Below are 57,671 nucleotides of genomic sequence, written 5' to 3'. Positions count from 1 at the left end.
CGGAAGACATTTTTCAAATGCCAGTAAGAATAGGTAAGCCAATCGGGATGGTTGGTTTAACAGACTATGTAGATGATCCTTCGTACGCAACCGCTGTTGGTTTGTTACAATACGGGCGTACTATGCAATCGATGAATGCACAAAAGTCGAAAGCAGAGGATAACAATAATTGGTGGAACCGCATTACTAAATGGTTTCAAGGCGAGTTTTAAGACTCAAGTCGGAGAGTGAACATGTTTGATATAATGGAACAACACAGCGAAGAAGCTGTAATAAAAGTAATAGGCGTGGGCGGTGGCGGCGGTAACGCTGTTGAGCACATGGTAAAACAGCAAATCGAAGGCGTACGCTTCATTGCTGCAAATACAGATGCGCAAGCACTACGCAATTCAGCCGCCGATGTAACCGTTCAACTGGGCACACAAATAACCTCTGGGTTAGGTGCGGGCGCAAACCCTGAAGTGGGCCGTGAGTCAGCTGAAGAAGATGCAGAAACTATTCGCGCTAGCCTAGAAGGTGCCGACATGGTATTTATCGCAGCCGGTATGGGCGGCGGTACAGGTACAGGTGCTGCCCCAGTGGTTGCTAAAATTGCTAAAGAACTCGGTATTTTAACCGTTGCTGTAGTAACGCGTCCTTTTGACTTTGAAGGCAAAAAGCGCGCAGCTGCCGCAGAGCAAGGTATTAACGAACTATCAGAAATTGTAGATTCACTTATTACAATTCCTAACAATAAATTACTTAAAGTTTTAGGCAAAGGCACTACACTGCTAGATGCATTTGCTAAGGCAAACGACGTGCTATTTGGCGCAGTACAAGGTATTGCAGAGTTAATTACGCGTTCTGGTTTGATCAACGTGGATTTCGCCGACGTACGTACAGTAATGTCTGCCATGGGAACTGCAATGATGGGCACAGCGTCTGCATCGGGTCCTGATCGTGCGCAAGAAGCTGCAGAAGCTGCTATTTCAAGCCCGCTTCTAGAAGATGTTGATTTAACGGGTGCCAAAGGTATCTTAGTTAACATTACTGCGGGTATGGATATTGCGATTGAGGAATTCGAAATTGTCGGTAACCACGTTAAAGCACTAGCCTCTGAGAACGCAACGGTTGTTGTGGGTGCGGTAATTGACCCTGAAATGACCGACGAGTTACGTGTAACTGTAGTTGCAACGGGTTTAGGCGGCGATCGTCGTCCACAGTTTGGTATTGTTGATAACGGTTTTAAAAAGGCATCAGGTTCTGATGTTGCGAGCACGTCTAACCAAGCAAGCAGCATGTATGTGCCTAGCTTTGCAAGCCAAGACAGCACTGATGAAGCTGCACCTAAAGCACAAACTGAAAGCGCAGAAAAAGCGAGTTCTAAAAGTTCAAGTAATGCAACAAGCTCGTCGTCGCAAGCGAGTAAAAAAGCAGATAAGTCAGAGGGTGGTGATTACTTTGACATCCCAGCATTTTTACGTAAGCAAGCAGACTAATAAAAAGCGTTACATTGCTGTTAAATTGAACGAATATTGTAAGGCGCGCGTACATATGTTACTATCCGCCGTCTAACTGTAATAAATTTAAGTGAGCGAACCTATGATTAAACAGCGTACGATTGCAGAAGTAGTCAAAGCCATAGGAATTGGACTTCATAAAGGTGAGAAGGTCACAATAACTCTCCGACCTGCGAGCGCAAATACTGGGATTGTATTTCGTCGTGTCGACCTTGATCCGGTTGTTGAATTTGAAACAACACCTGAAGCCGTTGGTGATACGCAGTTGTGTACCTGTTTAATTAACAAAGATGGTGTTCGTTTATCAACTACTGAGCACCTTATTGCTGCAGTTGCAGCAATGGGCATAGACAATCTAATTGTTGAGTTAGATAGCTCAGAAGTGCCTATTATGGATGGTAGTGCATTACCATTTATTTATTTGTTACAAAAAGGCGGCATTGAAGAACAAAATGCGGCTAAACGCTTTATTCGTATCAAAGAAAAAGTACGTATAGAAGAAGGTGATAAATGGGCCGAAGTAGAACCATACGACGGTTTTCACATCGACTTTGAAATTGCCTTTGATCACCCGGCTATCAATGAGAGTCGCCAGCGTGTTGGTTTAGACATAACCGCGCAGAGCTTTACAGAAGAAATTAGCCGGGCTCGTACGTTTGGTTTTATGAAAGACATTGAATACATGCATGCTAATAACCTTGCACTAGGTGGCAGCATGGACAGTGCAGTAGTGCTCGACGAGTTTAAAGTACTAAACCCAAATGGTTTACGCTACAGCGATGAGTTCGTTAAGCACAAAATACTAGACTGTGTAGGTGACATGTTTATGACAGGCCACAATATTTTAGGCAAGGTCACTGCGTTCAAGTCGGGTCACGACTTAAACAACAAGTTACTTCGTAAAGTTATGGCAACTGAGTCAGCATGGGAGTGGGCAACATTTGAAACGCCTGTAACGATGCCTGCACCCGGTCTTGAGTTAGCAACTGCCTAACCAAGCATTTAAAGTACACACTTAAAACAGTTCCAAAAAATGACGCTTATTAGCGTCATTTTTTTGATTTGCACTTATCCTTTAAAGTAGTAAATTTTAAAAATTAAATGTCTAATATGGCTTGTAACTGTTCTAATTTAGTTATTGTGTAAGTGGGGGATATTCCCTCTGGCAATTGTTCGCCAGGGTGTTGTAACCAACACGTATCAATGCCTACAATATTACCGCCGAGTATGTCGCTTGATGCGGTATCACCTACCATTAATATTTGGCTTTTATTTGGGTTGCCCATCAGCTCAAAGGTATGTTCAAAAATAGCTTTGTTAGGTTTTGCTATACCTACAAGTTCAGATATAACCAACCACTCAAACATATCTTTCAAACCAGTATGCTCCAAACGAATTGTTTGTAGGCGGGCAAAGCCATTAGTAATAATGCCCAACCTAGCATGGGGTTTTAATTTATTAAGTAACTCTATAGCACCTGGTAATGGCTCACAAATTTGCGCCATTGCATCTAAAAATGCATCGTTCAACTCTTTAGCTGGCACATTCAATTTTGCTGACCATTCGTTAAAGCGGGTTACTTGTAGGTAATCAGCACTAATCGCACCATTTTGATAATCAACCCACAGTTGTTTGTTGGTTTTTTGATAGTGAATGTAATCGTCTTGCGTAAAGTTAACGCCGTAATTTTTAAACATACGGGTCATACCGGCTAAAATATCAAACCTAAATAAAGTTTCGTCTGCATCAAACAACACGTAGCTGTATTTCATTCAATTTCCTGTTTTTTATGTGCGATAAAGGTTGCTATGTAAAAAGGGGGCCATGGCCAAGGTAAGCGCTTGGGTATAGGTGCTTTCGCGTGTTGCATGGTTATTCGTAAGCAGGCCTATGGCGCCGCCTTTTTGTTTTATGTTAGTTGTATTAAATGCTTTATCCATTACATCGCCGAGCTCTTCGCCATTAAGCAGGGCTTTAAAAAGTATATTGGGTAATGGAAGGTTGCTACTACGTCCTACAACTTGCTCTGTGGCGTTATCAATAACAACATAGGCAAAGGTCGCTGCACCATAACTAAATTGCTCTGCACCGCCTTCCATTGCCACGTAGTAATCGGCTTGATGATGCTTTTTGCAATAGTTAACGCGGTTTTGCGCGCCAATGCATGTTTCGTCTTCACCAATAGGTTGTTCAGGCACGTTTGAAGGGGCGTCAACACCTAGGCAATCAATGGTGTTATTTGGAAAGTACATAGTAAAAATGTGCTTTGCTGCATTTATTTTTACAGGGTTTTTAGACCCAACTATAACTTTTAACAAAGATGACATGCTGATCTCGTATTAAGTAAAATCAGCAGTGTACGTTAGTTCTGTTAAACAAAAAAGAGTACAAAAGCCATAATGCTAAATAGGTAAATCAAGCGGAGCGAGGTTTTCTAATGCACGCTTTTTCAAAATAATATCTTTAATAAGTGGCGTTAATACTAGCTCCATTGCAAGGCCCATTTTACCGCCAGGTACTACAAGCGTATTAATACGCGACATAAAGCTGCCTTCAATCATTCTTAGGTAATAGGGGAAATCAACATCTTCAATGCCTCTAAAGCGGATCACAACGAAGCTTTCATCAAGTGAAGGAATATCTTTTGCACTAAATGGGTTTGAGGTGTCTACGGTCGGGACGCGCTGAAAGTTAATATGGGTTCGTGAAAACTGAGGTGTAATATGATTTATGTAATCGTCCATACTACGCACAATTGACCCCATCACGGCTTCGCGAGAGTGGCCACGCTCTGAAGTATCGCGTATTAGCTTTTGTATCCACTCAAGGTTAATAATAGGCACCATGCCTATGAGTAAATCAACATGTTTGGCTACATCTACATCTTGGTCAACAACTCCGCCATGCAAGCCTTCGTAGAATAAAATGTCGGTATAATTATCAAGGTCTTGCCAGGGAGTAAATGTACCAGGCAGTTGGTTATAAGGGACCGCTTCATCAAAGGTGTGCAAGTACCGGCGTAATTTTCCTTGGCCGGTTTCACCATAGTTACTAAATAACGATTCAAGCGCCCCAAAGTCGTTAGCTTCTCGGCCAAAGTAACTAATATGTTTACTTTCTTGTTGGGCTTCGCGTATTTTTTTGTCCATTTCGGGGCGTGTGTAACGATGAAAGCTATCACCTTCAATGAATGCTGCATGGATATTTAGGCTACGGAAAATATGCTTAATAGCATTAGTTGTGGTTGTAGTTCCCGCACCGGATGAACCAGTAATAGCAATGATAGGATTTTTAGCTGACATGTTAATTCTCTTTTTAGGACCAAGCTACATAACCAGACTCAATTTAACACTTTTTTAAGTCATTTGGGTATCTTACGTGTTGACTGACTAAGCTCAAGTGACGCCATCAGCAAATAACGTTATCATGGGGTGCTTAAAATTAAAACGAGAGAAAGCATGAAACTTTTAAAACCATTACTTAGCTTCTTTTCATTAAGTGCGATAGCCGCAGGTTATGCACATGCTAACATGCCCAAAAGCCAAATATTACTTGCCGATTTAAATACGCCATATGGTGTTCAAGTGACCATAGTAAGCGACAAAACAAGTTATAATAATCAGCCTTACTTAATTAACAACGATTTATACTTTACCCATGAGGTTATAACTAATAACCAAAGCCAAACCGATATTGCACATTACAATTTAACAACGCGTGAAATAACTAACTTAACAAATACGCCTGTCAGTGAGTATTCGCCAACATTAATGCCTAATAAAAATAGCTTGTCAGCCATTGTCGTAGAAGCCGATTCAAAACAAAAGTTGTGGCAGTATCCACTTGATACGCAAAGCCCGCCTAGTCGTATTTTTGATTGGATTGAACCTATTGGCTACCATGCTTGGGGTATAAATAACGATTTAGTGATGTTTATTTTAGGTCAGCCGCATACGCTTCAATATACCTCAGTAGACGCTGCTAAAGGTGAAATAGCCGCCAGTGATATTTCTCGCACACTGATTTATAACCATAACGCAGCGACGTTTTTATTTAGTTACACCAAAAGCGATGAACATATTTTAGCGAGCTTTAATCCTCAAAATAAACACGTAGACGATTTATTAAGGCTGCCCTCTCAGGTGCAAGACTTTATTTTAAAAGATGATAAAACAATTGCCTATGCCATTAAAAACCGTGTTTATCAGCGTAAACTAGATGGGAGTAATGAGGTATCGCAATGGCTTGATTTAAGCACATACTGTGAAACTAATATCACTCGAATGAGTTACAACAACGATAAGCTAGCATTTGTATGCGACGTAACACAATAAAGTAAGACTTCATATCGCGTATGCGATAAGGTTATACGCAAATTAACGGATAGGGATAAACATGGCGTACAGTGCAGATGAGTTAACAGAGCAACTTATAAAATTACAATGCAGAAGTAATTTTAAAATTAAAAACATTGCAGAATACATGTTAGTTAATTCAAAAGAGGCCTTTTACACTCACAGTGAAAGCGGTAAAGGCAAAATAGTAATTCGCCCTGCGTTTGAAGTATTCAGTGATGACTTTAACGATATAGATGGCGTAACTCGCGCACAAGGGTATTTTCATAGCAGTGAGATGACTCGCTTCCCAACGCGAATATATAAAAGCGCTCAACCAATTCATTATGGCGTGGCATTTAAAATAAACTCAGAGCAAGCTGCAAAAGATTTTATTGCTAAATTGACGATGATCATTGGCAATTAATCTATACTTTACTCAAGAGACTAATTATTAGTTCAGCCCTAAAAATGTAAAGCCGCTAAGTGAATACTTAGCGGCTTTTTATTACTTAATTAAACAGGTTTATTTGCTGTTTAAGAAGCTATTGACCGAATCAAGCTCGCGGTTTTTTAGTGCTATACAATCAAGTGTACTTTCTTCTAGTTTACTCAATGTACGGCTGTACCCAGGTACGTCTGAGATTTTATCGTTAAAGAAGTTTTGAGTGGTTGCTAAGCTTTTGGCATCACAGCCTACAGTTGTAAAGTACGGTAAGTTAGGAATAAAAAACGGCGGTAAACTTGCTGTTACTTTATCGTAATTGTTATAAACCCAATCTATGAATAATGCTTGGCGCTCTTCTGTGTAACTTTGCCCAGATAAAATAGTACGCATATCAGATGCGGTTACTTCATCAGTTAAGCTGTAAGCGAGCACTGTATTTTGTAACTCAGACTCACCAAAAAAGCCCATTGCCGCTAGCATGTTAGTGCGCACTTGTGGATCTTTAGTCGTTTTAAATGTTGTCATGAATTGATTAAGCAAGGCTTTATCACCATGAAAAGCAGCAAGTCTCAAATAGACACCCGCTAAGTATGGATCTACTTTTTGTGGATTAGTTAAATACACTTGCGTTTGTTCTTTGGCTTTATTGATTACGTTTTGGTCCTCGCCATCAAAACCTAAGCGAGATATAACGGCTGCGCGAAGTTGCGACACGGCACCATCTTCGTCAATTTTTGCCTCTAAACCATACTTTTTAGCTGCAGGGGTAACCGCATCACGTATAAACGCAGGCCATAGGTCTTTATTGCTCTCATCTTTGAACGTACGTTGCTGCGATACCAAGTAACCCAGCGCCGTATTTGCTACGCGAGGGTGGCCGTCGCTCACAAAAACTTCAAGTGTTTGCATTAATTTAGCGGCAGAGATAACACCGGCTTTAAGCAGTGCATCGGTTGCCGATAATAATGCTAAGCGTTCACGGTCAGTTAGTACCGTTGGTGCGTTTTCAATTAATGCGTTAAATTGCGCGTCGTCCATTACCCAGCGATAGTAGCCAAGAGCGCCTTGGTCAGGGTAAATCCACTCTGGTGCAAAGTCTAAATCAAGTGTTTGGCTTTGCTTGTTAAGTAAAATGCTGGCTGTTTTAACTTTGTCGCCTGCACCGTATTTAATCGTTACTGGCACATTCCAAAGCTGTGCTGGCGCATCAACACCAGCATTTACAAAGCGGCTTTGTGAAATAGTTACTTTTTTACCTTGTTGCTTAACATTTACAAGAGGGAAAGAAGATTGCTCAATAAATGATTTTAAAACACTGGCTACATCTTTGTTTGACGCTTTACCCAGTGCCTGCCATAAATCAGCCGCTTCTGCATTTTTATAAGAGAAGTCTTTTAAGTAACGTTGAATTCCTTTTTGGAACGCCTCTTCGCCAATCCAATTTTCAACCATTGCCAGTACTGAGCTGCCTTTACTGTATGCAAGGCCTAAACCGTCCATAATGTCAGCTTCAGTTTTAATTGGCTTACGAATCGGCTTAGTGCTTAAGCGGGCGTCTAATGCCATTACGTTGTTTTGCGGTAAGTCTAAATGTGATTCAAACTCAGGATTTAGCTGCTTGGTCATTTTAGCTGCCATCCAGCTTGCAAACGCCTCGTTTAACCACAAGTCATTCCACCATTTCATGGTGACCAAGTTACCGTACCATTGGTGAGCAAGCTCGTGAGCAATAATAGAGACGTTACGTTGTTTTTTACTGCGTGTTGCCGCGGCTAAATCAACTAACAAAATATCTTCGCGGTAGGTTACTAAGCCTGAATTTTCCATTGCACCAAATGGGAATTCAGGTACGGCAACCGAATCGAGCTTTTTATATACATAAGGAATACCAAAGTACTCTTCTAATGCTGCAAGTACGCGCGGCATATTATCTTTTGCGTATTCGGCTAAATGAATTTTACCTTGAGGAGTGATAACACGCCCAGGAATTGGCATACCTTCTATGTCTATTTCTTCAAACGGACCAACTGCCATTGCTACTAAATATGATGGAATAGGCGGTGTTTTATCAAAAAAGTGCGTTGTCATATCACCATTTGTTGTTGTTTTTAGTTCTGGTGTATTGGCATATACTTTTTGTGAGCTAGGGGCCGTTATTGTTAACTGAAAAGGAATTTTATAGCTTGGTTCATCAAAAACAGGAAAGGCACGACGTGCATCACTCATTTCAAATTGGGTAAATAGGTAAGGCGTACCTTGATCTAAGGTTTTGTATAAGCCCACACTTTGGCGATTGTAGGGTGCCGAAAAATCAATTTTAAGCGTGTATTTACCCGGTTGGATTTTTTCATCACAGCTAAATTTCACTTTACCTGTTTTAAGCATTTCGTTACTTAGGTCACAGTTTTCTTTACCCAACAGTTGTGCCACTTTAACAGCGTAATCAACACCATTGAGCTCAATATAATGGGTTGGTTTTAATACTTCTAATGCAATTTCAGTCATTCCTGAAAATGTATCTTGGCTAGGGTCGAGTGTTAGCGATACATGTTGAGAACTTGGTTTTGCGAGTTTTTCTATAACGAATTCGTTAGCGTGTGCAGCATTCATTGCTAGCGCAACGCTCACTGTTAAGAGGCTTTTAAGAAACATAATGATCCCTTGTTTATTGTTAGAAACGCCCAGATTTTATGGGTACAGTTTATCCTACCAGCTTTTATGGAGCGCGTAATTGATTTAAGAAGTCGCTTTGAATGTAAATAGTAACAAAGTTTGTCAGTGACTTTCGCGAGATAAAAAACGTTGCCAATGTAGTTGAGTATTTATAATGCGTACTTGTTGAATAACCGTATTTAATAAGTTGATGTCATCAAACTGGCTGTTTGAGTACTCGTTAAAACCCATTAAATAATTAAATGCGTTTTTAGAGTCAGCTTGTAGCGCATAAATACGAACTTGTTGTTCAAAGTTAAGACGCAGGCTACTTATGGCCGTTTTCATACCGAGTTGGTCAACGTTGGGGATATCACATTTTTGCAAGTAGCCGGCACGCTCACCTTCACCTGAAAACCAAATACGCACTTTTTCACTGTATCTGCCGGTTTTAGCCGGAAGATCAAACATAAGCCGTTGATAATTTTTTGATTTTATAAATTCAATATACTCATTAAATCCGGCATTAATCAATGCATTGTGTACAGGGACTAAACGCGGCTTTATTTTACCGTGAGTATGGAAGTTAAAACATAAAATATCATTATGAATACAAAGGTCATCAAGGGTCAAACAGCCAATTTCATCACTGTAAGCACCACTGTAGTAGGCTATTAGTGGCAGCCAAAAATGCCAATGTTTTGCTTGTTCACGGGGGAGTCGAAAATCACCGTATATATATCCATTATAAAGAGTGTGCAGTTCCATGGCTGAAAAAGAGCGGCGACCAAGATGGGTTTTCAACGTAATACCTTGAAAATAATAAGATGTTTTATTTTATACCCAACTAGCATTGGATGCTAGTTGGGCTACCAGGCTTTTATGTCCTGTGTGTAAACTATTATTCACTCAATGCGCGAGCTAAGCCGGTCGGTTCAATCTCTACACATACTTGGTCATCATTCCAATTAATGCCAACTAATGCGTCATCTTCATTTAAGTCTTCAACCCATGCATCTAAAAATTCATCAAGGCTAATTTCTACTGGGCTGTAATCTTTCCATTCTTCTTTACACTGCGCTTTAGCCGCTTCTTCACTTTCCCAAAGCAGTAAAACATCAGTGTCGTCAAATTGGTTTGAGTCGCACACTACAAAGCCATTATCTTCTGCGCCCAGTGCCCAAATGACTTCGCTAACACGTACTTTTTCTACGAAGTTAACTAGTTGTGATTCAATTTCAATATCGCTCATGTGTTTACCTTATTAAGTTAGTGACGAGGATTAGTTTCTATTGCTGATTGACGTTCGCTAAATTGCGCATGAAATACAACAAGTTCACTGTACTGACTAAAGTCAGTTAATTCACGAAAGCTAATCCAATCAAGCAGGCAGTATAAACTGATGTTGAGGTATTCACAGCTTTTAAATTCTTCATCGTTTAAATGGTTGCTTAAAAAGCTTAATGTTTGCTCTATTCGCTCATTTTGAAGATTAAAAAATAATGCATCGCTTTGAGTATCTAAGCCCGAGCGTTTACATAACAACATTTCAACTAGTGAGTCGTTACAGGCATTAATAGTGGTGAGAAGGTGTTCTTGTGGCCACGTTAGTTTTGCTTGGTCTGTTTTGTCTAATAAGTAGCGTATTATTGAGTTTGAGTCGCTCAGTGTTAAATCATCATCAATTAAAATAGGGATTTTTCGCGCAGGGTTTTTACTGGCCATTTTTGGGCGGTCTTGCTCAGAAAATATATCTAAGCTTACAAGTTCAATATGACAGTTATTTTGCATAGCCCACATTCTAATTCGGCGAACATACGGTGATGGGACAGAACCAATTAATTGCATAATCACTCCAAAAAAAAAGCCGCTAATGCGGCTTTTATTAAACGTTAATAGCAGTAAAGCTCAATTTATTCTGAACGGCTAGTAACTTCAAGTAAATGATAACCAAATTGTGTTTGCACAGGGCCTTGTACTTGGTTAATAGGTGCAGAAAATACCACCTTGTCAAATTCTGGTACCATCATACCCGGGCCAAACTCACCAAGGGCGCCGCCGTCTTGCCCTGATGGGCAATTAGAATGTGCTTTTGCTAATTCAGCAAAGTCTTCGCCTTGTTCAATTTTTGTTTTTAAGTCTAAACATTGTGCTTCGCTGTCTACCAAAATGTGTCGTGCGCTTGCCACTGTCATAAAATCTCCTGAGTATAAGTGGTGTTTTTTTAACCTAGTGTATTGCCATACTAGTTAGTTTCAACAAATTGTACCAGTATAAATTTAGATTTTAGACAGCGAATTTTCTACTGCCTTAATCATTTTTGGTGAATCTGGTTTTACTTTACTGTTAAATCGTAAAATTGTTTTACGATCAGCAGATACTAAATATTTGTAAAAGTTCCAATTTGGCGAACTTGTTTGCTCATTTAAATGCTTAAATATAGGGTTTGCATCACTGCCTCTTACTTCGCTGGTGGCGAACATAGGGAAGGTAACCCCATAATTAATAAAACAGACTTTAGCCGTTTCTTTTTCGTTATCTTCTTCTTGAAAAAAATCATCAGAAGGAAAACCTAGGACTACTAGTCCCTCGTCTTTGTATGTTTTGTGTAGTTTTTCTAAGCTTTCAAACTGAGGGGTAAAACCACAGTTACTGGCAGTATTAACAATTAATAGCGGTTTATTTTTGAATTCGCATAGGTTTATTGATTCTTTAGAGCGCAGCTTTCGAATATCAACGTTGGTAAAATCGTCACAGGTGTGTGCCTCAATAGGTTCATTGTTTGGCAGTGTTTGTGCTGTAACCGCACTATTTATCAATAAAGAAGATAACCCTATTATTATTCTTTTTAGCATTATATTACCTAACTATCCGATTGTTTGATTGGCTGATCATACGCTAATATGGAGAAAATTGATCAACCACTTAAATTAACTATGACAACTCGCTTAGCTACTATTGACGATCTTAATGAAATTGTTGCCATTTATAATGAAACCATAGAAGGGCGAATGGTAACGGCAGATACCGAAGAAGTAACCGTTGAAGAAAAAAAAGATTGGTTTAATAGTCATACCCCAAATCGCCCAATTTATGTTTACTGTGAAAACAATACCGTTCTTGCGTGGGTGAGCTATAAATCGTTTTACGGACGCCCAGCTTACGATGGAACTGTAGAAATGAGTATTTACATAACTAAAAATGCACAAGGTAAAGGCCTTGGTAAAAAGTTAATGCAGTTTGCCCAAGTTGAGGCTAAAAAACTTAAAATCAATGTGCTGCTTGGTTTTATTTTTAGCCATAATTTACCGAGTGTTAAGCTATTTAAGCACTTTGGTTTTGATGTGTGGGGCGAGTTACCAAACGTTGCTGTTATGGATAATAACTTATACAGCCTAACAATATTTGGTAAGCATTTAGAATAAGTTACAACAATTAATTGGTCATATTTGTTTACAAATAACATACAAGGAATGTGTGTTATTTAGGCATTTTTATACTACGCTAATAACATATAAATTTAATTGATTTAAAGTGTAGTTTAATGGAAAGAAAAATATTAATCATAGACAGTAGCATCATCATAGCAATGAGGGTAAAAGTACTCTTAGAGCTTATAGGGTGTCATGTTGAGTTGATCCATTTTTCTATGCTTGAAATGTACACTCATGCCAACAGCTTCGATTTAGTTGTTATATCTCATGGCGTTCCGGTAAGCCCTGTAAAGCCTATAATCGATAAACTATCTCACGGGCGGTTATTACTTCTAGCTCCAAAAACAGAAAATACTGAGCAGCTAACTGCATTTGCAGGCCTTAATAAAATAGTGCCTGAGGCAACGGTTGTTTACCCTTTTTTTTCTAATAAAGAGATCACCTCTCTTTTAGAGAGCTTATTAGAATTAGACTCAAGCCATATGTTGCAGCTACCCACTATTTTGCTGGTAGATCACATTCAAGAGCGACTTGAGAACATGCAAAGCAATTTGCTTGGTGCTCATATAAAAACCTTCACTGCAAGTAATTTAACTGACGCTCTTGGCATTGCACAAGACAATAAAATTGACATTTTAATAAGTGACTTTAGCTTAGGTGATGTCACCGGGTTACAGATATTTTCAAAGCTAAAAGCGAGGCAACCCAATACAAGGTGCTTACTTTTTACTTCTCGGCCTGACCAAGTTTCAATGATAGAAGCTATTCGCCAAGGTGTAGAAGATGTTCTTATTAAACCACTTAATGAAAATATTTTACTGCAATCAGTGCACAAGCTTTGGCAAACCGAATTATTAAAACGCCGAAATGCCGAGTTAGTTGACCGACTTCAAGAAACTGTCGATGCACTAATAGAAAAAGACAGTCTGCTGCAAGTTATTTATAAACACACCCCTGACGCGATCATGCTATTTGAACGCAATGGCCAAATTATTGAAGCAAATGACGCATGTCTTAAGTTGTTGGGTCTACCCTTTAGTGAGCTGGCAGGGAGATCATTATTTGATTTCTTAGATGATGACTCTGTTGCTGGGATCAGAGATAAAATTTCAACATTAAACAGTAATCGCCAGTTTAGTTATGATTTACGCCTCCCCATTCAGAGTGGTGGCACAGTCCCACTATTTGGATCTTTTAATGAAATAGACCACCATGGCGAAATTGCATTAGCAGTAATTTTTAAAAATGTGACGCATTTAAAGCAAAAAGAAGAACTGCTTCAAGAAGCAAAAGGCTTACTTGAAGAAGAAGTTAAAGCCCGTACATCGCAGTTAGAGCATGCTAAAAACGTAGCTGAAGCGGCAAATTTAAGTAAATCAGACTTTTTAGCTAATATGTCGCATGAGCTACGAACGCCTATGCACTCAATTTTAAGTTTTGCTCGCTTTGGGCTAGACAAATTAGAAGCGGGTGATTTTGCAAGAGAAAAGCTATTAAAGTATTTGTCACGCATTGAATGCAGCGGCGATAGGCTACTATCGTTACTAAACAACCTGCTAGATTTATCAAAGCTTGATGTTGGTAAATTTCCATTTAATCCGCGCCCGCATAATTTAGAAAGCATTATCAAAACCAGTATTGATGATGTGTCGGGCACGGCTATGGAAAAACAAATTAATATTATTTTTCCGGCGCCAGATTCAGCAGTCATTGCGCAATGTGATGAAGAGCAAATTAATCAGTTGTTACGCAATGTATTGGGTAATGCATTAAAGTTTAGCGAACCGAAAAGCAATATTACGCTCACGCTTGCTACAAATGATGAATATGCTGAAATAAAAGTCATTGATAGCGGTATTGGTATTCCTGAAGATGAGCTTGATCATATTTTCACAAAGTTTGTGCAAAGCAGTAAAACAAACAGTGGTGCAGGTGGTACTGGATTAGGGTTGGCACTTTGCAGAGAGTTTGTATCGTTACACCAAGGTCACATTAATGCCTATAATAATGCCTGCGGCGGTGCCACAGTGCATATAAAACTACCACTCAAAATAAATTTAGAAGAACATCTAGTTAACGAATAAAAGTACGCTAAAACAGTAGATTGCTTTTTTAAGTGATTTATTTTCGAATTTAAAAGGATGATTTAGTTATGGCTTTAACAAAAATACTAGCAGTAGATGACGAGCCTTTTAATCTTGAAATAATAGAAGAGATTTTAGAGGAACTGGATTTTGAGCTGAAGCTCGCTACCAGTGGCCCTGAATGCTTGGATATGGTTGAAGATTATATGCCGCAGGTTATTTTACTTGATGTAAGCATGCCGCAAATGAGTGGTTACGAAGTATGTAAAATGCTTAAATCTAACCCCAATACAGCACATATTATTGTTATGTTTGTATCAGCAAGAGGAACGGTAGAGGAGCGAATGGAAGGCTACTCAGTCGGTGCTGAAGATTACATTGTAAAACCGTTTGGACACGACGAGCTTAGGTCTAAATTAAAGAATCTAAATCAAGTATTAGTCGAAAAACAAAGCCTGGAAAAACAAGTGGAAGTGGCCACATCTACCGCTTTTAACGCGATGGCTAACAGCAGTGAAATGGGGCAAATAGTTAACTATGTCGAAAATATTGCGCTAATTACTAATCCAGATGATCTAGCAAAAGCACTCATTGATTGCCTGCAATCGTTTGATCTTCAGAGCAACGTAGAATTTAGATACGACTCTACTGTTAAGCATTATGCTTTGCATGGAGTGTGCTCGCCTATTGTTATTGAGTTGTTTGAAATGCTTAAAAATAAGGGGCGGCTACATGAATTTTCGCAGCGTTTATTGGTTAATTATGAACTAATAAGTTTACTTATTTTAAATATGCCAGGACATGATCCAGATAAACACGGCAGAATACGTGACCACGTTTGTTTTATAGTAAGTGTTACAGAGCAGCAGTTACGCGCCATAATAACTAAAAATTTATTAGATGCGCAGCAAGTAAAACTTAATGCAGTGGCAAGTACTGTGCACACCAAGTTTCATGGTTTGATAGATTTACTAAATGAAAGCCGAATAAATAATGAACAGGTGTTTAAAAAGCTACAAGAAGACCTTGAAGTAAGAATTCCAACGATGGGGTTAGATGAAGACCAAGAAATTTTTATCTATAAAAAAGTAGATGAAACAATTCAAAATTCAGTTGCCCGCGAGGAGTCTGTTGTTCAAGTAAAAGAAGCGTTTGCAGATATTGAAAAAGAACTTTCAATTTTACTAAACCACAGTCAATAATGTGAGCTTTTGCGGATTAAGGTTTGTTAAAGCTTGGTCTTTTTAATCACTGCGTAAGATTTGTAACTAAGCGGGCTCTACATTACTTAGGTAGCAAATAGATTACTGTAATTTAAACCCTTATAAAACCAACAGACCTTGAGGCTACCATAAGTTTTATGCATCTCGTGGTAAGCCTTTTTCTACAATCCTAATCAGCCTTTGCGTTTTTCTAAGTGAGGGTTGTTTATTGTTTTGCTGCTTCAGGGCCCACTCAATATGCTCTTTTACTAGGTCACTACACCCATCTATTTTTTGCTCTAGTGCATCAATAATATCTGGGGCAAAGTTTGCATTACCTAAACCAACCGCTAAATTACGTAACCAACGTTCGTGACCAATTCGGCGGATCGGACTCCCTTCGGTATTTTTTAAAAATGTTTCTTCATCCCAGCTAAATAGCGCTAGCAAGTCTTTGTCTTTTAGCTGCGTGCGCGGGTGAAAGTCTTGTTCGTCGGTGATTTGTCCATAACGGTTCCATGGGCACACTAGTTGGCAGTCGTCGCAGCCGTAAACACGATTGCCTAATAAAGATCTATACTGCTCAGGGATAGGCCCTTGGTGCTCTATTGTCAGATATGAAATACATTTTCGCGCATCAACCACATAGGGTTCTACAATTGCACCTGTAGGGCATAATGTTATACAGGCAACGCATTTTCCACAGCCTTCAAAGGTGTTTTCACTATCAATAGGCAAAGGTAAGTCAATAAACAGCTCGCCTAAAAAAAACCATGACCCTGCTTCTTTATTTATAAGTAACGAATGTTTACCGCGCCAACCTAGCCCCGCTTTTTCTGCCAATTGGCGCTCTAGAACAGGGGCTGAATCAACAAAGGGCCTAAAACCATATTCACCCACTTCTTGTTCTATTTTTTGACCTAACTTTTTTAATCGGTTACGTATTAATTTATGGTAATCACGACCAAGTGCATAACGGCTAATATACGCTTTTTGTTTATTTTTTAATGTTTTAGCAAAGCCTGCATCAGGTGGGAGGTAGTTCATTTTTACTGATATGACTCGCTGTGTACCAGGTATGAGTTCAGCTGGTCGTGCGCGCTTCATGCCGTGTGTTGCCATATAATCCATTGAGCCATGAAAGCCGGCATCAAGCCAGCGTTGAAGCTGTTGCTCATGCTTACTCAAATCTATATCGGTAATGCCCACTTCGCTAAAGCCAAGTTCTTTTCCCCATGCTTTTATTTGCTGGGCTAATTTAGGGTAGTCAGGAGTTAGGTTACTCACACATTTTCACGCACGTTAAATAATCGCCCAGTAATTTACCATATTTACAGGGCGGTGTTGAGTTTAGCGCGTTAATGTAGCGCAAACTAAAGCACAAAGCGCTTTAATTGCTGCTGAGTTTGCATGCTTAACTCTTGTGATAATTGGCTATCGGCAAGGGCGGTGTCTATTTGTTGTTTGGCTTGCTCACCAAGCTCAACAATTTGCTCTACCGATTGATGGGTTAAATTTTGCGTATCTTCTAGTAAATGCACGGCGCTGGCAATTTGCTGTAATTGCTGTTGATTACTCTCAAATTCGTTAAGCATTTTACTAAACCCATCTGAGGTTGCACTTATTGAATTTTGTGCATTTTTAGAGTGGCTAATCAGCTGCTCTGACTCTTTGTTGGTTTCACTGACCAAATCATTCATTTGATTAATAAAGTCACTAATTTGGCGAGTTGCACCGCTTACCTTAATTGAAAGTGTGCGTACTTCATCAGCAACAACAGCAAAACCACGTCCGGCTTCACCTGCTCGTGCAGCTTCTATTGCGGCATTAAGAGCGAGTAAGTTAGTTTGATCAGAAAATTCCTCAACCATTTTTAAAATGCTGCGAATATTTTCACTGTTTTCTTTTAACCCCTCCACTGTGCTTGCAAAACTACCTAGCATATTAGTAATTAATTGAACTTGCTCAACGAGGGTACTGAGCTCTTTATCTGAGAGTTTAACAAAGGCTAAATGTTCATTATTTACAGTGTGGACACTGTCGGTGTTGCCCACAATATTTTGCAAGCTTTGAGTAATTTGGTTGCTGGCATCAATGATGGTGTGGCTCAAGTGTATTTGCTGCTGGCTAGAGTTTTCAGTATGCTTCATCGACTCTGTAACTGCTTTATTACTTTGCGCACTTGCCTCTGCACTGGTGTAGGTTGTGTTAAGCAGTTCACCTAAATGGCTAGTGAAATCGTTATATTGGGAGCTTAACGTTTTAAATTCGTCGAATGAAAAGTGCGGGAGTTTGGCGTTTAAATTGGCATCTTGTTGATTAATTTTAATGAGCGTATCGCACATTGCTTTTACAGGACGCACAATTAAAAATCGCATATAAAAAAGGGTAAACGCAAAGCCAGCAACAATAACCAAGGTTAGCAGCCAAAAAAGACCAAGACTTTGTTGCTCACTTAAGCTGTCATAAAGCCAAAATAAAGTAATCGCCTGAAACAAAAAAACAAAACTCAAGTTACCAACAATTTTACGCGTTAAAGTAAAAAAGAACGTTTGTTCGATATAATTATAAATTTTCATTAAGCCACTCATCTTGCTTAAACCTATGTTTGAACGCTTTTACGCAGGCATTAGCAAGGTATAAGCGAATCTATTTATTAGCTAACGATAGCAAATATGCTTTAGATTGCATGGGAAAGTTGGTAAAAATTCCGTCTAAACCGTAGTCACGCATAAGTGCGATATCTTGTTGTTTATCCACAGTATAAGCGTAGATTTCTAGCCCGCGTTTTTTAGCATCATCTACAAATGCCTTGTTAATAAAGTTTTTATCTACATGCACGCTAAATGCATTTAAATCTTGGGCAAACTTAGCATAATTAATTGGAATAGAAGACGTCAATGCGCCTATTTTTAACCAAGGTAAACGTTTTTTAAGCCATTGTAATTGATGGTGATCAAACGATGACACTAAAATATTAGCACATGAAATTGTTCCCGCACTGATATTACGCTCAAGCTGGTAGGCAAACTTTTCAAGCTCAAAGGCATGTTTAAGTTCTAAATTAAGTAAGGTTTTATTATCATTCCAATCAAATAACTGCTGAAGCGTGGGTATATGTTCGCCATTACCAGCATCAAGCTTTGCTAGAGTTGCGGCGTCAAACTCGCTAACTTTACCTTTACCATTAGTGGTTCGATCTAACCACGAGTCATGTATGATCATGTAATCGTCGGTGGCACTTTGAATATCAACTTCAATACCATCTACGCCAATATTCAACGCTTCTAAAATGGCACTTTTGGTATTTTCGGGAAAGTGACCACTTGCGCCTCTGTGTGCAAAAATTTTCATTGTCGCGCCTTTTTGGTAATCGACCAAGTTTCAAAGCATGCCGCGCTTACAATGAGTGCGCCGCCAATAAAAGTCATTAATGTTGGGCGTTCGTGAACAATAATAATAGCCAAAATAGTACCGTATAATGGTTGTAAACACGAAATTAACCCTGCCGTTGCAGCCGATAAATGTTTTAAACTTGCCGCAAATAGCGAATGTGGTGTAGCGGTAAATATAATACCAGCAACGGCAATTAAAATAAGGTCATGGTTACTCACTTCGTACACGGGCACTTCAATAAATGCGCACAGCATTAAGCTTGCCACTAAGGTTTGATAAAACATTGTTTGTGGGCCGCCATATTGGCTAAAGTAGCGTTTATGGGTAATGTTTCTAATAGAGAAAAATAACGCCGATACCACACCAGTAATAACACCGAGCGTTACATCGTCACCTAAATCAGCACTTGGCACTAATAAATAAATACCAAGTACAACTACGCCAGCACTTATTATGTCTTTTGCCTGAGGCTTATTTTTATTAAATAACGGCTCTAAAAAAACCGTCATTACTGGGTAGCTAAAAAATGCAAGCATACCAATGGTTATGCCTGCCATTTGCATCCCCGCAAAGTAAGTCACCCAGTGTAATCCCACCGCAACACCTAAAAATAGGGCAATAAAGTAGTCTTTTGGCTTATTTAGCTTTATTTGTTTTTTTCCTAATAAAAGCATTGTCAATATCGCCATACCAGCAATGGCTGTTCGGTAAACGGTAATATCCAGCGCATTTAAACCAATGAGTTTGGCAAATAGGGCCGTTCCTCCAAAAAGTAACACGGCAATATGTAAGTAAAATAAACTTTGCTGTTGTGGCTGCATTTAAACGTCATCTCCTTTTTTTAGCATGTTATCACTGGGCGAGCATCTACAAGATGAATTTTTTGAAATATGACAAATGTCAGCAAAGTTAATGACACTTCACACTCTTATTATTTTTACGTACTGGCATAGTTACTCTACTTAATAGGAGAGCGCTATGAATAGTTTAGTTTTAATGAGTCTTGATATCAGCGAATTTTTTGATTCGCTCAATTTTACTATCACTTACATTGATTATTTTATGCTGATGAGCATTTTTGTGGTATCTATATTTATTAACAAAAATAGTGCTTTAAATAAAAATAATACACCTGAGGTATTAGCATGAGTTCGCTAAGTAGCTTTTCTCAACAAACGGATAAAACGTTTTGGAAATACGGCCATTTAATTTTTACAGGCTTTTATTTATTGCCATTAATTATTAATTTTGACCAATTTACAAAAAGCCAAATGAGTCTATGTTTAGCTTTTTATATTGCTTTTATTATTTTGTACATAAAAGCAATTAACTGCGATAACACAAAAATTACCCCCTTATTTTTAGCCTTGCTGGCCATTTGTTTTAGCGCTACTTTTTTTACCTCTGGCACACCTACTTTGTATGGTTTTGTTGCCTATGTGGCAGGGTATAGTTATACCCAAAAGCAGCGGTTTTATGCTGCATTAGCCATTATAGTCGCGCTTTTTGCAAGTTCGTATTTAAGCGATATGGGAAAGCTTCAGTACTTTTTGGCTGTCGCATTAATATTATGTGCCGCCTTATTTAGTTATGGAATTGCAGCAAAAAGAGAACGCGACCATAAAAAGCGTGAGCAAGAAAGCGCAAACCAATTAGAGCAATTAGCTGCTATTGCTGAGCGAGAACGTATAGCGCGTGACCTACACGATATTTTAGGCCACTCACTTTCATCTATTGCATTAAAGGCCGAGCTGGCTAATAAGCTAAACCAAGGGGAGCGCTACGAGCAAGCAAACAACGAAATAGCCCAAGTAGCCGACCTTGCAAGACAGCTATTAAGCGATGTGCGCAATGCTGTAAGCGACTTAAAAGAGCTGAATCTAGTAAGCCAAGTTGCACAGTTAAAACAACGGTTATTAGAGCAGGACTTTAATGTCACGTTTAACGTTGAGTTATCTGTGCTACCTGCCAAGGTAGAGGGCATTGCTAGTTTAATAATTAAAGAGTCAGTTACTAACTTATTACGCCATAGTGCAACTAAAAACTGTGTAATAACAATTAAACAAACACCCCAGCAACTACTCATTGAAGTGATAGATAATGCTCCTTGCATCACACTTAAAGCAGGCAATGGTTTAAATGGGATCAAAGAGCGGGCAGAGCAAATACAAGGCAGTGCAACGTTTACCTGTGGCGAACGTTTTACATTAAACGTAGCGCTGCCAATTTCATCAGAGGATTTACAATGATCAAAGTATATTTAGTGGAAGATCAAGCGCTAGTGCGTGACGCTGTTAGTGCATTACTTAGCCTAGATTTTAATATTGATGTAATTGGCCAAGCAAGCAACGGGCAAGAGGCCCTAAATGCTATTAATGCGCTTGATGAAGGTGCGATGCCAGATATTATTTTAACCGATATAGAAATGCCTACTATGAATGGTATTGAGCTTAGCGAAAAAATAGCAACGCAATTTCCGGCTATAAAAATGGTGATCATGACCACGTTTTCACGCGCTGGGTATATTAGGCGCTCGTTAAGTGCCGGTGTTAAAGGGTTCATATTAAAAGAAGCCCCAAGTGACGAACTAATCAACGCGCTTAAAAAGGTAATGCAAGGTCAAAAGGTAATTGACCCAGAGCTTGCGATTAACGCTCTAGACGACGCCGACCCACTTACCGACAAAGAACGAAAAGCATTAAAGCTTGCAAGCGATGGCCTTAAAACGAGCGAAATAGCCACACAGTTATTTATAAGTGAAGGCACAACGCGTAACTATTTGTCTGACGCCATCGCCAAACTTAATGCAACAAACCGAATCGACGCAGCACGTATAGCTAAACAAAAAGGGTGGTTATAAACACATGTGATTAAGGTTTATAAATTTAACACAAACCCTTACTATATTAGCCATAACAATAAAGAAACGAACAGCGCTTAAAACAAGCTTAAAATGCGCTAAAAGAGGGTTAAATGGCAAACTTAATAGATTTAACAGTAAAAAACAGTGTCGCAATATTATCGATGAACACCGCAGAAAATCGACACAATCCAGCGTTTTTGGCTGAATTTAATTTACACCTTGATCATATTGAGGCTGATAAAAGCATTCATTCGGTTGTGCTCACTTCGGCAAGCGACAAAAGCTGGTCGTTGGGTATTGACCTTGAGTGGATGGCAAATCCAAGCATTTTACCAGCGGCTATTTCTGACTTTATGTTGCAAATAACACAGTTACTACAACGTATTGTTACGTTTCCTATGCCTGTTATTGCCGCCCTTAACGGCCATACGTATGGTAATGGTGCTGTACTGGCTTGTGCCTGCGACTTTAGATTTATGAAGTCAGACAAAGGCTTTTTTTGCTTTCCAGAGGTTGATGTATTGGTCCCTTTTGTACCGTCTATGTTTCCTATAATTAATAAAGCGATACCGCAAACCTTTTTTAATAGGCTAGCAATGACGGGCGAACGCGTGGGCGCGCAACAACTGTTTGAAAATAACGTAATAGAAGCGGTATTTAACGATAACGACGAACTACAAGCCGGCGTTTATGAGTTTGCAGCGCAGTTTAATAAAAACCGTTGGATTTACGCTCAAAACAAATCGCAAATGAATAAACACATTTTACACACTATAAAAGAAGAAGACCCAGCCTTTATCGATAACGTGAGTAAAATGTTGTACAAAAATTTGCATAAAACTAAGTAATAACTGAGTTAACGGATGCAGCTTAATCACAATGACATAATTAAGCTGCATAATTAAGCACGCATTAAGGCCCGGTACGCTAAGTTTTCTAAAACTAAATAACCGATAAATGCGCTTTGTTTAAAGATTAAGTGCTTTTACCTGTCTCATTTTACGTATATGGGTTAAAATACTTCCATAACCAACTAACAAGATAGTGAATGTCAAACCAAGATCCAAATCTCAGTCGAGAACAAGAAAAGTACGAAAACCCCGTCCCTAGCCGTGAGTTTATACTTACTCATCTTCAAGAGCGTTCAAAACCTGCTAACTACGCACAGTTATGCGAAGAACTAGCCGTGAATGACGAAGAGCGTCAAATTGCATTTAAACGTCGCCTTCGTGCCATGGAGCGCGATGGTCAGTTATATTTTAATAAATTTAAATGTTATGCACTGATTGACGAAGCCGGTTTAACCAAAGGCAAAGTAATAGGCCACAGAGACGGTTTTGGCTTTTTAGAAGTTGAAGGCGAGAACAAAGATTGGTTTATTGCCAAACATCAAATGAACATGGTGTTACATGGCGACATTGTACTAGCTAAAGGCACAAAACGTGGCTCTGGCTCAAAATGCGATGCCCGCATTATTAAAGTGCTTACCAACGAGCGCGCACCTATTGTAGGGCGTTACTTTGTTGAACATGGTGTTGCAGTTGTAGTCGCTGAAGACCCGCGTATTACGCAAGACATCATGATTTTACCTGGCAACGAAAACGGTGCCCGCCACAACCAAATGGTGCAGGTTAAAATTACTCAAAACCCTAGCCGCAATATGAACGCGGTAGGTAAAGTTGTTGACGTACTGGGTGAACATTTGGCGCCTGGTATGGAAATTGAAGTTGCCCTTCGTAATCACGATATTCCGCATGTTTGGCCAGAAGAAGTGGACGCACAAGTGGCTCACTTAGGCGAATTTGTCGAAGATGCAGACAAACAAGGCCGCGTAGATTTACGTAACTTACCGCTTGTAACCATAGATGGCGAAGACGCACGCGACTTTGATGATGCAGTGTACTGTGAGCCTAAAAAGTCAGGCGGTTGGCGTTTATGGGTTGCCATTGCTGATGTATCGCATTACGTAGGTATGAACACGCCATTAAATAAAGAAGCCATAGCACGTGGTAACTCAGTTTATTTTCCTGAGCAAGTTATTCCGATGCTGCCAAAAGTACTGTCTAACGGGTTGTGTTCACTCAATCCAAAAGTAGACCGTTTATGTATGGTTGCTGAAATGACCGTATCAGCGGCAGGTAAGTTGTCGGGTTATAAATTTTACGAAGCTGTGATGAATTCGCACGCGCGTTTAACGTACACCAAAGTCAACGCCATTTTACAAAACGACGAAAAGCTTCGCGACGAATACGCCGCCGTAGTGCCACATTTAACTGACTTACAGCAAATGTATATGGCGCTCAAATCAGCACGCCAAGAGCGCGGTGCTATTGAGTTTGAAACACTCGAAACACGCTTTGTATTTAATGCGCAGCGTAAAATAGAGTCTATTGTGCCCGTTATTCGTAACGACGCGCACAAACTTATTGAAGAATGTATGATTTTAGCCAACGTGTCAGCGGCTAAGTTACTCGAAAAGCACGAAGCCAGCGCACTTTACCGTGTACATGACGAGCCCGACAGCGAAAAGCTGGGTAACTTTACTCAGTTTTTAACTGAGCTTGGTATTCAAAGCACATTAAGTGATGAACCAACCCCTAAAGAGATAACCCAAGTATTAGCTAAATTAGGTGAGCGCCCAGAAGCCGAGCTTATTCAAACTATGCTGTTGCGTTCAATGAAACAAGCCGTTTACCAGCCAGATAACATAGGCCATTTTGGTTTAGCGCTTTCGGCTTATGCGCACTTTACATCGCCAATTCGTCGTTACCCAGATTTAGTTGTGCATCGTGCAATTAAAGCGGTACTAAAAGCACAAGGTCAACAAACATCAGGCGCGTATGCTTATACCGACGACGAAGTAGATCAATTAGGTGAGCAGTGTTCAACCACCGAACGCCGTGCAGACGATGCGACTCGCGAAGTAGCCGATTGGCTTAAATGTGAGTTTATGCAAGACCACGTTGGTGATGAGTTTAACGGGGTTATTTCATCGGTAACTAATTTTGGTTTGTTTATACGCCTAGACGACTTACAAATTGACGGACTTATTCATGTTACTAATTTAGGTGATGAATACTTCCAGCACGACGCTGCAAAACATACCCTAATAGGTGAGCACACACATAAAGTTTACCGCCTTGGCGATAAAGTGACAGTGCAAGTTGCCTCAGTTAGTTTAGACGATCGCCGTATAAACTTAGTGCTCAAAGGCGATATAGCACAAGACAGGTATTCACGCCGTCGTGCACCAAAAGGTAAAGCACCAGCGAGTGTACGCTCACAGTTAAAAGCAGGCAAAGTACCGGGCAAAAAGTCAGACGACAAGCCCAAAGGTAAAAAAAAGCCAGCCGGTAAAGGCAAAGCTGCTGGTAAGTCGGCGATTAAAGCTACCGACGGCACCACAAAGAAAAAACCGAAAAAGAAATCGGCTAAAAAGCCTAAAAGACCAGGCAAAAATGCCCGTAAACGTACAAGCCCAGGAGCATAAAATACGTGAGTAATGAATTAATTTTTGGCTTTCACTCTGTTGAAGCAATTTTAGCAAAAGAGCCTGAGCGATTTTTAGAAATTTACGCCCTTAAAGGCCGTGATGATAAACGCTTAACACCGATTATTGATGAAGCACGTAAATTTGGTATTTCAGTACAATTTATGCAGCGTAAAGCGCTTGATAACAAGTCGAAAGACGAACAGCATCAAGGTATTATTGCTAACGTAAAAGCGGCGCCAACGTACAACGAAAAAGATCTAGATGTGATCATTGCCCGTGAAGAAACCCCATTTTTATTGGTACTTGATGGCATAACCGACCCGCATAACTTAGGTGCATGCTTGCGTAGTGCAGATGCGGCAGGTGTTCACGCGATTATTGTTCCTAAGGATAAGTCGGCAAAGCTTAACGGCACAGCGCGTAAAGTAGCGTGTGGCGCAGCAGAAACAGTCCCTCTTATTCAGGTTACTAATCTTGCACGTACGCTTCGTGAAATTAAAGATGCGGGTGTATGGGTAGTTGGTACCGCTGGCGAAACCGATACACACGTATTTGATGCAAGCTTAACAGGCCCAATGGCCATTGTTATGGGCGCAGAAGGCGAGGGGATGCGCCGTTTAACGCGTGAGCATTGCGATGTATTGGTTAAAATTCCAATGGCAGGTTCGGTGTCTAGCTTAAATGTATCGGTTGCAACCGGTATTTGTTTATTTGAAGTATTACGCCAACGTAACGCAAACAATTAAATTGCCCTAGCTTAAAGCTTAAGCATTAAAAAAGCCGAGATTAAATAATCTCGGCTTTTTTGTATCTATTATTTGCTTAGCATATCGTGAGTAAAACGGTTCAGCTAACGAGCCGTTTTACTCAGCAATTACTTAAAAGCTATATGTGTAGCCCATTTGAATACTACGAGGCTTACCTGGCTGAATACCGCCATTAGCACGGTTAGCGATGTACGTTTTATCAAACAGGTTATCAACCGTTAAGTATACTTTTTGGTTGTCGTCGATTAAGTATTTAGCTGCTAAATCCCACACTACACGACTATCGATTGCGTTTAAGCCTGAGTCAGATAGGTCGGCATGAGAATCAGACACGTAACGTATTTGGCTGTTAACAACAAACGATGCAAACTCAGCGCCTAACGATAAAGCAACTTGGTTTTCTGGTACGTAAGGCATTGCGTCGCCTTTTTCTACTGAGCCCCAAATTTCTGAATCAAACGTGTTTTTAAACTCAGAGTCAGTGTATGTGTACGTTAATTTAACTGGGAATTGTGCTGCGTCTGTTGCAAATGTACGACCCGCACTAAATTCAAAACCCGACACTTCTACTTCACCGTAGTTGTATTGGTCGCCAATGTTCTCGTCGCTACAACCTACTGCCGCAGTACAGTTACCGTGCATATTGTCGTAATCAGAGAAAAACGCAATCACTTCACCGTTAAAGCCATCCATATTAAAGCGAGAGCCAAACTCAAGGTTTACACTTTCTTCTTCTTCTTGGTCTGCATTACCCGGTGCCGCTGGAGCATAACCTTTTTGAATACCAGCAAGTAACGTTATGTTGTCGTTAAGTGTGTAAGTGGCACCTAACGATGGCACTAAAATTTCAGTATCGTTCGAAATATCTTTAGTTAAGCCATTGCTGCGCGTTGGATCTGATTTAGACCATTCTTCACGTTTAATGGTAATGTCTTCGTAACGAAGGCCTGCATTAATAACTAACGCGTCTAATGTCCATTCGTCTTGAACAAATAACGTGCTTGCTTTAGCGCTGTCTACACGGTTGCTATCTGAGCCAGGAATACCTTGCGATGTAAGCGTCATGCTTAGGTCTTGATTAAGCGTGTACGTGTCTTGCCATTGGAAACGATCCATTTCGTCTTCGTGGTAACGCACACCAACTGTAACGTAGTGATCGCCTGCAGGAATATGTAATTCAGACTGAATGCCTTTTGCTTGGTAATCACGGTTGTTAGCTTTAACACCAATACCTTCAATACCTTCAATACCTTCGCTTGTTGGGTTTGCTTCAAAATCGCTGTATTGTTCAAGTGTGCTTGTGCCTACACTGCTTGCTTTATACCAGTTACGATGAAAATCGTTTAGGTAAGCGGTTGCAAGTAATTCGTAGCCTTCACCAAAACGATACGCGTAGTTTAGTTGGTAAGCATTGTGGCGAGTATTCATTTCATCATTTTGTGATGCAGCGTAACGGCGATTAGGGTTTGCTGTGTAATCTTCGTCAGTTAAGCCCATATAAGTTTCGTCTGATGTTTCGTCAGAGTATTTTACTTTTAGCTCAATGTTATGCGCATCGTTTTGACCAAACGTATGGCCAAATTTTAATAGTAAATCTGTTTTTTCAAAGCCCGTGTTGTCGCTGCCAACAGGAAGCTCTTTAAAGCCATCTGCGCCGTAAGTAAATACTTCAACTAAGCCAGACGTGTTGTTTTTTTCTTTACCAAAGTATGCGTGGCCTTTGTAGTAGCCATCGCTACCAAGGGCTGCATCTACCATACCTTTAGAGCTATTTGGCTCGGTTGGTAAGCTACGAGAAAGTAAGTTTAAAACACCACCTGTAGTACGAGGACCGTACTTAACAGAGGCCGCGCCTTTTAATACTTCTATTGTTTCCATACGACCCATAGTAGGGAAGTAATAAGCAGAAGGTGCAGAATAAGGCGCAGGTGCGACTAATACACCATCTTCCATCACAGAAATTTTATCGTTACGGCCGGTACCAGTACCGCGCATACCAATGTTAGGGCGAAGGCCGTAGCCATCTTCTTCTTGAACGTAAACACCCGGAACAGACGCTAAAACACGCGAAATGTCGGTAAACTCAAATTTTTGAAGTTCTTCGTCAGAGATAAAAGTAGCCGAACCAGGAATGTCGTTTATAGCTTGCTGTGAGCCAATAACTGTAATTTGTTCAAAGCGTTGTTCTTTATCGCTGGTGTCTTTAGCCATTGCAGTGGCTGTAAAAGACAAAGCAACCGCAGTTGCAAGAGTAGATACTAAAAACTTAGGGTTCATTTTTGTCCTAATCACGTTGATTATCTGAATTGGCGTAATTTGAACACGTTAACGAATGCGAATCAATATTATTTAGTATAAAAATATTCATTTTTTTAGAACTAAAAACATATATTATGTAACTTAATTAACTTTTTTATATCTTTTGTATTGTTTTGTAATCGTGACGCTAGGTATAAAGTTGAGTGTGTGTTTTATTAGCCTAAACGCAAGGCAATAAACTCAGCAAGCTTATCTACCGCATTTTCAGACTCACCTGAACTTTTAACCAAGCTAATACCAATGTCGCCCAGTGCAGGTAGGTATTTAGTTTGTACTTGGTAATTAAGCTCACTGGGTACGGTACTTTTTGCAAGTACTGTAATGCCAAGCCCTTCTTTTAAAGCCGCAATAAGCCCAGTTAAGTCGGCGTTACTATATACAATACGGTATTTTATGCCGGCACTTTTAAGCGCATCGGTAGCGCGGCGGCGATAAATGCATCCCTCTGGCGCGGTTACTAAGGTAACTACTTGGTTTTGTGCTTGGTTTAAATCGCCCACCCATACCAATTGGTCTTGCATAAAAATAGGAAATTTACTTGAGGTAAGTTGCTCGTTTAGCGCAAGAACTAAATCAAATTGGTCTTGCCTAGAAGCCGATAATAAATGCTTACTTAAACGCGATTTAACTTCAAGCGATACCTCTGGGTAAAGCGCCACAAAGTCGCCAATAATAGAAGGGAGTATTCGCGCTGCAAATTCGCTAGGTATGCCTAAGCGTACTTTTCCGGCAATACTCTCTGAGGTAAATTGCTGCAAAATGGCGTCGTTGTATTGCATCATCTGTTTTGCCATGGGCAATAATAGTTCGCCGTACTGGTTAAGTACTTGGCGCTGACCTTGCTTTTTAAATAGTTTATAACCTAATACATCTTCTAAGCGCTTTATTTGTAAGCTTACCGCAGGCTGTGAAAGGCCTAAAAAGTCGCCTGCTTTGGCAAATCCGCCTACATCTACAATCATTACAAAGGTGCGTAAACTGTCGGTTGATATATTTTTCATATTTAAAATTACAATTTATGTGGCCACATATATAAGTATTATTTATCAATTGATAAATAATTACAATTTGTTGTTACAGACCCCGCGCAATATAATTTTAAGATTAAAAATACACAGGTGTTTGTTATGACTTTTAACCCAATAATGTTTGCCCGCCACAGCAACGCCAACAGCGCGGTTATAAACGCTTTGCAAGCAAATAACAGCACAGTTGTAATGGATTTTAGCGGCAGCGAAGCTTCTGTATTTTTAAGCAGTATTTTAGGCCACGATTTAACAAAATTAACGGCCAGCGGTTTAGGCTTAAAAGGCACGCTAGACGGCGATTTCAATTCTGACTTTAGCTACGCCGTGTATTATTTCAGCGAAACTGCCTTTCGATTTGTATTACCTTACAGCGCAAGCCTTCAATTACAGTCACTTATAAACGAACAACAGCTTCGTTTTGATATTGACTACGTTATTCGTACCGACTTAACCAGCTTTACCTTAAGCGGCGAAAACGCCTTTGATACGTTAGTTGATGCCTTTAAGTTAACACCCGGTTTGCGATTATCTGACGCGCAATTATGCTACGGTGCGCAAAGCGGTGAGGTATTTATTACCGCAATTGATAACAAAGATGAGCAGCATTTTGTGCTCATAGCTAAAGCGCCAGAGCTACAAAAATGGCAAAGCTATATGCAAACGCAAGGTTTTGCAGTCATGCAAAGTCAGGCCGCATAACAAAACAATCAACAGGCAAACATAGCTATGTTTGCCTGTTTTTAATTTAAGCCACGCCCATTAAGGGTTAATTTAAAACGTGAAGGAATGTTATGACTTCTAAAACTGTACTACATGCTAAGCACCTAGAAGCGGGCGCAAAAATGGTTGATTTTCATGGCTGGGAAATGCCAATCAACTACGGCTCACAAATAGAAGAACATAATGCAGTGCGTAACGATGCAGGTATGTTTGACGTATCACATATGACCATTGTTGATATTGAAGGCGACCAAGCTAAAGCATTTTTACGTAAGCTTGTAGCAAACGACGTGGCTAAATTAACCGTACCGGGCAAAGCACTTTACACGGGTATGCTTAACGCGCAAGGCGGCGTAATCGACGACCTTATAATTTACTTTTTCAGCGAAACGTTTTACCGCCTAGTGGTTAACTCGGCTACGCGCGAAAAAGACTTAGCGCATTTAGCTAATGTATCGAGCGATTTTGCCGTTACAGTGACTGAGCGCCCAGAGTTTGCAATGATTGCAGTACAAGGCCCTAACGCACGCGAAAAAACAGGCACGCTTTTAAATGCAGAGCAGCAAGCAGCAGTTGAAGGTATGAAGCCGTTTTTTGGTGTTCAAGTGGGTGATTTATTTATTGCTACAACGGGTTATACTGGCGAAGACGGTTACGAAATTGTAGTACCAAACGACCAAGCAGCCGATTTATGGCAACAACTGCTAGATGCAGGTGTAGCGCCAGCTGGTTTAGGTGCACGTGACACGCTACGTTTAGAAGCAGGTATGAACCTTTACGGCCTAGATATGGACGAAAGTGTATCACCACTTGCCGCTAACATGGCATGGACTATTGCATGGGAACCTGAAGATCGTGACTTTATTGGCCGTGACGTACTGGTTAAACAGCGCGCTGAAAAAAGCACCGACAAACTTGTTGGTTTAGTACTTGAAGAAAAAGGCGTATTGCGAAGCGGTTCAAAAGTAATTGTTGACGGTGGGGAAGGGGTTATTACCTCAGGTACTTTCTCACCTACACTTGGTTTTAGTGTAGCCCTTGCACGTGTACCACGTTCAACAGGCGACACAGCTCAAGTAGAAATGCGCAAAAAATTAGTTAACGTTAAAGTAGTGAAGCCTAGCTTTGTACGTAACGGTAAATCAATAATTTAAATTTGGTGTTATCACCCAATAATACCAATCATGTTGAGTTATTAACCACCTACAGCGACGGATAAATAGAGTGATAACAAGGCATTAATTTTGATATGTAGTTGTTCTACCTGAAAAATTAATAACGATGTTAGCGCTTTATTTAGACCGCTAGAGTGGTTAAATATTTAATTTGATTGGTATCATAACCAAAGGAACAAGATAATGAGCAATATCCCTACTGAATTAAAATACGCTTCTTCACACGAGTGGGTTCGCAACGAAGGTGACGGTACCTTTACTGTAGGTATTACAGAGCACGCACAAGAACTACTTGGTGACATGGTATTTGTTGAATTGCCAGAAGTGGGCGACGAAGTAGACGCAGGCGAAGATTGTGCAGTAGCAGAGTCGGTTAAAGCGGCGTCAGACATCTACGCACCAATTAGCGGCGAAATTGTTGCCATTAACGAAGAGCTAGAAGACGCACCTGAAACAGTAAACAACGACGCGTACGGTGATGGTTGGTTATTCCGTGTTAAAGCATCTGATGAGTCTGAACTAGACAACCTATTAGACGCTGAAGGTTACTCGCACACTATCGACGAAGAGTAATCACTCTTTATTGATACTTAAAAGCCCCGTTTTATGTTTGATGGGGCTTTTATGATTTTATCGCCAACTTTCCATACCATTTTGACGTTAAATCATCATATATTTTAATTAATACTAGTTACCCATTAGTATTTAGGATCATAGGAATCTAGACACATGTCAAACGCCAAATCTCTTGAGCAGTTAGAGCAAAAGCAAGATTTTATTCGCCGCCATATAGGGCCAAGCCCAGCGCAAGTAAGCGATATGCTAAGTGCTTTAGAAGTATCGAGTGTACAAGAGCTGATCGATCAAACTGTACCGGCTAACATTCGCCTAGAGCAACCGCTAAGCATTGGCGAAAGCCGTACTGAAGTTGAAACACTAAGCTACTTAAAGTCAGTAGCAAGCAAAAATAAAGTTTTCAAATCGTACATTGGCCAAGGCTACCACCCAACACATGTACCGCACGTGATTTTACGTAACGTACTAGAAAATCCGGGTTGGTATACAGCGTACACGCCGTACCAGCCAGAGATAGCACAAGGGCGTTTAGAATCGTTACTAAACTTCCAAACTATGACCCTAGATTTAACAGGCCTTGATTTAGCAAGCGCGTCGTTACTTGACGAATCAACCGCTGCTGCCGAGGCAATGGGCCTAGCAAAACGTGTATCAAAAGCTAAAAAAGCCAACGCCTTTTTTATTGCCGACGACGTACACACACAAACTATAGACGTAGTAAGCACCCGTGCTGAGCAATTTGGTTTTGAAATTATTGTAGGTAAAGCGGCCGACGCCGTTAACCACGACATTTTTGGCGCATTATTCCAATACCCATCTACATCGGGTGAAATAGTTGACGTAACCGACCTAATTGCCGGCGTACAAAGCAAAAAGGCCATTGCCTGTGTTGCTGCCGACATTATGAGTTTATTACTATTAAAAGCACCGGGTAAACTAGGTGCCGACGTAGTACTTGGTTCGGCTCAGCGTTTTGGTGTACCAATGGGTTACGGCGGCCCACATGCTGCATTTTTTGCAACACGTGACGCGTACAAGCGTTCATTACCAGGGCGTATTATTGGTGTATCTAAAGACCGTTTAGGTAACGACGCACTACGAATGGCTATGCAAACGCGCGAACAACACATTCGCCGTGACAAAGCCAACTCAAACATTTGTACAGCGCAGGTACTGCTTGCCAACATGGCCGCGTTTTACGCGGTGTACCACGGCCCGCAAGGCTTAAAAACTATCGCGCAGCGCATTCACCGCTTTGCTGATATTTTAGCAACTGGCCTAAAAGCAAAAGGCGTGGCACTAAAGCACAGCACATGGTTTGATACGTTAACAGTAGTAAGCGACAACAAAAACGATGTAATAGCACGTGCCATTGCACACGATGTTAACTTTGCTACAAACCACGACGGCGAGTACTCAATTTCGGTTTCAGAAACCACAACACGTGCCGATGTAGCTGAGCTATTTGATATTGTACTAGGTGAAGGCCACGGCCTAAGCGTAGATGCCATTGCAGCCGATATTGAAGCAAACGGTAGCGACTCTATTCCAGCAAGTTTAGTGCGTGATGACGAAGTACTAACGCATCCAAACTTTAACAGCTACCACAGCGAAACAGACATGCTTCGCTACATTAAGCGCCTTGAAAACAAAGATTTAGCGCTTAACCACTCAATGATCTCGTTAGGTTCATGTACCATGAAACTAAATGCGACCGCTGAGATGATCCCCGTTACATGGCCTGAATTTGCAAACCTTCATCCATTCTGCCCGCTAGACCAAGCAGAAGGTTACCAAATAATGATTAACGAGCTACACGACTGGCTAGTTAACATTACCGGTTACGATGCGGTTTCACTACAGCCAAACTCGGGCGCACAAGGTGAATACGCAGGCTTAATTGCCATTCGTAAATACCACGAGTCACGCGGCGATGCGCACCGTAATGTATGTTTAATCCCAAGTTCTGCGCATGGTACTAACCCTGCGTCGGCACAAATGGCCAGCATGAAAATTGTGGTGGTTAACTGTGACAAAAACGGCAACATCGACATGGCCGATCTTAAAGCGAAAGCTGAAGAAGTGTCTGAAAACTTGTCGTGTGCCATGATCACGTACCCATCTACCCACGGTGTTTACGAAGAAACCATTCGTGAACTATGTGACATTATTCATGAGCACGGCGGCCAAGTTTACATGGACGGCGCAAACATGAACGCACAAGTAGGCGTAACAAGCCCAGGCTTTATTGGTTCAGACGTATCGCACTTAAACTTGCACAAAACGTTTTGTATTCCGCACGGTGGCGGCGGCCCAGGTGTAGGCCCAATTGGTGTTAAATCGCACCTAGCGCCATTTATGCCAAACCACAGCGTAATTAATGTACCGGGTACCAACATTAACAACGGTGCCGTATCGGCAGCGCCTTACGGCTCAGCGGCTATTTTACCTATTTCATGGGCTTACATTACCATGATGGGCTCAGAGGGCTTAAAACAAGCCACCGAAATGGCCATTGTGAACGCTAACTACCTAACGCACGAGCTAAGCCAGCACTTCCCAATTTTATACCGTGGGCGTAACAACCGCGTTGCTCATGAATGTATTGTTGACTTACGCCCATTAAAAGAAGCGTCAGGCATTACTGAAATGGACGTAGCTAAGCGCCTACAAGATTACGGTTTCCATTCACCTACTATGTCGTTCCCAGTAGCTGGCACATTGATGATTGAGCCAACAGAGTCTGAGTCAAAAGGCGAGATAGACCGCTTTATCGAAGCGATGGTGTCAATCAAAGGCGAAATCGACAAAGTAATCTCTGGCGAATGGTCAATCGAAAACAACCCACTTGTGTTTGCTCCGCATACACAAGCTGACGTGTTAGGTAACGAATGGGACCGCGCGTATGACCGTTTTTACGCTGCATTCCCAGTACCAAGCGTTGCTAAAGATAAGTTTTGGCCAACGGTTACACGTATAGATGATGTATACGGCGACCGTAACTTAGTATGTTCATGCCCAGCGGTAGAGACTTACCGCGACTAATTTTTGAAAAAATTCCACTTTAGAGTGAGGATTTATCGAAATTATAAAAGCCGTTGCAGCAATGCAGCGGCTTTTTTGTGTTAAAACGTTGTAGACGCACAGCTTGCTGGCGTGTTGGGCGAAGCCCAAAAGGTATTTAATTGTTGTTGGCGTTTAGCTTGCTGACGCGCGGGCGGTAGCTCGAATAAGTATTTGAATAGGTGTTTGAGGTTTATAACCACCGATAATGTGAATGCATTTCGCGCTTTTTAAATATTAGAAACCTTATTCAAGGTTTTTTGCCAGATTGCTGGCGGCAACCAAGGGGCGGCTACCGCCGACCGGCCCTTGGAACCCCACGGCGCCCCGAGCATCACGCTATTTCCTTCAAATCACAATTGATGTGAACATAAACGGCGAAGATAGGCCATCCATGGCCTAGTTTCGCCTTATCGCGCATCCATGCGCGATATTACTCATCAATTGCTTCTTTTCAGGGCGCGATGACGGGGGAGGTGGGTTAAACGTGAGGTTGATGTTTGGTCTTGGCAAGAAACAAGACCTGATAATCATATAGAAAGCTCCTCGAGTTTTTCGATACAGTTGTGTTGTTCAAAACATAAACAGTATCACGAGGAGCTTAGTATGAAACTATATGGTGGAATTGACTTGCATTCAAATAATAGTGTTATTGCTATCATTAATTCACACGGTGAAACGCTTACCGCTAAGCGTTTAAATAATGACATGTCTGTCATTTTATCTTATCTTTTCTCAGTCCTTATAAAGACAATTTAAAAGGACTTGTTGTTGAATCAACTTTTAACTGGTATTGGTTAGTCGATGCTTTAATGGATGAAGGGTTTAAACTTCACTTAGCAAACCCCGCTGCAATTAAACAGTATTCAGGCTTAAAGCATGCTGATGACCACAGTGATGCGTGTTGGTTAGCTGAAATGCTACGTTTAAACATTCTGCCTGAGGGCTATATTTATCCTCGAGAGCTCAGGGCTGTTCGCGACTTAATGCGTAAACGAATGGACATTGTTCAACAGTCCACTAAAAACTTATTATCAGTGCAAAGTTGTTACATGCGTCATCTTGGATACAAGCTCAGTAGCAACAAAATCAAACAAATGGCCGCTATCAGAAAAGGCGTCAATGTTGAGCAAGTACACACCGATTTCAGCTCAACGAATACAGCACTGTCGGTCATTTCTAACCTTTCATTAATACGCTGTGCTCAACAGCAAATCAACGCAATAGAGAGTGCTATTTTACAACAAACATCGCTCTCCCCTGAGTTTATAAACCTAACCAGTATTGATGGGATTGGGAATACGTTAGCACTGACCATTATGTTAGAGACAGGCACGATTAAACGTTTTGATAGCCCAGGTAATTTCTCCTCCTATTGTCGCTGTGTTAAAGGAGCAAGGTACAGTAATGGAAAGAAAAAAGGCGCTACAAATCAAAAGAATGGTAATCGTTATTTAGCGTGGGCGTTTACTGAGGCCGCTAATTTTGCCATTCGGTACAACCCGACAATCAAAAAATATTATCAACGAAAACTGGCTAAAACGAACCAGGTTATCGCAATTAAAACGGTTGCGCATAAGCTCGCAAGAGCCTGTTATCACGTGCTTAAAGATAATGTCCCATTTGATGAACACAAGGCTTTTTCTTAACGACCATAAAACGGAATTAGGTTAACGTGTTGAGCTAGTAATGGGGTTGGTAAAACCACTAGATTTGATTGAGCCTGCACGTTAACCGCTCATATTTTAAATACTGGATATGCCCAATGTTTGAGCCACAAAGGGTTGGTTATGTTCAAGCATAAACCACAGGATTGTTACAGCGCAGTGTGTAAACACAGCCAGAAACTGGACTGATATTGGAACTAAACGATGACTGAGGCGAAAGCCAAGGGCATTAATTAATCATCAATAATGCTTAATTAAACCGCCTAAATTCATATGGGTGACTGGTGCATATTCACACCAATCGACGTCATGACTAGGTGTATAGCCAAATTTAAATTGAGTTTAAAAAGTAACAACACTTGATTTTTGAATAAAAGATCAAGAAAACACAGCTGCCTGCTTGACCGGAACTTCCTAATGGGTGATCTTCTCTACTAAACTTATCAATAACAAAATTGTTTAATTAAAATTACCAATGCCTAGTTATTTTACAAAAGATTGCATTGCATCTCTCAATTTATCAACACATTTAGTGTCAGCCTTTGATAATGTATTGCTGATATTCAATTCATTTAATAGGTCTAATTCTTTTTCTTTATTTAAAGTAACGGCAGCCAAGTTAGTGTTAAAGTACTTTTTGACTAAATCTGGTGCTTGTTCAAGAAAAATAGATCTGCTTTCTCGCTCATCTGATAGTTTTAGGCTGACTTTGTTATATGTTTTTTTAATAAGTGAACTTCTTTCTTTTAAAAATCTTAACGGTTGAAAGATTTCTTTAAGTTCTTTATCTCTTTCTATAATACCTAAATATGCTTTCAGACCACCTTCGCTATACTCTTCTAGACCTAATATTGAGTATGCAATAGCATTGGCAACATTATTGCTAGCGCTATTTAAGTCGTTTTTCATAAGGTTACTTTTAGCCAGAATTAATTCTGATTTTACTAAATACTCAAGTGCATGATGAACAGCGCCTTGAATAAGTAGCTCATTTGCAAAATTTAGAGCTTTCTTATGTTCTTTATACGTTGCCATTTGTATAAATGTCACCATGGCCCATTTATCATTTAAATTAGCGGACCTTTCGAGTTCGTCTAAGCCCATTTCTTGATAGGGAGCTAAAACATAGTTGTCGGGATAAAAAAAGTCATCTTGATGTATCTCTGCGCGGAATCCGACATAAGCCTTGCCTATTCTTGCATCCCAATCACTCATGGAGTCTTCGATTAGTATACGGTCCTCTATTATGACGTCTTTTGAAGCTGAGCACCAATTTTGATGTATTCCCCTCTTTTGCTCAACTTTTCTTTCTAATACCTTGATGCCTAATTCTTTTTTATTTTGGGGTAGCTGCAAAGCGTCATCAAATTTTGTATGGTGTTTAGTATCTGAATGTTTTGTATTTATATTAACAGTGTTTTTTTCTAATTTTGATGGGCTGTCAAAATTAGAAAAATAAAGGGCTATTCCGCCAATCATCAGAATTACAGGTAATATATTTTTTAATGGCACTTAATTTACCTCTGTTATGGGCATCAGATTGAAAACCAAAGGGGTCTGAAACCAAAGGGGTCAAATCTTGACTTCATACATCAATGGTCTAGATTTATAGTTTACTGCTTATTGAGTGAATTGCTATGTCTAGACCATTGCGAATAGAGTATGAGAATGCGTTTTATCATGTGATGAATCGTGGAAGAGGGCATGAAAATACCTTTTTGAGTGATGACGACTTTAAGTATTTTTTATATTGCATTGAGCAAGCAAGCCTTCGTTTTAATATTGAAGTGCACTCATATTGTTTAATGACTAATCATTACCACCTGTTAATAAAAACCCCCGATGCTAATTTAGGCCGAGCCATGAAGCATATTAATGGCCTTTACACTCAATACTTTAACCGAACCCATAATACAGATGGTACGCTGTTTAGAGGGCGCTACAAAGCGGTGTTGGTGGATGCTGATAATTACTTATTGCATGTTAGCCGGTATATTCATCGTAACCCAATTGAAACGAGCACCCCGTTGGTAGATGACTTTGCTAAGTACAAATGGTCTAGCTATTCAGCTTTTATTAAAAGTGGTGCGACACCTAAATGGCTAAATAGAGATTTTATATTTTCGCTGCAAGGTAAAAAGCGTAAATATGCTGCGTACAAACAGTTTGTTGAATATGAGAGCAATGAAGAGATAAGCGCTTTTTATGGCGCTAAAAAGTTACTGTCGGTGTTAGGCTGTGAAGATTTTATTGAAAACTTAAAGGGTTATATTGCAACATCAAACAGTGAAAGTAAGCTTGTTAGTAAAAAGCACTCAGCGAATGATGTAATTACTTACTTAGCTAAACACCTTAATGTTGAGGTAGATGATATAGTTATGGTTAAAAAGGGGCGAAAAGAGAAAAACTTACCCCGTTGGTTTGCTATTAAATTTTGCCAAGATTTAACGGGATTAGATTTGCAGGCATTAGCAAATGTTTTTAATGTTAAGCACTATTCGGCAGTATCAAAAACTGTTGGTAGATTAAATGCATTAATGGTTGAAGATAAGAAGGTTAAATTACAGTGGGAAGAGCTTCGAGATTGCTTGATGTCTGAAGTCAAGATTTGACCCCTTGTTGACTTAAGAAGGTTAAATTACAGTGGGAAGCGCTTCGAGGTTGTTTGATGTCTGAAGTCAAGATTTGACCCCTTGTTGACTTATGCCTTATAAATTCCCTTTTAAATAAGAGGTTACTATGGTTCGTAGAGCGCTCATTCTACTTTGCATTTTATGCTTTAATATCAGCTCGTTAAATGCCAGTGAAAAGGATAAAACCATTACGTTTGCGGTTGGTCATGATCATGACAAAATGTTGATGGAGAATTACCCAATTTATCGTGCTAGCTGGCAATTTTTAAATCAAAGTTTAGCTAAACTAGGGTATAAAGTAGACGCCATTGTTTTACCTTGGGCTAGAGCGAACTATTATACTCAGTCAGGAAAAGCTGACGGTTTATTTTTAGCAGCTAATCTGCCAGGACGAGAGCAGTGGGCGGTTTTGTCAAAGCCAATTGGAGTGGGGGCGTTTGGTGCTTTTTATCACAAGGATAGAAAAGACAAAGAAAATATTATTGCGGGTGTTCGTTTAGGTGTGCACGATAAAATATTAACGGGCTATCACACTTATGAGCTGTTAGAAGTTGCCACGGCTCAGCAAGGGTTTAAACTGCTTTTTAACCAAAAAGTAGACCGCTTAATTATGTCAGAAAGCTATGGCAAGTATTTGTTAAGCACTGAGTTGATTGAATTTAAAAACGACATATTATTTGACTCTAACGTGATTGAGAAACGTTCAATTCATGTTGCATTTGCAAAAGACATTGCTGAAAGTTTAAAAGCTATGGCGGTAGTGAATAAAGCGATTGATTTGGGTATAAGAGACGGTACATACCATGACGTTATGATTAAAAATAAAGTACCTGAAAGTATGTTTTTGTCTAGCTTTGATAAATAGTCGTTATATTTTATTTATTTTTAAGGGCAGCCTGTAGAGAGTGTTTTATTCCATATTTGTGAGTGAAAAAATGCAAAATTTGTCTTAAATAACTTCGTTTTATTATTCCGTTAAAATAAGCGTTTTATGAAGAGGCAAATAAAAATTTCTCTCCACTTACCAATCATAAAAAGCCATATTCAGCTGATTATAAAAAAGGGCAATATTATTGCCCTTTTTTACGCGCTTAAATTTGTAGTTATAAACTATAGCGCTACTAAGCTATGCTCTAGCATTGCCTTTATTTGTTTTACTATTTTAGCTTCTGTTTCAGGTTCGAATTGTTGTATACGTGGGGTATGAATATGCCCTGTAGGTATACTTGAATTAAGTGCGTCGCGTAGGCGAATACTTCTATACGATATTTCGTTAGACAGGTAACCACCGCCGCCGCCATTTACCGCAATACTATTTTTAAGCTCGCCGTACGAAGGCGCTTTATAGGTTTTTTCAAGCGTGGTGACTTCACGGTTGTCGATAACTTTATAAGGGCCTTTGGCTTGTTGCATGTAACTTACAGGCAAGCTAAATTCTACAAATTCGTTGCCCGGGAGTGGCCGGCCATTAAGTTTTGGTATTACTGGGTTTGTTTGCGTTCCACCATACACAATATTGGCATTGTCGGGGGCAGTTACACTGCGGCGTTTACCCGGGAAGTGCTCTAAATCAAATTCTGTTCTGCCCATACTTACGGTGACTACCATGTCTACATTATTAAGTGCGTAGTAGGGGGCAAGTAGTGATTCTATTATGCCTTGATCAAAGTCTTCGTAGCGTACAGGCACCATAACGGTGTTAATTTCTGCGCTGATGCCGTTGTAATTAATAACTTGGCCGTCGAGTAATAACGCCGCAACACCTGAGGGGTTACTTTGGTTTATGTTTCTATCGAGTAAAAATGGGTCAAAGCCTGTAAGTAATATTTTTTTAGTGCTGCCTGATGAAAAAGTAAGGTCGGTGCGGCCTCTGCTGCCTTCTTCAAGTAGGACTAGTAAAGTATTTAGTTGAGCCTGCGTAATTGAAAACTTAGGTGATGTTGTGCGTATTACTTTGCTTGAAAGCAGGCGCGCCCAGTAAAGCTCTCGGTCGTCGTAGTTTTTGGTTTTTATTATGCGTTGCTTGGCACTTTCCCACAGTTCAAAACTAAAGCTTTGTACTAATGTTTTTGCACTTTTAAAGTTGTTAAGCTCTTTAAATTGCTGCTCAAAACTTGATATTTGCGGGGTAAATGCTTTTAAAACATTTGGCATTGCCGATTGGGCTTTGTTGATGCGCTGTTCTTCAACAGTTAAAGGATTACTTAAAGCAGCGAATGAAGAGGCGATTAAGCTGGTCGCTAATAATACTTTGATCATAATATTCCTAAGATAACGCGATTGTTTTATATGTAATTTACTATCCTATTATTGTTAACTTACAGCAACCCATTAACGTTGAATCGACTGATATTTGCTTTTTTTAATTTATTTTTTATTTATAAAGCTAATATTAAGCTTTTTTTACAGGTGAACAAAGTTAGAATATTTAATAAATTTCCTCCACTTCTAACATGTATTAAAGAAGTGGAGAATAAAAGGTTTAGGACCTTATTTATCAGCTGTCGCTTTACCATCTAGTTTATAAACTTTACCGTTTTTCATGACTAGATCAACATGCTGTAAAAGGTTTATATAACGCAATACATCACCTTTAACAGCAATAATATCTGCATATTTTCCTTCGCTTACTGTTCCCACTTTATCGTTTACTTTCATTAGCACTGATGGCCAATAAGTCGCGGCACGAATTGTATCCATTGCAGAAATATCCATTTCGTTTACCCATACAGCTAATTCGTTCCATGTGCTTTGACAGTGAAATTTGGTTGGTATTCCGCTGTCGGTACCTACCAATAAAACTACGCCAGATTCTTTTAATTGTTGAATTTTTCGTTTTAACGTGGATTTGCGCATTGGTGTTAGTTGCATATATTCAAGCTCGCCTACATTTTTTAATGAGCCGCGAATATCATCAATAGTGCTTTTTTCTAGTCCTCGGTGCCAGCATTTATTATCTAAACGCTCAGGGTTGGCAACGGTTAAGTCATAATTCCAAAGTCCTTCTACCGTTGGGGTCCAATAAAGTGGTCCGCCGGCAATTCTGCCTTTGGCTGTGCGCTCTCTGAGTAAAGCAATCACATCGTTTGGAAATTCGGGAGCTGTGGTAAGTCCTGTGTGCTCAAAATTATCCACCCCTATTTCTAAGCCTCGTCTAATTTCGTCAGGTTTATGTGAGTGAGCAACCACGACTAAATTGCGTTTATGGGCTTGGTCAACAATAGCTTGTGCTACCTCAAGTTTCATCATGTCGTGGTCAATGAGTTTGATAATATCAACACCTGCATCAGCCAATTTGTTGACCTTTTTTTTGGCATCTTCAACGTTTTTAACACCCCACCTATACAGCTCGGTACCAGGGTAGGCTTCGTGTTGCAAAAAGGGACCCGAAACAAACAAGCGTGGACCTGGAATTTCACCATTCTCTATTTTATTTTTTATTGTAATGGAGTCTTTTAATGGTGCGCCTAAATCGCGGGCACTGGTGATCCCAGCTAACAATAATTGTTCAGCGCTTGCAGGCATTATTTCGCTTGTTAGTTTAGGAGTATATTCTTTATGCCAGTGCTTGTAATCAGCATGACCATTTAGCATTAAGTGTGCATGGTTTTCCCAAAGGCCAGGAAGTACATCCATGCCTTCTGTTGAGACAATTTTGTACCCCGTAGGTACAGATAACGTATCAACTGTTCCAACTTTTTCAATGAGTCCGTTTTTTACTAATATTACGCTGTTGGCAAGTGGCTGATTACCAAAGCCATCTATCAGTCTTCCGCCTACTAATGCGGTGGGTTCAGATTGCTTTGCAGCACTTGCTATGGGTACTACTAAAATACTTAATAAAGATAAGCAGGTTAAAACTGAGAGTGCAGATCTATATAAACTTGTTGCTGTAATATTCAACATCGGTACATTCCTTTTGTTTAATTATTATCTGATAGTTATAGTTGCTCAGTTAAGATAACGTCAAAATACATAACTTAGCAAAACAAAACGTTGAACCTATAATTTAACTAAAGAGAGAGGCTTCCTAAGTGCTTGAGCAGTGCTTAAAAATGTATTGCCTTTTGCTCTGGTTTTAATAGTTAGATGGGGAATCGTACATGGTCTATTGCAGGAATACGCTTACATATTCATAACGGTATTGTTTTGGGGAATTATTGGCTGGGTAAATGATAGGTAGGTTAAACCTCCTGTAACAAATGACAAGAGGCTTTATTATTAGCCTACTTAGATTGGCGCTTGTCGAGTAAGTAACGTACGGCCATTCTTGCAACGCCCGCTCCAATACCTGAGACGACTGCCCATGTTACGGCTTCTTTGATCTCTGTATTTTCACTTGGCTTGTCTTTTGGGGCTGGTTCGTTGGTAACCTTTTCCCACGATTTTTGTAAAGTTTTCCTTGTTAACATACCAGCAGAAGCTGCAGCCAAGCCTATACCTATCGTCGTAATTAGTTGTTTATTACTCATAATGTTCTCCTTTTAATACATATCAATAGGGGGTTATTTATGTTTAATTTTTAAAGTAAGAATATGAGTAACAGCAAGTTACATACCGAAAGGTAACAAAGCCCTAATTAAGCCGCTATTTTAAATATAAAACCATGAGGCTGAGCTTTGTATTCATTTTTAATTTGACTAACAACGAGGCGTTTTTAACACTTTTTTGGTTAATCTTTCATTGAGCGCCATGCAAATGTTGATGCGGCTATAACAATGGCAATGGCTATTCCTAGGTACAGGGTTTCTATTGTGCCGCCAAATTCCACTGCATGTTCTAAAAATAATATAACGAGTACAACAGAGGTGACTTGTACGAGAGTTATTTTTAAATCATGAAAGTCCTTGATATTAAAAGCGGCTAAAAATTTACTTTCTTTTGATTTAGCAGGCGATATAAACAAGCGGTATAAGCTAATGGCTATAACTTGCAAGGTAATGCCTATTAATAGTAAATCGAGTATTTTAAGTAGTTCAACTATGAGGGCTTTACCTGCTTTGGCTGAGTCGGGCAGGTCGAGAATGGTTGAAACCACTATATTAAAAACAATATTAACGCATGAAACATAAACAAGGAGCGATGATACTGCTGCGGTGATAACCGCAATGACAACTAAAAAACGGCTAGTTTGAAATATATTTTCAATGTTGCTCAACTTCATAATTAGACTAAATCTATACGAAGCATAGTATATGTTAGATCCCTAAGTTACTATTTAAACAGAGTAATAAACTTGAGAACACATTGAATTATTTAGCTCACCTTTATTTTGCAAAGCCAACGGCTGACTCCCACTTTGGAAATTTACTAGGCGATTTTGGCGGCCATAGGCATGTGGCACAGCTGTCAGAGCCTGTAAAAAATGCGTTAAATAATCACTATCTAGTTGATAAGTTCACAGATGCACACCCCGTTGTTAAAGAGGCTAAACAGTATTTTTCGCCAGCGCGAAGGCGCTTTGCAGGCGTGGCAATAGATGTGGTGTTTGATCACTTTTTAATTACGCATTGGCAGCAGTTTAGCGAGCAACCTTTGAGTGATTTTAAACGTAACAGTTTTGGGCTTTTAAATCAGCGGTTGGCGCACATGCCACCGCGTATGCAGCGCGTAGTTACTAGCATGACTAAAAACGATTGGTTTAAAGATTACGAAACTATTAATGGTGTGGGGACTGCGCTAGACAACATTGCTAATCGTATTCGCTTTGCCAACCAATTTGCTGGCGCTGCCCAAGATATAAAACGCCATTACTACCAGTTGGATGAGGCTTTTTTAGCGTTTTTTCCACAATTAATAACGCATGTAACAGAGTTTAATGCAGAGGAGATTTAAATCTTTGTTAGTAAATATTAGGCGATTTTTTTGCTAACGCGTTTAGTCTTCTGGGCCATTTAATGTGAATTTTAGGTGTTTGCGCATGTCTTTTAAAATAACGCCTTTTTTAAGCATGGCGCCGCTTAATCGTTTTTGCCATTTTAATATGTCGGGCTCTGCGGTATCAAGGGCTTGTTGGTTTTCAAACTGAAAGCACATAAGTAACGAGCCCGGAAATAAGTGATACTCCACGTCAAACCAACATTGCAGCATACCGGGTAGTTCAGCGCGGCCTTGCTCTTCTATTTTATCGGCAACGTTAAGCACAAGCGCTTGTTGTTTTTCTTGTACTTTAGATAGTTTTTTCATTCTAGTGTTCCACTTGAGGGCATAATAATAGCCAGAGTGGGTCATTATACATCAGCTTTTAGTGCCCAACACCTTAAAGCTAAGTTAATAGTTATTTTCTAATAAACATAAGCTTAAACGCAGTAACTTTACTCGTCGCTTTTAGCATGGTTAACTTGGCGAGGGTTTTATAGCGTTTGGTTAAATACGTAAGCATAGGAGTCAATTTATTACGCCCAGTTTGTGTATAACAATAATAATTGCAGTTACTAAAGTGTTATTAATTAATAACTAAGTGACGTGATGATGCAAGTGATACGTACAAGTAGGCTTGCAGTTTAATAGGCGCAAGATGCTATTTTTAAGATTTAAAAAGGAAGTTGTGTTGTGAAAAATACGGTTGTTTTACTTTTAGGTATGTGGATTTTAAGTGGGTGTACGACTACCAACAACATTGAGTTTCCTGTTGTTGAAAAGAATGTTGCGTATTCTAAAGTGGCGTCGCTCGGTTTTGTAAATGCTAACGAAAAAATACACTATGGCAGTGGCGAATCACAATTTGCATTACTTTGGCGAGCCACGCATGCTGAACAAACTAAATCAAAGCCGTTGGTGGTATTACTGCATGGTGGTTGTTGGTTAAGTGCATACGACATAAAACATACTTATGCGTTAAGCACGGGCTTGGCACAGGCAGGGTTTAATGTATGGTCGGTGGAATATCGCCGAAGCGGCGAAAGCGGTGGCGGTTGGCCAGTTACATTTAACGATATAAAAGCCGGTATTTTAGCATCAAGTACTTACAATAGTGGTGAGTTTAAACTTAATAATGCTGTTGTTGTGGGGCACTCGGCTGGTGGGCATTTAGCGTTACTTGCGGGTGGAGAAATAAGTGAATTAAAAGGCGTAATTGGCCTTGCTCCCATTACCGATATTAAAGCCTACGCGGCAGGTACTAATAGTTGTCAAAAAGTAACTAAAGATTTTATGCAAGGTATGCCAAACGATAAGCCCGAACAATACACTCAGGCCAACCCAAGCGAGCAACCCTTGCATGCGCAAAGCATAATTTTACAAGGTGCGAATGACAGCATTGTCCCGGCGTATAAGTTAGAGCAACTTAATCGGCCGGTAGATTTACTCAAAGGGGTGGGGCATTTTGATTGGATACACCCAGGTTCTGCTGCTTTTAGCACGTTAGTTGAACATTTAAACGGAATAGATAAATGAATTTTGATGATATTGTAGCGCTTGATAAAGCCGATGTACTTGCAAGCAAGCGTGATGAATTTGATTTACCCGAAAATACTATTTATTTAGACGGTAATTCGCTAGGAGCTTTACCCAAAGCGGTTAAAACCAGAGTTGCGGCAGTAGTGAGCGATCAGTGGGGGAGTCATTTAATTAGAAGCTGGAACGATCACCAATGGATTGATTTACCTACGCAGGTTGGCGAAAAAATAGCGCCCATAGTTGGGGCCGAAAAAGGCCAGGTAATTTGTTGTGATTCGATTTCAATAAACTTATTTAAGCTTTTAAGCAGCGCGCTTATGTTAAACACGGGTCGTAGTAAAGTGTTATCAACGCAAGATAATTTTCCGACCGATTTATACATGGTGCAAGGCTTAAGCGACTTATTAGGCACTGATTTATGTCAATTAAAACTAGTTGAAGAGCAATGTATTGAGCAAAACTTAACTGACGACATCGCTGTATTGTTACTTACCCAAGTTAACTTTAGAAGCGGTAAGCTTTTAAATATGCAAAGGCTAACAAAGCTCGCCCAGCAAAAAGGTATTTTAGTGATATGGGATTTAGCGCACAGTGCAGGTGCATTGCCGGTTGAGTTGGATAAATGCAACGTTGATTTTGCAGTCGGCTGTGGCTACAAATATTTAAATGGTGGCCCAGGGTCACCCGCCTTTTTATATGTTGCTAAGCGCCACCAAAGTACAGTTAAACAGCCATTAAGCGGTTGGATGGGGCATGCGAAACCATTTGCATTTAATGCCCATTACGAGCGGCCAGAAAATATTAATCAGTATTTATGTGGTACGCCAAGTGTTATTGCTATGAGTGCGTTAGATGCCGCGCTTGATGTATGGGAAAACGTTAAAATAGGTGATGTGAGGGCTAAGTCGATTGCTTTAGCCGATATGTTTATTACCCTTGTGCAGTCGCATGCTAGCTTGGTTGATTTGCGTTTATGCTCTACTGAGGATTCAAACCAACGTGGAAGCCAATTGGCTTTTTCGCATAACCAGGCATTCGCTATTTGCCAAGCATTAATAGAAAAAGGCGTTATAGCTGACTTTAGAGCGCCTAATATTTTACGGTTTGGTTTTACGCCTTTGTATACCTCGTTTGAAGATGTATGGAACGCAGTGAATATTTTAGTTGATGTAGTAACAACAAAGCTATACGCCGAGCCAAGGTTTAACTTACCGGGCAAAGTAACTTGATAAAGTTGGCCAATTGCTTTGGTTTATTTTGCTTAAGCAATTGGCCTTTAGCTGTACTTACAAGCTTGTTATTAACTACTGAAACTTAAAGTTTTTCATTGTATGTTGTAGGGTTGCAGTATTAAGTTGCATTTCATTAAAAATTACTTCTTGCTTACGTGCGGCTTCAACTTCGTGATTTGCGTATTCAAATACGCTTGCAGCATCCACTGCTATATTCGACGCAACTGCCGACTGTTGTTCTGCGGCTGATGATACGTTCATGGCTAAGTTTTCGAGTACTTTACTTTGTGCATGTACTTGCTCAGACACTGTCCTTGCTTGATCAAATCGCTCTAAAGTGGCTTTTGATAATTTAGAACTTGCTACAATTGAGCTAACTACTTGGTCGCTGATAGACTGTAACTCGCCGAGCAAAGACGAAATTTTTTCTGATGATTCTTTACTGTTTCCTGCAAGGCTTCTCACTTCGTCGGCAACAACGGCAAACCCTCGGCCGTGCTCTCCGGCTCTAGCTGCTTCAATTGCGGCGTTTAGTGCAAGTAAATTGGTTTGTTCAGCTATGTTACTGATTGAGTCTAAAATGGACGATATGCTGGCTACTTGCTGATCCATTTTACTCACTACTTCCTCTACATTAGACATGCCTGTAGCAAGCTCACTAATAGAGCTTTGGCTCAGTTTGTTATCTTCAATTAATAGGGTTGCTTGTTTGTTTAATTCGTCACTCGAGCTGAGTGTTTCAGAGGCTGAGCCTGCTATTTCGCGGCTTGTTGCAGCCATTTCTTCTATTGCGGTGGCTATATTACTCGCCATGGCCAATGTTTTGTTTGAATCATCAAGTACTGTTTTGGTTGCAGTGCTCATATCATCGCTGAGTTTGGAGCCTGAATTGATTGAATGGTCGAGCCCCAATAACAGGTCTTTAAAAGCGAAAATAGTATTGTGAATGGCATTTGATATTTCGCCGAGTTCATCTTTACTTTTAAGCCTTATGTCTATTGTTAGGTCGCCTTTTTCGGCTTTAAGTAATAGTGACGTTAGTTGGCTCAACTCTTTTTTGAGGGTACTTAATAAATGAAAGTTTAGGTACGCTATGATAGCTAATGTAACTAAAAAGTAGGCAATAGTGAGTGTAAGCGTTGTATCGGCTGCTTCTTTTAATTCAAGGCCATCTTTATCAACCGTATTCCATTGGGTGTCTAGTAATTGTTTAATTTGAGTTATTTGTTGTGTTGCCATAGGAAACCACTCCGACGCTGCCGGCAAAGTCGTAAAATTTGGGGAGTTTGTGTTGAGTAATGTATTTGTTATTACATTAATTTTACGTGAGTCATCGCTTTGTATAATACTGTTAAAGCTTTGCAATTGTTGGCCTTGTAAGTTAGCTATTAAGTATTGATTGAGCAAATCTATTTCTGAATTGTATAGGGCAATATTTTGCTGCGTAACACTCGTTAATTGCTTTTTAGCTAGAGTGCCGTTTATTTTCCCTCGGTTTTGACCTAAGCGCTCTTTATAGTGAGCAAGTAAAAAAGCAATATTGAGATCTTTAGATAACACTGGGTGCTTTATTTGGCTGCTCAGGTTTGCCGCTACATCAAGTGAAATTTGGTTTAGTTTACTGTAAAACGCGAATGCATCAGGGGCTGCTTTATTATCAACTTGAGTGCGTAATGCCGCTTTTTCAGCATTGAGATCAAAAAGAATACTTAAATTTTTAGAGACCTTTGTAGAATTTTTAGTGAGTTGAGCACTTACCGACTTTAAATGCTGTATTGAAGCATCTGCCTTTTGGCGTTGCGCGAGTACTTTGTTTTTTGCTGCGTCTGAGCCACCTCCTAAAAATCCTGCTGTTAAACCGCGCTCTACAGCATGATTATGTGCCACTTTTTCAAGCGCATCGAGAAGGCTAATTAACGTTATATCTTGCTGTAGTGTTTGCGACTCTTGCCATTTATTTGTGATATTTTGTATTAAAAGTATAAAAATAAAAACCATTAATATTATTGAGGTCAGCAAAGAGAGTTGAATAATAGATAGTCGCCCAAGTAAGCGATTCATAAGGTCAGTCCTATAGTGTATTTATCTCAGTATTTTGGTTAAGCAATGGTTGAGCTGGTAAACGGCTATTAGCTATTTAATACATAAAGCGTAGTGTAGTTTTTAATAAATTCACCTGAGCAAGCGAGTTAATTTGATGAACAACGTTGTTTGTGAGGTATTTAACAGTGCTTTGTTTACTAACTATTGCAATTTTGTAAGCATTTTGGTGGTGGTTACCTTGTTATTGTTTTGCTTAAGTTGAGATAATGATAGGTGAACCAATTTAACGGACTAATTAAAATGAATAAATTTATACTTACCCCGCTTGCTATTACACTTTCTTTAACGCTTAGCGCATGTGGTGGCTCTTCATCAGAGAGTAGCTCTGGCAGCTCGTCAAGCGGTGGCAGCACAGTTCAACTTCAAACTATTGCCTTACAAACATTAACACGCGAATGCGGGGCTGATTCAGCGTATCAAGCAGATGTTGTTTTTCATAGTGATGATGGTGATGCTATCGGTTCTGTTAAAACCGATGCAGAAGGTAAATTTTCAGGTGAGTTACCCTCAGGTACCAAACATGTATCAGTACTAGGTGATGTGTTTGATGAAGAAGACGGCGGTTATAAGCAAATTATCACTGAGCTTGATATTGAAAATAGAACTAACTTAGGCACCTTTTATTTTAATGACTTCACAGGTGATTGTGGATGTACTGAATATAATGTTGATACAACAGCGCTAAGTACGATTGCGTCTGATTACACAATATATCAATCACAAGGTAATGAAGTTTCAGGGTCTGTAAATATTTGCCCGAATGATAACAAGCTTTATTTAACGGCGCTTTCTAGGTACTCAGTTGATGCGAAAGCTGCCGTTATTGATATACCGGTAAACTCATCAGTTATTACTCTCACGGATGAAGACTTTATTCATGACGGTGTTGAAGTTCCAGTTCAATTAGATGTTGATGCTGATTATGCTAGTACTCGAGGTTATATAGAAGCTGATAATACGTATAGGTTTGTTCAATATAGTGGCTCTGATATATCAAGCACGCTTTTTGTATTCCCAACAGTGACTGAGCATAATTTTTATGTGCAGCTTGATTTTATGTCAGACCTTATGAATGTAGATGGTGTTGACGTTGAGATTCAAAGTTATGCCCGAAGCGCAATAGACAGTAATGGTGGTTATCAGCTGACCACGCTTCCGAGCGTTACTGATGATTTAGGGTTTAGTTTACTTCAATTTACTGAAAACAGTGATTCAAGCTTTGACTTTGGTAATGTTGACAACCGATTTGCTCGCACAATATGGGGTTACAGCTTTTTAGTTGATGATGCAGCAGAAAGCCGATTTGATTGGACAATAAAAGCGGGCATAAGTGGTCAAATTCCAGATCTATCTTTTGGTAGTGTATTCCCTGAACCTACCGACGAGGTTATTTTAGAAGAGTTAACGGTATTACTTTATGGTTATGCTGGAAATGCAACCGATGCAAACAGTTATACAAAACTTTTAGACACGATTTCTGAAGGTGGGCATTTAACTAAGCCAGAGTTTAGCAACTACGTGTATACATTTGTAAGTGCTGAAATATATTAGGCTTTGCGTTAAGTTACTTTTATAAGGCCACACTTGTGGCCTTTTGCTTTTTAAATTTACTCACACTAAATTTTACCTACCAATACCTCCTTCTTCCTGCTCTTTTTTACTGCATCAATAACAATAAAAGAGCGCCTACTTTAGTTAAATTAAACTTATTATTAATAAAATGTGTAAACTGATTGTTTAAATTTAGCAATAATAAATTATTTAAAAGTAATCTAGACTGTAAATCACTCAATTGGCAAGCATATGCGGTGTTACTGAGTTTACATAACAACAGATAATTTTAGAGGAATTTATTATGAAGTATTAAGGGTATAAAACGTTCACAACAGCGCAAGAAGAGGGCGTACTCACCGTAACATTCGATTATGGAACAGTAAATGTGCAAGGGTTCACCATGCTTGCAGAGCTCAACAGCTTAGCTATGAGATTGGAGCGTGACCGCAGTACAAAAGTGGTTGTGTTTCAATCTGCAAATCCAGAGATTTGGGTTTGCCACTATGACACTGAGTTACTTAAAGATATGTCTCAAGAAGCGTTGTCACGCGATGATGTTAAGTTACTTGACTTGCAATCTGTTTGTGAGCGCATTAGTAAAGTACCTCAAGCAACTATTGCAAAACTAGAAGGGTTTGCACGCGGGGGCGGCCATGAACTTGCACTTGCTATGGATATGCGTTTTGCAGCTCGTGGTAAATTTAAGTTTATGCAAATGGAAGTGGGTATGGGGATTTTACCTTGTGGCGGTGGTGCATCACGTATGGCACGCCAAGCAGGGTTAGGTAGAGCACTTGAAATTATATTAAGTGCACGTGACTTTGATGCTGATGAAGCGCAAGCATATGGCACAATTAACAAAACTCTAGAGCCAGATGAAATTGGCCCTTATGTTGATACCCTAGCAAAGCGAATTGCACAATTTCCTGCAGAATCAATTAACGCATGTAAGCAAGCTGTTTATGAATCAATAGATAAACCAATTGATGAAGCACTTAAGGCTGAGGCGTACTGGCTATATCAAGCAACTAGCAAAACACCAGCAATTAAGCGTTTTGCGGCCGCGGATGAACAAGGCTTAGAGCACGACATTGAAAACCAACGTAACTGGAATGAGTTAGTGATGAAGGTCCAGGAGATAAAGTAATAACTCATACAGTCAAATTGATTAAAGTCATACTTAATTACAATAGATAGGAGTTAGTATGTTAGGCGAAGATCATTCACTTATTAATGAATTTCCATCATATAAAGAAAAAATTATCGCGTTAAGTTCGACTAATGCGGAGTTTGGAAACGATGCAAAGCGCTATCATGAGCTTGATAAAGAAATTAGAACACTTGAGCTAGATAACGCGCCCATTGGCGATGAGGCTTTACATAAATTAAAGCAAGAGCGTGCAATATTAAAAGATGCGTTATATTGCCAATTGTTGAAAGCTTAATAGTGAGTTATGAATAAACACACTATTAATACCTTAGCTGAGTATTAAATGAGTGTGGAACTGTATAATAAGCAGCCTTATGGCTGCTTATTTGTATTGGGTATAATTAAAGTACGTATTAGTTTACTGTGTGTTTTCCCAATATGGGATTTCACCATAATGCTTTATAAAAAAGTCTATAAACGCACGCACTTTTGGCGCAAGCAATCGAGAGCTTGGATATACCGCCCAAATGGCAGGGTTTGAATCCATGGGGTAGTCTTTTAATATTTGAACTAGGGTTCCTTGTGCTAATGCTTGGTGAACACACCATATTGATGAGATGGTAATGCCGGCTCCATCAATGCATGCATCTCTTATTGACTCTCCATTATCAATACGAATATTGCCTTTAACTTTAATTTTTTCAATGCCGTTTGCTGTTTTAAAATTCCAATGATCGATACCAATTAAGTTAATACAATTGTGGTTAAGAAGGTCGTGTGGTGTTTTAGGTTCTCCGTGTTCTGCTATGTAGCCTGGTGAGGCGCATATAATTCTATGGTCGCGGGCTAACTTCCTGGCTACGAGGGTTGAATCGTTAAGCTCGGCATTTCTGATAGCGATATCAAAACCACCTTCTACCATGTCTACAATACTATCACTTTGTCTTAAATCCACTTTAAGCTCAGGGTGCTGCTCAACAAAAGCTTTAAGTGCGGGCACTATATGCATACGACCAAATGAGGAAGGGGCTGCAACACGAATCGTGCCTTGGGGGGTAAAAGAGCCTGCGCCTACAGCTGCTTTTGCACTATTTATAGCATTTAAAATCTCTTCGGCGTGAGGTAAAAATTCACGGCCTTCCTCTGTTAATGATACTCGTCGTGTAGTGCGATGAATAAGTTTTACACCAAGCGATTCCTCAAGCTTAATAATATGCATGCTGGCGACCGGCGGCGACAGACCTAGTTCAGCGCCTGCTGAACTAATATTGTGTGTAGAGGCAACACGAACGAATAACTTGATGTGTTCATTGTTCATTATTAAAGCCTATTATTAATGAAATTTTAAAACTGATTATTCATTTCAGTGTATTATCATATATATGGTTTGTAAATATACTCTATGCACAAACTAAATAAGAGGGTTACCATGAAAGCGATGATTATTAATGAGTTTGGCGCAAGTGATGTATTTAAAGCTGCAGATATTGTTAAACCAGCTGTAAAAGAAGGCCATGTAGTCGTTAAAGTAATGGCTACGAGCGTAAACACGGTTGATATGATGATTCGTCAAATGGGTGACGCATTAGCTCCCTTATCGCCAGCATTACCGGGTGTATTAGGTATGGATTTTGCCGGTGTTATTGATGAAGTTGGCGATGGGGTAACCGGATTTGCTGTAGGCGATGAGGTATACGGCTGCGCTGGTGGGTTGGCAGAGTTACAAGGCGCGTTAGCAGAATATATGCTGGCCGATATTAAGTTAATAGCACACAAACCTAAAACATTGTCTATGCGCGAAGCGGCAGCTATTCCTTTAGTAGGTATTACGGCTTATGAGGGCTTAATGCGCGCTTCAGTAAAGCCCGGTCAAAAAGTGTTAGTGCACGGTGGATCTGGTGGCGTTGGGCATATTGCTTTGCAGTTAGCTAAGTATTTTGGTGCTGACGTATTTGCGACAGGTGGTGGCGATAAGCAATCAGCACTAATCGAAAAACTAGGTGGCACTGCCATTAATTATAAAACGCAGAGTGTTGCCGATTATGTTAAGGCACACACTCAGGACGCGGGTTTTGATGTTGTTTACGATTCAATTGGTGGTGCAAACCTACTAAAATCGTTTGATGCTGCTGCCTTAAATGGTCATGTTGCTACTACGGTATCGTTGGCAGAAATAGATTTAACTCCTGCTCATTTTAAAGGGCTGTCGTTACATGTTGTATTTATGCTTATACCTATGCTGCACAACCATAAACGCCAGCAGCATGGTGAAATATTAGCTAAGCTTGCAGCAATTATTGATGAAGGGCACCTTATGCCTGTGTTAGATAATATTGAATTTAACCTTGAGGATGCCGGTAAAGCGCATGATCGCCTTGCGAGTGGTGAAGGTATGGGAAAAGTGGTTATTTCACTATAAATTGTCGTGTTGATTTTAACCGAGCACTTATTAAATGTGCTCGTTTTTTTTGATTATTTATCGGTAAAATCACTCTATAAAGATTTACGGTTGAATAGCCGTAAATTCAATTGAGATCTATTTGTTTCGATAAAAATAATGTAGTTAAGTCTGTTATTTTTATCAGAGCTTCTTTATCTGCATGGGTCCATGATATTTTCGACCCAATACTTTCGCAGCAAATCACGCCTAGTGCTTTATTATCTTTAAAATAAATGTAGTCAAGTAGTGAGTAAATATTGTATGGCTCAAAATAGCTTTTGGTAAAGCCTTTTGTAACTTCGTGATTTCTTGCATCGGGGGCATCAAGTATTTGGTGGCTTAGTATGTAGTTAAAGTAATCTGGGTAGTCTTTTGCTGTTAATACTGAGTCAAGAATGACTTCATCGTTCTCATCAAGGCACATTAAGCAATTTATCTCAGAGTATTCTTCATTAAACAACCATAAGCTGACTCTGTTGGCCGCAGGTATTAATCTTTTTAGTTCACTGCATGTTTGTTTGAGTTTGTGTTCTCTTTTAATGCTCGGATCACTAATTTTTATTGCTAAGTCTTTTAGGTTTTCATTGTTTGGGTTGTAAACATTAAGCAAGCTGTTCAAGCTATCTTTATTAAACGGCTTAGTTAAATAACCGTCCATGCCAATATTTAGGTAATGCTCAATATCTTGTTTCATTGTGTTGGCAGTCATGGCTATTATAGGTATTGATTTGCCTTTGTCTTGCGTTCTTATGGCCTTAGTTGCTTCAACCCCATCCATTACTGGCATCTGAATATCCATAAAAATTAAATCAACGTGGTTGGTAATAAAGTAATCAACGCACTCTTTACCGTTTTCACTAAAAACCACTTTTGCATTATGTGCTTGTAACATTTTACTGACGACGATTTGATTTATTTTATTATCTTCCGCCACTAAAATAGTACAGCCTTGTAAATTAGTTACTTCTTTGTTTTTCTTTAATAAACTGTCTAATATCGATGCTTCAAAACTTTGTTGGTAAATAAATGTAGAGCCTTTGTTTTCTTTACTGGTAAAACTGATTTTGCCATTCATTAAATGACTTAATCTATTACAAATGGAAAGGCCTAACCCTGTACCACCAAATTTACGAGAGGTAGATGAGTCAGCTTGATGAAATTCTTTAAATAAGTTTGCTTGTGCTGCTTTGTTTATGCCTATACCAGTGTCTATAACTTCAAATACTATGTTCTGTGTATTTAAAGAATGACCTTTTAGATTGATTATTAAATCAACGTGTCCAGCTTGAGTAAATTTAATTGCATTTGAGCATAGGTTATTTAATATTTGCGATATTCTTAGTGGGTCACCTTTTAATGTTTTAGCCACTTTTTTATCTATTGATACATTAAACTTTATACCTTTATCAGAGGCTTGTTTTTTTAGTGGCTCAATTACGCCATAAACAACGTCTTTAAGGTTGAAGTCGATATGCTCAATGTCTAACTTTCCGGCTTCTATTTTTGAAAAGTCTAAAATATCATTCACTATATTGGATAAAATATTGGCTGAGTTTAGAATGCTTTTTAGCGCAATATCTTTTTCATTATTACTGCTATCAGATAAGCCAAATTCGGCTAAGTTTAAAATACCATGAAGTGGGGTTCTTAGCTCATGCGACATATTAGCTAAAAATTTACCTTTTAAATCATTAGATGTATCTGCTTCAGTTTTTAGTTTTTCAAGCTCTTGATTATGAACTTTTTGCTGTTCTAATGCTTTACTTAGCTCTCTATTTTTTAGCCTTAACTCTAATTGGGCTATTACCTCTTTACCTAAAATAGTTAATGCGCTTATTTGCTTTTTTGTTAGTTTTTTGGGTTTATCACTAATTACACATAAAGTACCAATTGTACTGCCTTGCGGTGTGATAAGGGGCGCGCCTGCATAAAAGCGAATGTTGGGGTCGTTGGTTACTAAAGGGTTGTCGTGAAAGCGTTCATCAAGTAATGCATTTTGTATTTCAAACACTTGATCTTGCAAAATAGCATGAGAGCAAAACGCTATATCACGCTCTGTTTCACTGGCATCAATACCGTACTTTGATTTAAACCACTGTCTTTGCGGATCGACAAGGCTTATAAGTGATATTGGTGTATCACATATATCTGAAGCTAGCTGAGTTAAATCATCAAATACTTTTTCTGCATCGGTATCTAATATTTCATACTCATATAAGGCTTTTAATCGAGACTGCTCATCTTCAGGAATTCGTGCTTTTTGCATAGTAATACCTAATGTTTATATAGAGTTACTATAGAAGTAAATTAGTAGTAATAGCAACTTTTAGCTGCAAATTCACGGAAAAAATGGGGTGTTTCTTTAGTTTGTAGTGACTTAGTGACTTAGTGTTATAAAGTAGAGTTACTTTTATAGTTTAAATAATAAAGAGCCAAATAAT

General features: G+C 39.6%; 52 protein-coding genes and 1 pseudogene (1 of these 53 running past the window's edge). 29 read left to right on the top strand and 24 right to left on the bottom strand.

The window, feature by feature from the left end:
- From ftsA to lpxC, 3 genes are all read left to right on the top strand, one after another.
- Positions 1-212 carry the 3' portion of a cell division protein FtsA gene (gene ftsA, locus CWB62_RS15495; protein ID WP_138529601.1) on the top strand. It extends 1,021 nt beyond the left edge of the window, so 212 of the gene's 1,233 nt are visible here — the last part of the coding sequence; its start codon lies off the left edge, out of view; its stop codon occupies positions 210-212.
- 21 nt (positions 213-233) lie between these two features.
- Positions 234-1,478: a cell division protein FtsZ gene (ftsZ, locus tag CWB62_RS15490; RefSeq protein WP_138529603.1), complete on the top strand. Its 1,245-nt coding sequence runs from the start codon at positions 234-236 to the stop codon at positions 1,476-1,478.
- A gap of 103 nt (positions 1,479-1,581) precedes the next feature.
- Positions 1,582-2,493, top strand: coding sequence for a UDP-3-O-acyl-N-acetylglucosamine deacetylase (gene lpxC, locus CWB62_RS15485; protein WP_008126813.1), 912 nt, complete (start codon positions 1,582-1,584; stop codon positions 2,491-2,493).
- 103 nt (positions 2,494-2,596) lie between these two features.
- Here the strand turns inward: lpxC and yjjG are convergent, their stop codons facing one another.
- The 3 genes from yjjG to CWB62_RS15470 all read right to left on the bottom strand — a co-directional run bounded on the left by yjjG (position 2,597) and on the right by CWB62_RS15470 (position 4,801).
- Positions 2,597-3,271 carry a pyrimidine 5'-nucleotidase gene (yjjG, locus tag CWB62_RS15480; RefSeq protein ID WP_138529604.1) on the bottom strand — a complete coding sequence of 225 codons (675 nt, stop codon included), beginning with the start codon at positions 3,269-3,271 and terminating at the stop codon, positions 2,597-2,599.
- A 15-nt stretch (positions 3,272-3,286) separates the two neighbouring features.
- The gene (gene yjjX / locus CWB62_RS15475) at positions 3,287-3,826 is read right to left on the bottom strand and encodes an inosine/xanthosine triphosphatase (RefSeq protein ID WP_138529605.1); all 540 of its coding nucleotides are present in this window, start codon (positions 3,824-3,826) and stop codon (positions 3,287-3,289) included.
- 75 nt (positions 3,827-3,901) lie between these two features.
- Positions 3,902-4,801 (bottom strand): phosphoribulokinase, encoded by a 900-nt coding sequence (locus tag CWB62_RS15470; protein ID WP_138529606.1) that lies wholly within the window; start codon positions 4,799-4,801, stop codon positions 3,902-3,904.
- 156 nt (positions 4,802-4,957) lie between these two features.
- Here CWB62_RS15470 and CWB62_RS15465 point away from each other — a divergent pair, with 156 nt between their 5' ends.
- Together CWB62_RS15465 and CWB62_RS15460 are read left to right on the top strand one after the other, a co-directional pair.
- Positions 4,958-5,833 carry a TolB-like translocation protein gene (locus CWB62_RS15465; RefSeq protein ID WP_058403208.1) on the top strand — a complete coding sequence of 292 codons (876 nt, stop codon included), beginning with the start codon at positions 4,958-4,960 and terminating at the stop codon, positions 5,831-5,833.
- 61 nt (positions 5,834-5,894) lie between these two features.
- Positions 5,895-6,260 carry a hypothetical protein gene (locus CWB62_RS15460; protein ID WP_006794078.1) on the top strand — a complete coding sequence of 122 codons (366 nt, stop codon included), beginning with the start codon at positions 5,895-5,897 and terminating at the stop codon, positions 6,258-6,260.
- A 99-nt stretch (positions 6,261-6,359) separates the two neighbouring features.
- Here CWB62_RS15460 and CWB62_RS15455 read toward each other — a convergent pair whose 3' ends face one another.
- From CWB62_RS15455 to CWB62_RS15430, 6 genes are all read right to left on the bottom strand, one after another.
- Positions 6,360-8,933 (bottom strand): M1 family metallopeptidase, encoded by a 2,574-nt coding sequence (locus tag CWB62_RS15455; protein WP_058403207.1) that lies wholly within the window; start codon positions 8,931-8,933, stop codon positions 6,360-6,362.
- A gap of 123 nt (positions 8,934-9,056) precedes the next feature.
- A complete protein-coding gene (locus CWB62_RS15450; protein WP_138529607.1) occupies positions 9,057-9,737 on the bottom strand; it encodes a site-specific integrase in 681 nt (226 codons plus the stop codon).
- 97 nt (positions 9,738-9,834) lie between these two features.
- Positions 9,835-10,185 carry a DUF2750 domain-containing protein gene (locus tag CWB62_RS15445; RefSeq protein WP_058403205.1) on the bottom strand — a complete coding sequence of 117 codons (351 nt, stop codon included), beginning with the start codon at positions 10,183-10,185 and terminating at the stop codon, positions 9,835-9,837.
- Positions 10,186-10,202: 17 nt separating this feature from the next.
- Entirely contained in the window at positions 10,203-10,781 is a 579-nt protein-coding gene (locus CWB62_RS15440) for a glutathione S-transferase family protein (RefSeq protein WP_058403204.1), read from the bottom strand.
- A gap of 65 nt (positions 10,782-10,846) precedes the next feature.
- On the bottom strand, positions 10,847-11,128 hold the full coding sequence (locus CWB62_RS15435; protein ID WP_002958009.1) for a peptidylprolyl isomerase: 282 nt from the start codon (positions 11,126-11,128) through the stop codon (positions 10,847-10,849).
- A gap of 84 nt (positions 11,129-11,212) precedes the next feature.
- Positions 11,213-11,788: a glutathione peroxidase gene (locus tag CWB62_RS15430; RefSeq protein WP_058403203.1), complete on the bottom strand. Its 576-nt coding sequence runs from the start codon at positions 11,786-11,788 to the stop codon at positions 11,213-11,215.
- Between the two features lie 81 nt (positions 11,789-11,869).
- On the opposite strand from CWB62_RS15430, the gene CWB62_RS15425 reads away from it, so the two are divergent.
- The 3 genes from CWB62_RS15425 to CWB62_RS15415 all read left to right on the top strand — a co-directional run bounded on the left by CWB62_RS15425 (position 11,870) and on the right by CWB62_RS15415 (position 15,653).
- Entirely contained in the window at positions 11,870-12,358 is a 489-nt protein-coding gene (locus CWB62_RS15425; RefSeq protein WP_058551047.1) for a GNAT family N-acetyltransferase, read from the top strand.
- A gap of 119 nt (positions 12,359-12,477) precedes the next feature.
- Complete coding sequence (locus CWB62_RS15420; RefSeq protein WP_138529608.1) at positions 12,478-14,451, top strand: sensor histidine kinase; 1,974 nt, start codon at positions 12,478-12,480, stop codon at positions 14,449-14,451.
- Between the two features lie 68 nt (positions 14,452-14,519).
- A complete protein-coding gene (locus CWB62_RS15415) occupies positions 14,520-15,653 on the top strand; it encodes a response regulator (RefSeq protein WP_138529609.1) in 1,134 nt (377 codons plus the stop codon).
- A gap of 156 nt (positions 15,654-15,809) precedes the next feature.
- Here CWB62_RS15415 and queG read toward each other — a convergent pair whose 3' ends face one another.
- The 4 genes from queG to CWB62_RS15395 all read right to left on the bottom strand — a co-directional run bounded on the left by queG (position 15,810) and on the right by CWB62_RS15395 (position 19,870).
- Positions 15,810-16,940 (bottom strand): tRNA epoxyqueuosine(34) reductase QueG, encoded by a 1,131-nt coding sequence (gene queG / locus CWB62_RS15410; RefSeq protein ID WP_058403200.1) that lies wholly within the window; start codon positions 16,938-16,940, stop codon positions 15,810-15,812.
- 86 nt (positions 16,941-17,026) lie between these two features.
- Complete coding sequence (locus CWB62_RS15405) at positions 17,027-18,244, bottom strand: methyl-accepting chemotaxis protein (protein WP_138529610.1); 1,218 nt, start codon at positions 18,242-18,244, stop codon at positions 17,027-17,029.
- Between the two features lie 58 nt (positions 18,245-18,302).
- Positions 18,303-19,007, bottom strand: a complete 705-nt coding sequence (locus CWB62_RS15400) for a glycerophosphodiester phosphodiesterase (RefSeq protein WP_138529612.1) — start codon at positions 19,005-19,007, stop codon at positions 18,303-18,305.
- Positions 19,004-19,870: a DMT family transporter gene (locus tag CWB62_RS15395; protein WP_138529614.1), complete on the bottom strand. Its 867-nt coding sequence runs from the start codon at positions 19,868-19,870 to the stop codon at positions 19,004-19,006. The genes CWB62_RS15400 and CWB62_RS15395 overlap by 4 nt, the downstream gene beginning before the upstream one ends.
- Before the next feature lie 157 nt (positions 19,871-20,027).
- Between CWB62_RS15395 and CWB62_RS18660 the strand changes: the two genes are divergently transcribed.
- From CWB62_RS18660 to rlmB, 6 genes are all read left to right on the top strand, one after another.
- On the top strand, positions 20,028-20,198 hold the full coding sequence (locus CWB62_RS18660) for a hypothetical protein (RefSeq protein ID WP_171034612.1): 171 nt from the start codon (positions 20,028-20,030) through the stop codon (positions 20,196-20,198).
- On the top strand, positions 20,195-21,298 hold the full coding sequence (locus tag CWB62_RS15390; protein WP_138529616.1) for a sensor histidine kinase: 1,104 nt from the start codon (positions 20,195-20,197) through the stop codon (positions 21,296-21,298). The genes CWB62_RS18660 and CWB62_RS15390 overlap by 4 nt, the downstream gene beginning before the upstream one ends.
- Positions 21,295-21,909: a response regulator transcription factor gene (locus CWB62_RS15385; protein ID WP_138529618.1), complete on the top strand. Its 615-nt coding sequence runs from the start codon at positions 21,295-21,297 to the stop codon at positions 21,907-21,909. Before CWB62_RS15390 ends, CWB62_RS15385 begins: the two co-directional genes overlap by 4 nt.
- A 113-nt stretch (positions 21,910-22,022) precedes the next feature.
- Positions 22,023-22,760 carry an enoyl-CoA hydratase/isomerase family protein gene (locus CWB62_RS15380; protein WP_138529620.1) on the top strand — a complete coding sequence of 246 codons (738 nt, stop codon included), beginning with the start codon at positions 22,023-22,025 and terminating at the stop codon, positions 22,758-22,760.
- Between the two features lie 200 nt (positions 22,761-22,960).
- Positions 22,961-25,402 carry a ribonuclease R gene (rnr, locus tag CWB62_RS15375; protein ID WP_138529622.1) on the top strand — a complete coding sequence of 814 codons (2,442 nt, stop codon included), beginning with the start codon at positions 22,961-22,963 and terminating at the stop codon, positions 25,400-25,402.
- A gap of 5 nt (positions 25,403-25,407) precedes the next feature.
- Entirely contained in the window at positions 25,408-26,151 is a 744-nt protein-coding gene (gene rlmB, locus CWB62_RS15370) for a 23S rRNA (guanosine(2251)-2'-O)-methyltransferase RlmB (RefSeq protein WP_006794097.1), read from the top strand.
- Positions 26,152-26,283: 132 nt separating this feature from the next.
- On the opposite strand, the gene CWB62_RS15365 is transcribed toward rlmB, so the two are convergent.
- Together CWB62_RS15365 and CWB62_RS15360 are read right to left on the bottom strand one after the other, a co-directional pair.
- Positions 26,284-28,449, bottom strand: coding sequence for a TonB-dependent receptor family protein (locus CWB62_RS15365; protein ID WP_138529624.1), 2,166 nt, complete (start codon positions 28,447-28,449; stop codon positions 26,284-26,286).
- Between the two features lie 197 nt (positions 28,450-28,646).
- Positions 28,647-29,492: a LysR family transcriptional regulator gene (locus tag CWB62_RS15360; RefSeq protein ID WP_058403191.1), complete on the bottom strand. Its 846-nt coding sequence runs from the start codon at positions 29,490-29,492 to the stop codon at positions 28,647-28,649.
- Positions 29,493-29,618: 126 nt separating this feature from the next.
- On the opposite strand from CWB62_RS15360, the gene CWB62_RS15355 reads away from it, so the two are divergent.
- The 6 genes from CWB62_RS15355 to CWB62_RS15335 all read left to right on the top strand — a co-directional run bounded on the left by CWB62_RS15355 (position 29,619) and on the right by CWB62_RS15335 (position 36,702).
- The gene (locus CWB62_RS15355; protein WP_138529626.1) at positions 29,619-30,218 is read left to right on the top strand and encodes a hypothetical protein; all 600 of its coding nucleotides are present in this window, start codon (positions 29,619-29,621) and stop codon (positions 30,216-30,218) included.
- A gap of 92 nt (positions 30,219-30,310) precedes the next feature.
- Positions 30,311-31,393 carry a glycine cleavage system aminomethyltransferase GcvT gene (gene gcvT, locus CWB62_RS15350; RefSeq protein WP_138529628.1) on the top strand — a complete coding sequence of 361 codons (1,083 nt, stop codon included), beginning with the start codon at positions 30,311-30,313 and terminating at the stop codon, positions 31,391-31,393.
- Positions 31,394-31,597: 204 nt separating this feature from the next.
- Positions 31,598-31,987 carry a glycine cleavage system protein GcvH gene (gcvH, locus tag CWB62_RS15345; RefSeq protein ID WP_058403188.1) on the top strand — a complete coding sequence of 130 codons (390 nt, stop codon included), beginning with the start codon at positions 31,598-31,600 and terminating at the stop codon, positions 31,985-31,987.
- Positions 31,988-32,143: 156 nt separating this feature from the next.
- Positions 32,144-35,035: an aminomethyl-transferring glycine dehydrogenase gene (gene gcvP, locus CWB62_RS15340; protein WP_138529630.1), complete on the top strand. Its 2,892-nt coding sequence runs from the start codon at positions 32,144-32,146 to the stop codon at positions 35,033-35,035.
- A 624-nt stretch (positions 35,036-35,659) separates the two neighbouring features.
- Complete coding sequence (locus tag CWB62_RS18895) at positions 35,660-35,812, top strand: hypothetical protein (RefSeq protein ID WP_249310761.1); 153 nt, start codon at positions 35,660-35,662, stop codon at positions 35,810-35,812.
- 53 nt (positions 35,813-35,865) lie between these two features.
- Positions 35,866-36,702 (top strand): transposase, encoded by an 837-nt coding sequence (locus CWB62_RS15335; RefSeq protein WP_249310763.1) that lies wholly within the window; start codon positions 35,866-35,868, stop codon positions 36,700-36,702.
- Positions 36,703-37,203: 501 nt separating this feature from the next.
- Here CWB62_RS15335 and CWB62_RS15330 read toward each other — a convergent pair.
- Positions 37,204-38,232 (bottom strand): hypothetical protein, encoded by a 1,029-nt coding sequence (locus CWB62_RS15330; protein WP_138529632.1) that lies wholly within the window; start codon positions 38,230-38,232, stop codon positions 37,204-37,206.
- 125 nt (positions 38,233-38,357) lie between these two features.
- Between CWB62_RS15330 and CWB62_RS15325 the strand changes: the two genes are divergently transcribed.
- Positions 38,358-39,332, top strand: a complete 975-nt coding sequence (locus CWB62_RS15325; RefSeq protein WP_138532833.1) for a transposase — start codon at positions 38,358-38,360, stop codon at positions 39,330-39,332.
- A 127-nt stretch (positions 39,333-39,459) separates the two neighbouring features.
- Positions 39,460-40,218 carry a substrate-binding periplasmic protein gene (locus tag CWB62_RS15320; RefSeq protein WP_138527832.1) on the top strand — a complete coding sequence of 253 codons (759 nt, stop codon included), beginning with the start codon at positions 39,460-39,462 and terminating at the stop codon, positions 40,216-40,218.
- A 245-nt stretch (positions 40,219-40,463) separates the two neighbouring features.
- On the opposite strand, the gene CWB62_RS15315 is transcribed toward CWB62_RS15320, so the two are convergent.
- From CWB62_RS15315 to CWB62_RS15300, 4 genes are all read right to left on the bottom strand, one after another.
- Complete coding sequence (locus CWB62_RS15315) at positions 40,464-41,612, bottom strand: PA0049 C-terminal domain-containing protein (RefSeq protein WP_138527830.1); 1,149 nt, start codon at positions 41,610-41,612, stop codon at positions 40,464-40,466.
- Between the two features lie 231 nt (positions 41,613-41,843).
- Complete coding sequence (locus tag CWB62_RS15310; protein ID WP_138527828.1) at positions 41,844-43,259, bottom strand: amidohydrolase family protein; 1,416 nt, start codon at positions 43,257-43,259, stop codon at positions 41,844-41,846.
- Between the two features lie 320 nt (positions 43,260-43,579).
- On the bottom strand, positions 43,580-43,825 hold the full coding sequence (locus CWB62_RS15305) for a DUF4235 domain-containing protein (protein WP_058403152.1): 246 nt from the start codon (positions 43,823-43,825) through the stop codon (positions 43,580-43,582).
- Between the two features lie 200 nt (positions 43,826-44,025).
- Positions 44,026-44,517 carry a YqhA family protein gene (locus CWB62_RS15300; protein ID WP_249310671.1) on the bottom strand — a complete coding sequence of 164 codons (492 nt, stop codon included), beginning with the start codon at positions 44,515-44,517 and terminating at the stop codon, positions 44,026-44,028.
- 83 nt (positions 44,518-44,600) lie between these two features.
- Between CWB62_RS15300 and CWB62_RS15295 the strand changes: the two genes are divergently transcribed.
- The gene (locus tag CWB62_RS15295) at positions 44,601-45,188 is read left to right on the top strand and encodes an acyl carrier protein phosphodiesterase (RefSeq protein WP_058403150.1); all 588 of its coding nucleotides are present in this window, start codon (positions 44,601-44,603) and stop codon (positions 45,186-45,188) included.
- A gap of 42 nt (positions 45,189-45,230) precedes the next feature.
- Here the strand turns inward: CWB62_RS15295 and CWB62_RS15290 are convergent, their stop codons facing one another.
- Positions 45,231-45,539: a hypothetical protein gene (locus CWB62_RS15290; protein WP_138527826.1), complete on the bottom strand. Its 309-nt coding sequence runs from the start codon at positions 45,537-45,539 to the stop codon at positions 45,231-45,233.
- Between the two features lie 366 nt (positions 45,540-45,905).
- On the opposite strand from CWB62_RS15290, the gene CWB62_RS15285 reads away from it, so the two are divergent.
- Complete coding sequence (locus CWB62_RS15285; RefSeq protein WP_138527824.1) at positions 45,906-46,748, top strand: alpha/beta hydrolase family protein; 843 nt, start codon at positions 45,906-45,908, stop codon at positions 46,746-46,748.
- Entirely contained in the window at positions 46,745-47,980 is a 1,236-nt protein-coding gene (kynU, locus tag CWB62_RS15280) for a kynureninase (protein WP_138527822.1), read from the top strand. The genes CWB62_RS15285 and kynU overlap by 4 nt, the downstream gene beginning before the upstream one ends.
- Positions 47,981-48,055: 75 nt before the next feature.
- Here the strand turns inward: kynU and CWB62_RS15275 are convergent, their stop codons facing one another.
- Entirely contained in the window at positions 48,056-50,044 is a 1,989-nt protein-coding gene (locus tag CWB62_RS15275) for a methyl-accepting chemotaxis protein (RefSeq protein WP_138527820.1), read from the bottom strand.
- A 282-nt stretch (positions 50,045-50,326) separates the two neighbouring features.
- Here CWB62_RS15275 and CWB62_RS15270 point away from each other — a divergent pair, with 282 nt between their 5' ends.
- From CWB62_RS15270 to CWB62_RS15260, 3 genes and pseudogenes are all read left to right on the top strand, one after another.
- The gene (locus CWB62_RS15270) at positions 50,327-51,637 is read left to right on the top strand and encodes a hypothetical protein (protein ID WP_138527818.1); all 1,311 of its coding nucleotides are present in this window, start codon (positions 50,327-50,329) and stop codon (positions 51,635-51,637) included.
- A 316-nt stretch (positions 51,638-51,953) separates the two neighbouring features.
- A pseudogene (locus CWB62_RS15265) lies at positions 51,954-52,787 on the top strand (enoyl-CoA hydratase/isomerase family protein); the annotation flags it as partial.
- Positions 52,788-52,845: 58 nt separating this feature from the next.
- Positions 52,846-53,085 carry an HP1242/YdcH family protein gene (locus CWB62_RS15260; RefSeq protein WP_058403144.1) on the top strand — a complete coding sequence of 80 codons (240 nt, stop codon included), beginning with the start codon at positions 52,846-52,848 and terminating at the stop codon, positions 53,083-53,085.
- A gap of 123 nt (positions 53,086-53,208) precedes the next feature.
- Here CWB62_RS15260 and CWB62_RS15255 read toward each other — a convergent pair whose 3' ends face one another.
- Entirely contained in the window at positions 53,209-54,108 is a 900-nt protein-coding gene (locus tag CWB62_RS15255; protein ID WP_058403143.1) for a LysR family transcriptional regulator, read from the bottom strand.
- 111 nt (positions 54,109-54,219) lie between these two features.
- Between CWB62_RS15255 and CWB62_RS15250 the strand changes: the two genes are divergently transcribed.
- Positions 54,220-55,209 (top strand): zinc-dependent alcohol dehydrogenase family protein, encoded by a 990-nt coding sequence (locus tag CWB62_RS15250; protein ID WP_138527816.1) that lies wholly within the window; start codon positions 54,220-54,222, stop codon positions 55,207-55,209.
- A 106-nt stretch (positions 55,210-55,315) separates the two neighbouring features.
- Here CWB62_RS15250 and CWB62_RS15245 read toward each other — a convergent pair whose 3' ends face one another.
- A complete protein-coding gene (locus tag CWB62_RS15245) occupies positions 55,316-57,496 on the bottom strand; it encodes a GAF domain-containing hybrid sensor histidine kinase/response regulator (protein ID WP_058403141.1) in 2,181 nt (726 codons plus the stop codon).
- Positions 57,497-57,671: the final 175 nt, after the last annotated feature.

It is taken from the genome of Pseudoalteromonas sp. S408 (assembly GCF_005886645.1).
Taxonomy (GTDB): domain Bacteria; phylum Pseudomonadota; class Gammaproteobacteria; order Enterobacterales; family Alteromonadaceae; genus Pseudoalteromonas.
This window is presented reverse-complemented; position numbering and strand designations above follow the sequence as displayed.

Excerpts from the sequence above, each read along its gene's own strand:
- ftsZ (WP_138529603.1), top strand. The coding sequence starts at position 234 with ATGTTTGATATAATGGAACAACACAGCGAAGAAGCTGTAATAAAAGTA.
- lpxC (WP_008126813.1), top strand. The coding sequence starts at position 1,582 with ATGATTAAACAGCGTACGATTGCAGAAGTAGTCAAAGCCATAGGAATT.
- yjjG (WP_138529604.1), bottom strand. The coding sequence starts at position 3,271 with ATGAAATACAGCTACGTGTTGTTTGATGCAGACGAAACTTTATTTAGG.
- yjjX (WP_138529605.1), bottom strand. The coding sequence starts at position 3,826 with ATGTCATCTTTGTTAAAAGTTATAGTTGGGTCTAAAAACCCTGTAAAA.
- CWB62_RS15470 (WP_138529606.1), bottom strand. The coding sequence starts at position 4,801 with ATGTCAGCTAAAAATCCTATCATTGCTATTACTGGTTCATCCGGTGCG.
- CWB62_RS15465 (WP_058403208.1), top strand. The coding sequence starts at position 4,958 with ATGAAACTTTTAAAACCATTACTTAGCTTCTTTTCATTAAGTGCGATA.
- CWB62_RS15460 (WP_006794078.1), top strand. The coding sequence starts at position 5,895 with ATGGCGTACAGTGCAGATGAGTTAACAGAGCAACTTATAAAATTACAA.
- CWB62_RS15455 (WP_058403207.1), bottom strand. The coding sequence starts at position 8,933 with ATGTTTCTTAAAAGCCTCTTAACAGTGAGCGTTGCGCTAGCAATGAAT.
- CWB62_RS15445 (WP_058403205.1), bottom strand. The coding sequence starts at position 10,185 with ATGAGCGATATTGAAATTGAATCACAACTAGTTAACTTCGTAGAAAAA.
- CWB62_RS15440 (WP_058403204.1), bottom strand. The coding sequence starts at position 10,781 with ATGCAATTAATTGGTTCTGTCCCATCACCGTATGTTCGCCGAATTAGA.
- CWB62_RS15435 (WP_002958009.1), bottom strand. The coding sequence starts at position 11,128 with ATGACAGTGGCAAGCGCACGACACATTTTGGTAGACAGCGAAGCACAA.
- CWB62_RS15430 (WP_058403203.1), bottom strand. The coding sequence starts at position 11,788 with ATGCTAAAAAGAATAATAATAGGGTTATCTTCTTTATTGATAAATAGT.
- CWB62_RS15425 (WP_058551047.1), top strand. The coding sequence starts at position 11,870 with ATGACAACTCGCTTAGCTACTATTGACGATCTTAATGAAATTGTTGCC.
- CWB62_RS15420 (WP_138529608.1), top strand. The coding sequence starts at position 12,478 with ATGGAAAGAAAAATATTAATCATAGACAGTAGCATCATCATAGCAATG.
- CWB62_RS15415 (WP_138529609.1), top strand. The coding sequence starts at position 14,520 with ATGGCTTTAACAAAAATACTAGCAGTAGATGACGAGCCTTTTAATCTT.
- CWB62_RS15405 (WP_138529610.1), bottom strand. The coding sequence starts at position 18,244 with ATGAGTGGCTTAATGAAAATTTATAATTATATCGAACAAACGTTCTTT.
- CWB62_RS15400 (WP_138529612.1), bottom strand. The coding sequence starts at position 19,007 with ATGAAAATTTTTGCACACAGAGGCGCAAGTGGTCACTTTCCCGAAAAT.
- CWB62_RS15395 (WP_138529614.1), bottom strand. The coding sequence starts at position 19,870 with ATGCAGCCACAACAGCAAAGTTTATTTTACTTACATATTGCCGTGTTA.
- CWB62_RS18660 (WP_171034612.1), top strand. The coding sequence starts at position 20,028 with ATGAATAGTTTAGTTTTAATGAGTCTTGATATCAGCGAATTTTTTGAT.
- CWB62_RS15390 (WP_138529616.1), top strand. The coding sequence starts at position 20,195 with ATGAGTTCGCTAAGTAGCTTTTCTCAACAAACGGATAAAACGTTTTGG.
- CWB62_RS15385 (WP_138529618.1), top strand. The coding sequence starts at position 21,295 with ATGATCAAAGTATATTTAGTGGAAGATCAAGCGCTAGTGCGTGACGCT.
- CWB62_RS15380 (WP_138529620.1), top strand. The coding sequence starts at position 22,023 with ATGGCAAACTTAATAGATTTAACAGTAAAAAACAGTGTCGCAATATTA.
- rnr (WP_138529622.1), top strand. The coding sequence starts at position 22,961 with ATGTCAAACCAAGATCCAAATCTCAGTCGAGAACAAGAAAAGTACGAA.
- CWB62_RS15365 (WP_138529624.1), bottom strand. The coding sequence starts at position 28,449 with ATGAACCCTAAGTTTTTAGTATCTACTCTTGCAACTGCGGTTGCTTTG.
- CWB62_RS15360 (WP_058403191.1), bottom strand. The coding sequence starts at position 29,492 with ATGAAAAATATATCAACCGACAGTTTACGCACCTTTGTAATGATTGTA.
- CWB62_RS15355 (WP_138529626.1), top strand. The coding sequence starts at position 29,619 with ATGACTTTTAACCCAATAATGTTTGCCCGCCACAGCAACGCCAACAGC.
- gcvT (WP_138529628.1), top strand. The coding sequence starts at position 30,311 with ATGACTTCTAAAACTGTACTACATGCTAAGCACCTAGAAGCGGGCGCA.
- gcvH (WP_058403188.1), top strand. The coding sequence starts at position 31,598 with ATGAGCAATATCCCTACTGAATTAAAATACGCTTCTTCACACGAGTGG.
- gcvP (WP_138529630.1), top strand. The coding sequence starts at position 32,144 with ATGTCAAACGCCAAATCTCTTGAGCAGTTAGAGCAAAAGCAAGATTTT.
- CWB62_RS18895 (WP_249310761.1), top strand. The coding sequence starts at position 35,660 with ATGAAACTATATGGTGGAATTGACTTGCATTCAAATAATAGTGTTATT.
- CWB62_RS15335 (WP_249310763.1), top strand. The coding sequence starts at position 35,866 with ATGGATGAAGGGTTTAAACTTCACTTAGCAAACCCCGCTGCAATTAAA.
- CWB62_RS15325 (WP_138532833.1), top strand. The coding sequence starts at position 38,358 with ATGTCTAGACCATTGCGAATAGAGTATGAGAATGCGTTTTATCATGTG.
- CWB62_RS15320 (WP_138527832.1), top strand. The coding sequence starts at position 39,460 with ATGGTTCGTAGAGCGCTCATTCTACTTTGCATTTTATGCTTTAATATC.
- CWB62_RS15315 (WP_138527830.1), bottom strand. The coding sequence starts at position 41,612 with ATGATCAAAGTATTATTAGCGACCAGCTTAATCGCCTCTTCATTCGCT.
- CWB62_RS15310 (WP_138527828.1), bottom strand. The coding sequence starts at position 43,259 with ATGTTGAATATTACAGCAACAAGTTTATATAGATCTGCACTCTCAGTT.
- CWB62_RS15305 (WP_058403152.1), bottom strand. The coding sequence starts at position 43,825 with ATGAGTAATAAACAACTAATTACGACGATAGGTATAGGCTTGGCTGCA.
- CWB62_RS15300 (WP_249310671.1), bottom strand. The coding sequence starts at position 44,517 with ATGAAGTTGAGCAACATTGAAAATATATTTCAAACTAGCCGTTTTTTA.
- CWB62_RS15290 (WP_138527826.1), bottom strand. The coding sequence starts at position 45,539 with ATGAAAAAACTATCTAAAGTACAAGAAAAACAACAAGCGCTTGTGCTT.
- kynU (WP_138527822.1), top strand. The coding sequence starts at position 46,745 with ATGAATTTTGATGATATTGTAGCGCTTGATAAAGCCGATGTACTTGCA.
- CWB62_RS15275 (WP_138527820.1), bottom strand. The coding sequence starts at position 50,044 with ATGAATCGCTTACTTGGGCGACTATCTATTATTCAACTCTCTTTGCTG.
- CWB62_RS15270 (WP_138527818.1), top strand. The coding sequence starts at position 50,327 with ATGAATAAATTTATACTTACCCCGCTTGCTATTACACTTTCTTTAACG.
- CWB62_RS15260 (WP_058403144.1), top strand. The coding sequence starts at position 52,846 with ATGTTAGGCGAAGATCATTCACTTATTAATGAATTTCCATCATATAAA.
- CWB62_RS15255 (WP_058403143.1), bottom strand. The coding sequence starts at position 54,108 with ATGAACAATGAACACATCAAGTTATTCGTTCGTGTTGCCTCTACACAC.
- CWB62_RS15250 (WP_138527816.1), top strand. The coding sequence starts at position 54,220 with ATGAAAGCGATGATTATTAATGAGTTTGGCGCAAGTGATGTATTTAAA.
- CWB62_RS15245 (WP_058403141.1), bottom strand. The coding sequence starts at position 57,496 with ATGCAAAAAGCACGAATTCCTGAAGATGAGCAGTCTCGATTAAAAGCC.